Source organism: Pseudomonas imrae (assembly GCF_046352735.2).
In the GTDB taxonomy this organism is placed as follows: Bacteria; Pseudomonadota; Gammaproteobacteria; order Pseudomonadales; family Pseudomonadaceae; genus Aquipseudomonas; species Aquipseudomonas imrae.
In genome coordinates this window covers 4,637,993-4,693,577 of the sequence record NZ_CP110853.2, presented here as the reverse complement: position 1 = coordinate 4,693,577, position 55,585 = coordinate 4,637,993, and the positions used below count along the sequence as shown (strand labels likewise).

The window sequence follows — 55,585 nt, the reverse complement described above, 5'->3', positions numbered from 1 at the left end:
GGCCTTCAGGCTCGTCCACCAGACGAATGGTCAGTTCCGAGTCGGCGCTGCGCTGGCGCAAGGCCAGTGCGCACCATTGACGGAATTGTTCTTCGCTGGGGGCGGGCGCTTCGGTGGCCAATTGCAGATCAAGCTCAAGCATCGCGGCGGGCGTCCTTGGACAATCCATCGTCGCGGTGTTCGAAGCGCTCGTAAGCTTCGACAATGCGCTGGACCAGCGGATGGCGCACCACGTCCTTGGGCATGAAGTGGGTGAAGCTGATCCCCGGCACGTCCTTGAGCACTTCGATCACCTGGCCCAGGCCCGACTTGGTGCCCTTGGGCAGGTCGACCTGGGTGATGTCACCGGTGATCACGGCGGTGGAGCCGAAACCGATACGGGTCAGGAACATCTTCATTTGCTCGACAGTGGTGTTCTGGCTCTCGTCAAGAATGATGAAGCTGTTGTTCAGGGTCCGGCCACGCATGTAGGCCAGTGGAGCAATTTCGATCACCTGGCGCTCGATCAGCTTGGCCACGTATTCAAAGCCGAGCATCTCATAGAGCGCATCGTAGAGCGGGCGCAGGTACGGGTCGATTTTCTGGGCGAGGTCGCCGGGCAGAAAACCGAGCTTTTCGCCGGCTTCCACCGCAGGGCGCACCAGCAGGATGCGTCGCACCTGTTCACGCTCCAGTGCATCCACCGCGCAGGCCACGGCCAGATAGGTCTTGCCGGTACCGGCCGGGCCGATGCCGAAGTTGATGTCGTTGCCGAGAATCTCTTTGACGTAGCGCTGCTGATTCAAGCCGCGTGGGCGAATCATGCCTTTTTTGGTACGCAGCGCCACGCTGGCTTCGGCGACCGGGTTGTTCGCCAGGTCTTCCACGGCGGATTCCTGCAAGTACAGATGCACGGTTTCCGGCGATAGCTCGCTACCCTTGGTTTCACGGTAGAGGCGACGCAGCAGGTTTTCTGCAGACGCAGTGTGTTGGGGTTCACCAATGAGCTCGAACTGGTTGCCGCGATTGCGGATTTCGATGCCCAGGCGTTGTTCGATCAGGCGCAAATGCTCGTCGAACTGTCCGCACAGATTGGCGAAGCGGCGAGCCTCAAAGGGCTCGAGGAGGAAACGATGGGGTTCTACTATGGGTGCGTTCAAGGTTGCTTTTAGCCGCCCTTTGGCTGTTTGGGTGAAATAGAGGATAACGCCAGGCGCCGGTGTGCGAAAGCACTTAAATAGCCTGAGTGTGGTGCGATTCCCATGTGGGAGCGGGCTTGCTCGCGAAGGCGGCGGATCAGTTGATACATGTGTTGGCCGGCCCACCGTCTTCGCGAGCAAGCCCGCTCCCACTTTTTGATCTCCATCTGCCAGAAATATTGATGGGTTACTGGATCAACGAGCCGCGCAACGAGTGCGGTTGTGCCGCGTCGATATGCACGTCGGCGAACTGGCCGATCAAGGTCGGGTTGTCGCAGCGGAAGTTGACGATTCGGTTGTTCTCCGTACGCCCCTGCAACTCGCCTGGGTCTTTCTTCGAGTAATCGGTCACCAGAATACGCTGGGTCGAACCGACCATTTGTCGGCTGATTTCGAACCCCTGTTGGTTGAGACGGTGTTGCAGGGCGTTCAAGCGCTCTTTCTTCAGCTCTTCCGGGGTTTCGTCCAGCAGGTCGGCGGCCGGGGTGCCGGGGCGCTGGCTGTAGACGAACGAGTAGGAGAAGTCGAAACCGACATCTTCGATCAGTTTCATGGTCTGCTGGAAGTCTTTCTCGGTCTCGCCGGGGAAGCCGACGATAAAGTCCGAACTGATGCAGATGCCCGGTACAGCGGCGCGCAATTTGCGTAGCTTGGACTTGTATTCCAGGGCGGTGTGGTTGCGCTTCATCGCAGAAAGAATACGGTCCGAGCCCGATTGCACCGGCAAATGCAAATGCTTGACCAGCTCCGGGACCTCGGCGTGGGCCTGGATCAGGCTGTCGGAGAACTCCAGGGGGTGTGAGGTGGTGTAGCGAATCCGCTCGATCCCGTCGACCGCAGCGACCACGCGGATCAATTCCGCCAGGTCGGCCAGGCGCCCGTCGTGGGTCAGGCCGCGATAACCGTTGACGTTCTGGCCCAGCAGGGTGACTTCGCGCACGCCGTTCTCGGCCAGGTGGATGATTTCTGCCAGTACGTCGTCGAACGGCCGGCTGACTTCCTCCCCGCGGGTATAAGGCACGACGCAGAAGGTGCAGTACTTGCTGCAGCCTTCCATGACCGACACGTAGGCACTCGGGCCGTCGATACGGGGTTCGGGCAGGTGATCGAATTTTTCGATTTCCGGGAATGACACATCGACCTGCGGCAGCTTGGTGGAACGGGCTGCGTCGATCATTTCCGGCAAGCGGTGCAAGGTCTGGGGCCCGAAGACCACATCGACATACGGCGCGCGATCGCGGATCGCCGCACCTTCCTGGCTGGCAACGCAGCCGCCGACGGCGATCACCATCTCCGGATTGGCCAGTTTCAGCTCACGCCAGCGGCCCAGTTGCGAGTAGACGCGGTCCTGGGCCCGCTCACGGATCGAGCAGGTGTTGAGCAGGATCACGTCGGCATCTTCGGCGCGGGCGGTGACTTCCAGGGCCTGGTGTTCACCCAGCAGATCCACCATGCGCGAGCTGTCGTACTCGTTCATCTGGCAACCGTGGGTTTCGATGTAAAGCTTCTTGGCCATGGGGGATCGTCAACTGGTGGTAAAGAACCGCGCATTATAGGGGGCATATCCATTGGTTCCTAGCGCTGTGCATCGGGTGCCATGCTATAGTTCGCGCCCTCTTTTATATCCCCGATGTGTTACTCGTCCCCCATGACCAAACGTGAAGCTCCAATCTACAAGGTGATTTTCCTTAACCAGGGCCAGGTGTTCGAAATGTACGCCAAGCAGATCTATCAAAGTGATCTGTGGGGCTTCCTGGAAGTGGAAGAGTTCGTCTTTGGCGAGCGCACGCAGCTGGTCGTCGACCCGGGCGAGGAAAAGCTCAAGGCCCAGTTTGAAGGCGTGGTGCGCAGTTTTGTACCGATGCATTCGATTGTGCGTATCGATGAAGTCGAGCGCCTGGGTACGCCCAAGATCAGCGAGGCGCGTGGAATGAGCAATGTCATGCCGTTTCCGATGCCGATGCCTGAAAAGTAGGGTGTTAGACCGCGTCGCGCCGTTCGCGAGCAAGCCCGCTCTCACACTTGACCGATTTCCAAGCTTGGAATGCGTTCAAGTGTGAGAACGGGCTTGCTCGCGAAAGGGCCTTCAAAGGCGCTGAAGAGTCAGGGCAGGGGAGAGAAAGGCGAGCGCCCATCCGCACTCTGCAGTTCCTGTAGATAATTGCGGAAAATCTGTCCCAGCACCTGGGTCGCCACTTCCAGCTCATCGCGCTGCATGTGCTCGGCCACCTCGTCAGCGGTGTCCAGCGCGTCTTCAGCGCCGTTGACCGCTGCCATTTTCAGCACGATATATGCCTGAACGTTATTGGCTGCCACCCCTTCGCCGTGGAAGAACATGCTGCCCAGCTGGAATTGCGCCTGGGCATGGCCTTGCAACGAGGCTTTCTCGAAGAAGCTCAAGGCCTTGTTCAAGTCATGTGCAGGGTTTTTGCTGTCGTGGAAGAATTCGCCCAACTCGTATTGAGCCTGCGCATCCCCGCTGTCGGCCAGTGTCTGACAGGCGCTCAGCGCTTGCGCCTGGCTTTCGGGCTGAGTATTGAGGGTGCAATGACCCATCGCTGGGATCAACAACGAGTTGCCGCCTGCTTGTGCTTGCGCGAGCAGCGGCTGAAGGAGCAACAGGCAGCCCAGTACCAGGGTGCGGCCGGTGCGTTTCATGGGAATCGACTTACCTCTGACGGGGCGCGTGGATCATTGGATGATCCAATAAGCGCGCATTATGAAATAAGCAGGCCACTGCTTACAAAGTCTTTACTCGTTTTTCTGCTTCGTGGGCAAGTTATCTGCCGGATTGCAGGTAATTTCTCGAAAAAAGACGGAAACTTCTGTAAGCAAGGTAGCAAATCTGGCGTCACCATGGGCAACGCCAGTGTTTGCCCGACTTACTTCAAGGCGGCGAAGGCGCGTTCCGCAGCATCCAGGGTCAGTTTCAACTCGGCATCACCGTGAGCGATGGAAGTAAAGCCGGCCTCAAAGGCGCTCGGTGCCAGATAAACGCCGCCGTCGAGCATCAGGTGGAAGAAGCGTTTAAACAGGTCCGCATCGCTGCCCATTACGTCGTCGAAGGTCACGATATCGTCGGCACCGCTGAAATACAGGCCGAACATGCCGCCGGCCTGGGTGGTGACAAATGGAATGCCCGCCGCATCAGCGCGCTGTTGCAGGCCGTCGAGCAGGCGCGTGGTGTAGTCGGTCAGTTCGGCGTGGAAGCCGGGGCGACTGATCAGGCGCAGGGTGGTCAGGCCCGCGGCCATGGCCAGCGGGTTGCCGGACAGCGTGCCGGCCTGGTAGACCGGGCCCAGCGGTGCGATGTGCTGCATGATCTCGCGCTTGCCGCCGAAGCAACCGACTGGCATGCCGCCGCCGATGATCTTGCCGAAGGTGCTCAGGTCGGGTGTCACGCCGTAGTGCGCCTGGGCGCCACCGAGGGCCACACGAAAACCGGTCATCACTTCATCGAAAATCAATACAACGCCGTGTTTGTCGCACTGTTCGCGCAAACCTTCGAGAAAACCGGGGGCTGGCGGCACGCAGTTCATGTTGCCTGCCACCGGCTCGACGATGATGCACGCCACGTCCTGGCCGACTTCGCCAAGCATCTGCTCGACGGCGGCGATGTCATTGAATGGCAAGGTCAGGGTGTGTTTGGCAAACGCCGCCGGCACGCCCGCCGAACTTGGTACACCCTGGGTCAACAGGCCGGAGCCGGCCTTGACCAGCAGGCTGTCGGAATGGCCGTGGTAGCAACCTTCGAACTTGATGATGCTGTCGCGGCCGGTGAAACCACGGGCCAGGCGAATGGCGCTCATGGTGGCTTCGGTACCGGAACTGACCATCCGCACCATTTCCATGGACGGCACGATGGAGCAGACCAAGTCGGCCATTTCGGTTTCCATTGCGGTCGGGGCGCCATAGGACAGCCCATGCTGCAGTTGCTGGCGCACCGCTTCGAGTACGTCCGGGTGGCTGTGACCAAGGATCATCGGCCCCCACGAACCCACGTAATCCACATAGCGCTTGTCATCTTCGTCGGTGACGTAGGCACCTTCGGCGTGCTTGAAGAACAACGGTGTGCCACCGACGCTTTTGAAAGCGCGCACGGGCGAGTTCACGCCACCGGGGATGTGTTTCTGGGCATTGGCGAACAGCGTTTCGGAACGAGACATGGGCAGGCTCTCTGAATTCAGGATTTAAGAAGTTCATTGAAGGCGCGGGCGCGGCGCGTCACTTCCTGGGTGCTATCGGCACCAAACAGGCCGTGGACCACAGCCAGCAGGTCGGCGCCGTGGGCGACCAACGGTGCGGCGTTTTCCAGGGTGATGCCACCGATCACGCAGATCGGCAGCTGCAAGCGTGTACGGGCCTGGGTCAGCAGCTCGACATCGGCGGTCGGGGCGCCGGGTTTGGTGGTGGAGTTGAAGAATCGGCCAAAGGCGACGTAACTGGCACCCTCCTTCGCGGCTTGCTCGGCCAGCTCGATCTGGCTGTGACAGGTGGCGCCGATGATTGCACCACGCCCCAACAATGCGCGGGCTGGCGTCAGTGGGCCGTCAGTCTGGCCCAGATGAACACCGACACCCAGGCGTGCGGCCAGCTCGGCATCATCGTTGATGATCAGTTGCGTCTTGTAGCGTGAGCACAAATCCCGCAGCTTTTCGGCTTCGCGCAGGCGGCGTGCGTCGTCGCTGCTTTTATCGCGATATTGCAGCAGGGTCACGCCACCATCCAATGCGGCTGCGACGTAGTCGAGAAACTTGCCGGCCAATAGTTGGCTGTCGGTAATGGCGTAAAGGCCACGTAATTTCATCGCACAGGCCTCTTGTGATTACGAGCAGAAATCCAGCGGCAAACGGCGGGGGACGAATTGTCCCTGGCCCAGCTGTTCGGCGTCACGCAAGGTGCGCCAGGTGTAATTGAGCGCCGACTCGACGGCGCTTACCAAGCCTTCGCCCTGGGCCAGACGGCCGGCGAGGGCGCTGGCCAGGGTGCAGCCGGAGCCGTGATAACTGCCGGGCAGGCGCTGGCAGATGAAGGAACGGCGCGTACCGTCGCGGCTATACAGGCGATTGTGTACTTCTTGCTCGTCGCCGTGACCGCCGGTGATCAGCAGATGTGGGACAAACGGCAGCAGTTTCTCGGCGCATTCATCCGCCGTGCCCTCGGGCAAATCGGCGAGGATGCGCGCTTCGGGCAGGTTGGGCGTGGCAATCAACGACAACGGCAACAACTGTTCACGCATCGCGTAGCCGACCTCATTCTTGCCCAGGCTGCCGCCTCCGCCGGCACGCAGGACCGGGTCGCAGACCACCGGCAAATGTGGGTGCTCCCTGAGCAGTTCGACCACGGTGTCGACCATCAGCGTGGAACCGAGCATGCCCAGCTTGACCGCTGCCACCTCGCTGTCGCCAAGCACGGCATTGGCCTGGGCCAATACCCACTCTCGATCGAGTACGCGGAAATCGCTGACATTGACGGTGTTCTGCACGGTCAATGCAGTCACGGCCGGGGCCGCATGACAGCCTTGGGCGAGCAGTGCTTCGATATCTGCCTGCAGGCCGGCGCCACCACTGGGGTCATGGCCGGAGAGACAAAGGACAACAGGGCGAGAGCTGTAGATATTCATGGTGCGCGAGCTTACCACCAAACTCTTTTTGCGTGGCTGTCGGGCAACGCTGAATTCAAGGTGTCCGCTATCAATGAAAATGGCATAGTGCCACTACTCTTTTCTTACGCTAATTGCTCTGAAAGTACTGAGATAGAGCCTTCTAAAAATTTATTTCAATGGTGTCTTTTGGCCTTTACCGGCTATGCTAGAGTGGATCCAAATAATTAACTGTATCGCCGGTATACGTCTTCTCAAAAGGAATGGAGGCTTTTGACATGACCGGACAGGCCACGCTGGGGCTCTATGCGCTATTTGCTGATGTTTCTCTTGTGTGGGCTGCCGATGCTGGCCGGAGCAGTCGAGTTCGATGAACTCACGAGAAGCCTTCCGCTGGGCCGGGACATGCAAGTGCTCGAAGATCCGAGCGGTAGTGTCACCATCACACAAGCCCGCTCGCCGGCACTGGTCAGTCGATACACCCCCCATGGCAACGCTACGCTGAATGCCGGTTATTCGCGTTCGGTATTCTGGCTCAAGGTTGACCTGCATTACGCCCCCAAGGATCCCGATGCCCGGCGCACCTGGCTGCTGGAGCTGGCCTATCCGCCTCTGGACCATCTTGAGCTGTATGTGCCTGACAGCGCGGGCGGCTACCGATTGGCCGGGCGAACGGGAGATGCGCTGCCCTTTGTGAGCCGTGAAATCCGCCAGAACAACTACCTGTTCACGGTCGACTTGGACCCTGGCGAGCAGAAAACCCTGTATCTGCGCCTGCAAAGCGAAGGCTCGATCCAGGCACCGCTGACTCTCTGGTCCAGTACTGCGTACCTCGAAGAACAGCCGATGCGCCTCTATGTGCTGGGCCTGATCTACGGTGTGTTGCTGGGGATGCTGGTCTACAACCTGTTCATCTATCTGAGCGTACGCGACACCAGCTACCTCTATTACATCTTCTACATCGCTTCGTTCGGCATGTATCAGCTCTCGGTGAATGGCGCGGCGGTGGAGTATTTCTGGCCCGACAACCCATGGTGGGCGAATGCCGCGACGCCTTTCCTGATTGGTGCATCGGCGTTGTTCGGCAGTTTGTTTGCCCGCAGCTTCCTGCACACTGCTGTCTTTAGCCGCTGGACTGATCGTGTGTTGCTGGCGCTGGTGGCCAGTGGCGCGGTGGTGATGCTGCTGTCGCTGATGACCAGCTACGCCCTGGCTTTGCGCCTGGCGACCGCGTTGGCATTGATTTTCACCGTGAGCATTTTTGTCGCCGGGATTGTCGCCTGGTGTCGCGGCCAGCGGGTGGCGCGTTACTTCATCATTGCCTGGTCGGCGTTCTTGATCGGTGGCGTGGTGAATACAATGATGGTCCTGGGTTACCTGCCCAATGTTTTTTTCACCATGTATTCCAGCCAGATCGGTTCGGCCATCGAAGTGGCACTGTTGTCCCTGGCCCTGGCCGATCGCATCAATTCGATGCGTGAGCAACAGGCGCAAATCCTCTTCGACGCCAGCCAGAAACTGGAAGTGCTCAACCAGCAACTGGCCCGCAGCAATCAGTTGAAAGACGAATTCCTCGCCACCTTGACCCACGAGTTGCGCACACCCATGAACGGGGTCATCGGTTCCCTGGAATTGATGCAGACCGTGCCCCTGGCCGGCGAGCTGGCGCAGTATCAACAAACGGCTGCCGGCTCGGCGCGGGACATGATGCGCATGGTCAACGGCATCCTCACCCTTACCGAGCTGCAAGCTGGGCGCCTCAGTGCCCAGCCACAGGTATTCAGCCTGCGCGGCGTGCTCAATACCTTACACCGGCAGTTTCTGGCCAATGCCCAGAGCAAAGGCCTGGCGTTTTCCATTGATGTGGCAGACGAACTGCCGGATCGCCTGAAGGGAGACGCCGACAAGCTGGCGCAGTGCCTGGAATGCCTAATGGATAACGCGTTCAAGTTCACCCACGAAGGCGCGGTACGGGTCCGTGTGGTCGGGCTGCCCGATGCGGACGGCAGGCAGCGCTTGACGTTTATAGTCAGCGATACCGGTATCGGTTTTGCTCACCTGGATGAAGCAACCCTGTACCAGCGTTTCTTCCAACTCGACGGTTCGACGACCCGCGAATATGGTGGCCTGGGTATTGGCCTGGCGATTTGCCGGCAACTGATCGAATTACTGGGCGGGCGCCTGACTCATCACTCCGAACCCTCCAAGGGCAGTCGTTTTCAGCTGGAGCTGGCGGTTACCGTTGTGCCACCTGAGCCGGGACGGACCGTCGATTTTCAGCGGGCACCCGAGGACTGTGCGGTATTGCTGGTGGACGACAACAGCGTTGCGCAACTGGTGGTGCGTGGCATGCTGCTCAAGTTGGGATACCAGGTGAAGGTCGTCGACAGTGGGGCGGCGGCGCTGGCGATGTTGCAAGGCAACACCTTTGATGCGGTGCTGCTGGATGTGCCGCAGGACGGTTTCTCTCTGTGCTGCCAAGTGCGCGCACTGCCGGGCTGTGGTGAGTTGCCGGTGATTGCCTTGAGCGGGTCACCGCAAAGCATGGGGCATGAGCATTGCCATGGCGTGGGGATCACTGAGCAGTTGGCCAAACCGGTGCGTTTCGAAGCATTGCAGGCTGTGCTGCAGCGTCGCTTGCTCTGCCCGTTAGAGGGCGAAAGCGCCGGTAGTTAGGCGCGTATGGCGCTTTTTTAAGCGCAGTGACGGTGCTTAACTGAAAAAACAGGCCATGAATCCCCGCGGCCTTTTTCCAGGAGGCCCGTCATGAATCTGCACCAGTTCGCCGAAACCCACGATGTCACCAACCAGCCCCCTTCCCTGGACGGCGCCAATCTGTATCGCCTCGATCTACCCCTGCAGGACTGGTCCCGACGCTTTGGCGCGGGCTGGGCCGAGGAGCGCATCGACGCTTACGGCGCACTGGCGGGCGGGCCTTTGATGGAGGCAGGATTCCTGGCCAACCAGAACAAACCGGTGTTCAGCAGCCATGATCGTTATGGCCATCGGATTGATCTGGTGGAGTTTCATCCGGCGTATCACGAACTGATGCGCACGGCAGTTGCGCATGGCTTGCCGTCGTTGCCCTGGGCTCATCCGCAATCCGGAGCACATGTCGCCCGGGCGGCCATGACTTACCTGCATAGCCAGGCCGAAGCCGGCACCGGTTGCCCGTTGACCATGACCTTTGCCAGTGTTCCCGCCCTACGCCTGCAGCCGGACTTGGCTGACACGTGGCTGTCGAAAATCCTCAGCACTGACTATGACCCGCGCAACGTCGGCATCGCCAACAAGGCAGGCGCGACGATTGGCATGGCGATGACCGAAAAACAGGGCGGCACCGACGTTCGCGCCAACACCACTCGGGCCTATCCGGTAGGCATAGGGGGCCCGGGCCAACCCTATGAACTGGTTGGGCACAAGTGGTTCTGCTCGGCGCCGATGTGCGACGCGTTCCTGACCCTGGCCCAGACCGACAAGGGCTTGACCTGTTTCCTGCTACCGCGCCACCGTCCGGACGACACCCGCAATCAGTTCTACATCCAGCGCCTGAAAAACAAACTCGGCAACTGCTCCAACGCTTCCAGCGAAGTGGAGTTTCGTGGGGCCCTGGCGTGGATGGTCGGTGAAGAAGGGCGTGGTGTACCGACCATTATCGAGATGGTCGCCATGACACGTTTCGATTGTATGGTCGGCTCCAGCGCCTTGATGCGCCAGGCGCTGACTCAGGCAAGCCATCATTGCGCGCATCGTACGGTGGGCGGGCGTGTTCTCAGTGAACAGCCGTTGATGCAAAACGTGCTGGCCGACCTGGCCCTTGAAAGCGAAGCGTCCCTGGCCCTGAGCCTGCGCATGGGAATGGCGCTGGATCATTTGGCCGATGAGCAACAAGCCAAGTTCGCTCGGTTGGTGACTGCGGTAGGTAAATATTGGATCTGTAAGCGCGCCCCGGCAATGATCAACGAAGCCGCCGAGTGCATGGGCGGGGCGGGGTATGTCGAAGACAGCATCCTGCCGCGCTTGTACCGTGAGGCTCCGGTCAATTCGACCTGGGAAGGTTCTGGCAACGTGCAGTGCCTGGATGTGCTGCGGGCGCTGTCGAAAGAGCCTGGGGTACTGGAAGCATTGTTTGTCGAGTTGGGCAATGGGCATGGCGACAGGCTGCTGGCTCGGCACATAGAACAGTTGAAATCGGCGTTGATGGATACTCAGGACATTCAGTACCGTGCCCGGCAATTGACCGAGGACATCGCTGTGGCGTTGCAGGCCAAGCTGTTGCTGGAGGCGGGTAATGCCAGTGTCAGTGATGGGTTTATTGCCAGTCGCCTGGGGCAGTCGTCGGGACGGGTCTATGGCACCTTGCCGCGCGGCGTGGATGTGCAGGCTATCGTCGCCCGCTCCACGCCCCCAACTCTCTGAATAAACGCAATCCAAAAAATGTGGGAGCGGACTTGCTCCCACATTGGTTGACTGCATGCTAATTCAACGTTTGCGTCTGCCAACGATACAGGCAAGATAAAGGCCTGCAAGTCAGAACACAGGATGCTTACCGTGACCGAAGCTTTTGTTGTCGTTCAAACCGCCGAAGAAGCCGTGGATCGGTTGGCGGCTCTTCACGAGCGCGCCACCGGTGCGCTTAACCAAGCTCTAAAGCAGTATCTCAAGGATCGCGTCGAGCCCAGTGCCGAACAGCGTGCGCTGTTTCGCTACCCGGAGCTGCGCCTGACTTACCACTGCCACGGCGAAGTCCCACAGACCACCCGGGCGTATGCCAAGGTCCAGTTGCCAGGCACCTACAGCGTCACCGTCACTCATCCGGCAGCCTTTCGCAAATACCTGCTCGAGCAGTTGGTACCGCTGATGCATGACTTCACCGTCACGGTGGAGGTAGGCGTCAGCCAGCAGAACATCCCTTATCCCTACGTGGTAGAGCAAGGCGACGAGTTGGCCGGTTCGGGCGTGACCGCCGCCGTGCTGGCGCGCGTGTTTCCCAGTACCGACCTGTCGGCCGCCACCGATGGTATCGCCGATGGTCTCTACGATTGGGAAAACACCGACCCGTTGCCGCTGGCCCTGTTTGATGCGGCCCGAGTGGACTTCTCCCTGCGTCGTCTGGTGCATTACACCGGCAGCGACTGGCGGCATGTGCAGCCGTGGATCCTGCTGACCAACTACCACCGTTATGTCGACCAGTTCATCGTCCACGGCCTGGAGCAGTTGCGCAGCGACCCGCGCTTTGTGCGCATGGTGCTGCCAGGTAACGTGATCATCGAAAAAAGCATGGACCATGGCGAAGCGTCTGCTATTGCTGCAGGCGTGGTCTGGCACCGTTATCAGATGCCTGCCTACCATTTGCAGGCCAGCGACGGCCACGGCGTGACGCTGGTCAACATTGGCGTCGGTCCCTCCAACGCCAAGAACATCACCGATCATTTGGCCGTGTTGCGTCCTCACTGCTGGCTGATGATTGGTCACTGCGGTGGCCTGCGCCAATCTCAGACGATTGGCGACTACGTGCTGGCTCACGCCTATATGCGTCGTGACGGGATTCTTGACCGGGTAGTGCCGCCGAATATCCCGATCCCGGCCCTGGCCGAAGTGCAGCTTGCGCTGCAGCAGGCTGCGGCCAACGTAACGGGAGAGCAGGGCGAAGAGCTGAAAAAGCGCCTGCGCACCGGCACCGTGTTGACCTACGACGACCGCAACTGGGAGCTGCGCTGGGCCCAGGAACGGCCGCTGATCAACTTGTCCCGTGCCGTGGCAGTGGACATGGAAAGCGGCACCATCGCGGCGCAAGGCTACCGCTTACGGGTACCGTATGGCACTTTGCTGTGCGTCTCGGACAAGCCCTTGCACAGTGAGATCAAGTTACCTGGTTCGGCCAATGCATTTTACGAGCGGGCAGTCAGCCAACACTTGAAGATCGGCATCGAGGCCGTGGATCTGTTGCGCACCGAACTCAACTCGCTGCACTCGCGCAAGCTGCGCAGCTTCGACGAACCGCCATTCCGCTAAGCGGTTGGGATGGTTATTTAGCGGTCAGGCCACTAGCATGGTCGGTCCTGACCGTTAGATGCTCCTTTGCCATGTCCCGTCCTGCCCGTCCCGTTTCCCGCCAGCCTGGTGTGAAACGTCCGCAATCCCCGTCAGCCCCGCGTCGTGTCGCCAAGGCGCCGCCGGCCGAGCCCAGGTTGATTCTGTTTAATAAACCCTTCGATGTGCTGACCCAGTTCAGCGACGGTGAAGGGCGCGCGACGCTCAAGGATTTTATCGATATTCCCGGCATTTACCCGGCCGGGCGTCTGGACCGGGACAGCGAAGGCCTGTTGCTGCTGACCAACGACGGTCAGTTACAGGCGCGGATTGCCGACCCCAGGCACAAACTGGCAAAAACCTATTGGGTGCAGGTGGAAGGCGAGCCTACCGAAGCCCATCTGCAGCGCTTGCGCGAAGGCGTGGAACTCAACGACGGCATGACCCTGCCGGCCGACGCCCGACAACTCGACGAGCCGCAGTTGTGGCCGCGCAACCCACCGGTACGTTTTCGCAAGAACGTGCCGACTTACTGGCTGGAATTGGTGATTCGCGAGGGCCGCAACCGTCAAGTCCGGCGCATGACTGCTGCCGTGGGCTTGCCGACCTTGCGCCTGGTGCGGGTGAAAATTGGTGATTGGTCGATTGAGGGCCTCGACCAAGGCCAGTATCGGGAAGTGCCGGCGCGGTTATAACGCCCCGGTTTCGATCAGGCCGATCACCACGCTTTTGATGATGAAGGCTGCAACACCCAGGCCCAGCACGAAGAACAGAATGAGCGAGCCAAAGCGCCCGGCCTTGGATTTCTTCGCCAGGTCCCAGACGATAAAGCCCATGAAAATGATCAGGATGCTGACCAGGCCGGTCATCATCCATTCTTCGAACAGAACAGGGTCAATCGAATTCATCGAGCGCTTCCAGCGGGTGGAGAGGACCGCAAGTATACGACAGGGCGCCAGGAGCCAGACCGACCTGCGTCGGTCTGTCGCAGCCCGCGGAAGGTCAGGTGCGCAGGTGAGTCAGTGGCAGCTCGGTGCTGTTGAGTACCTGGTTCAATACAAAGCTTGAGCGCACGCTGGTGACGCCGTCGATCCGGGTCAAATGCCCCAGCAACAGCTTTTGATAGTGATCCATGTCCGGCACCACCACCTTCAATTGATAATCGGCATCCATTCCGGTAACCAGGCTGCATTCCAGCACTTGCGGCAAGGTGCGAATGGCCGCCTCGAAGTTTTCGAAACGCTCCGGTGTGTGGCGGTCCATGCCGATCAGCACATAGGCGGTGAGACTGAGGCCGAGCATCTTGCGATCCAGCAACGCCACCTGGCGGGCGATGTAGCCGTCGTCTTCTAATTGCTTGACCCGGCGTGAGCAGGGCGAAGGCGACAGGCCGATACGCTCGGCCAACTCCTGGTTGGAGATCCTCGCGTCGCGCTGCAATTCCGCCAAAATACTCAGGTCGTATCGGTCAAGTTTGCTCATGGGGCTGGCCTTTGTCATAACTATTGCTGCGAATTATCTATCCAGGGTTAAAAATTGCGCAAGCACTGTTTAAAGACGCAATCTTCGCAATCATCTGCCGACGCCCCGCGCCTATGATTACCCACAGAATCACTGCCCGGACATAGTCCACTGCAGCCAGCCCAAGCAGGCCGGCTGCGGCCCGCCAACCCCACCGGGTTGCGCCGGCCCCCGGGCTGCACACTGTCCACAAGACGGCGTGAGGTGAGCCAACGTCAAAAGCGTTGAGCCAGGACGAAATTCTCAAGGGGCGACCGACGGGTCGCCCCTTTTTCTTTGCGCCTGCGAAAATTGTTCGTTTGGCTGATAACCTGTCTCAGAACCGGCCAGCGCTTTTCCAGTCTTAGCTTCAGGCCCCTGATCCGCAATGAGGAATAGCATGAAGCGCATTTGGCGTTTGGCGGGTGTTGGTATTCTGATGATCGGTGTTGGCGCGCAGGGCGTGGCCGACGAGCGGGATAGTCCGCCGATCCACAGCCGTCCCGATTCGGTGCGTCAAACCCAGGAGCCGCGCCAGGGCAACTATCGTGATATTCCCCGGCGCAACGACGCCAACCCGCATTGGGACGCCAGTGGCCCCGGTTCGCGGCCGAACTATAACGGTCCTCGCGAGAACAACCGCTGGCCAGGTCGTCCCAACGGGCACGGCAATGGTTGGGGCCCCGGCCCGCAACACCGTCCCGGCTATATCGTTGATCGCTTTCCCGAGCACAACTACCGCGTGCCGTATCGCGGTGAGGATTACTTCTTTTCGGGCGGTTACTGGTATCGCCCGCAAGGCCCGCGTTACGTGGTAGTCACACCGCCGTATGGTATCCGAGTGCATTACCTGCCTGACTATGCGCGGGAAGTGTGGGTCGGCAGTGCGCTGTTTTTTCTTGCCGCCGGCGCCTATTACACCTACGAAGCCAGCACCCGGCAGTACGTGGTGGTACAGCCGCCGGTGACCAGCCCACCGCCCCAACCTGCGTCCCAGGGCAACGGATATGACGTGGTGTCCTACCCAGCCAATGGCCAATCATCGGCGCAGGTGCAGCAGGACGGTTATGACTGCTATCGCTGGGCCGTGCAGCAAAGCGGTTTTGATCCCCGGGTCGCCACGTATGCGCCGGCGCCCGCAGTAGTGCAAACCTATCGCCAGGCGCAGGGCAGTTGCCTGGGCAGCCGGGGGTATCAGGTGAGCTACTAGGTTTTGTTGCCCGTAACCACTTCCTGTGGGTCGGCATGAACCAACACTTCGGCGCGCGGATAGGCGTTATGGATGGCATCGGCGGCCTGGTCGCTGATGCCATGGGCCACCGACAGGCTTAACTCCCCCGGCAACTCCAGATGCAACTGCACGAACCAGTGGTTGCCGGAAATCCGTGTGCGCAAGTCATGCGCGCCGAGTACGCCGGGCACGCCGCAGGCCAGCTCCAGCATGTGCTGGCTGACCTCGCCGGGCAGCTCTTCGTCCATCAGCACCGAGAAGCTTTCCTTCGCGATCAGCAGCGCGCTCCACAAGATGTAGGCGGCGATCCCCAGGCCAAACCACGCATCCACTTGATGAAAACCGAACCCCGCGAACACCAGCGCAAGCAGGATGCTGCCATTGAGCAGCAGGTCTGAACGGTAGTGCAGCGAGTCGGCCCGCACCGCGTTCGAACCGGTCTGGCGAATCACCCTGTACTGCAGGATCAGCAGAGCTACCGTCAGCGCCAGGGAAAACACAATCACCGCGATGCTCAGCCACGGCGCGCCCACCGGCTCCGGATGTTGCAGGCGCTGGAAGGCCTGAAAGGCAATCAATATTGCACTGCCGGCGATAAACAACGCCTGGGCCATGCCCGCCAGTGATTCCGCCTTGCCATGACCATAACGGTGGTCATCATCGGCCGGGCGCAGGGCGTAATGCACGGCCAGCAGATTGAGCAGCGAAGACACGCCGTCGAGCGCCGAGTCGGTCAGCCCGGCAAGCATGCTCACCGAACCGCTCAGCCACCAGGCGACGGCTTTGCTGGCGATCAATACGCAGGCCACGCCGACCGAGGCGCGGGTAGCCAGGCGCAATAGCCGGGCGTGTTCGGAACTGGTAGTCATCGGCGGTTCACATCCTTCAAGCGGCGGGCTGAAGACCCAGCATGGCGAGTTGTTCGACGCTGCCTTTGAATTGGATCAGGCGTGGGTCGTCCAGCGGCAGGCTGTGGCCGGTTTCGTTCTGGATGATGGTTTGCAGCTTGAGGTTGTCAACCTTGCCGTCGGAACCGATGGCTTCTTGCAGCTTCTGTGGCGCCACTTGCGCGCTCTTGCCGGGCTCGAAGTAGATCGCGCCGGTGGCGAAATCGACACCAAAAGCGATCAGGCCGGGGATGACATAGAACAGCAGGCCGAGGGCGTCGAGTACGGCAATCGTCGGGTCGATCTTGCCGTCGATCTGCCCGCGGCGATCGGGATAGAAAATCGAACCGCAGGCGGTCAGCTGGCTCAGCAGGGTTACGGCCAGAACACCGCCGATGACACGGGAAGCAATACGCATGGAACTCTCCTGAACAATGTTAGGGGGACTATATGCCAGATTCGACAGCTGCTACGAAACGTCATGCTCAAGGTGAGTTTTTCAGACCCCTGCGTCACCCGGCAGTTCGCCGTTATACTCGCCGCTCTGCTTTGGAGCCAGTATGAATTCGTTGCCAATCGATGATGTTTTACCCGCCTTGCGTGAAGCCTTGGCGACGCGCCATGAGGCCGTGCTCGAAGCGCCGCCCGGCGCCGGTAAAACCACGCGGGTGCCGTTGGCGCTGTTGAACGAAACCTGGTTGGCCGGGCAAACCATCCTGATGCTTGAACCTCGTCGGCTGGCTGCCCGCGCCGCTGCCGAGCGACTGGCCAGCGAGCTGGGCGAAAAGGTCGGTGAAACTGTTGGTTACCGGATCCGCCTGGACAGCAAGGTCGGTCCCAATACCCGTATTGAAGTGGTCACCGAGGGTATTCTCACCCGCCGCTTGCAGGATGATCCTGCGCTGGACGGTGTGGGCTTGCTGATCTTCGATGAGTTCCACGAGCGCAGTCTCGATGCGGACCTGGCGCTGGCCTTGAGCCTCAACGGTCGTGAGCTGTTTCGTGAAGATCAGCCGCTGAAGATCCTCCTGATGTCCGCCACCCTTGAAGGTGAACGCCTCGCCGCATTGCTGGACGATGCACCGGTTCTGCGCAGCGAAGGGCGCATGTTCCCGGTGCAGATGCGCTGGGGGCGGCCGTATCAGGCCGGCGAGTTTATCGAGCCACGCCTGGTGCAGACGATTCTCGACGCCTTGCACGACGAAACCGGCAGCGTGCTGGTGTTCCTGCCGGGGCAGGCGGAGATTCGGCGGGTCAATCAACAACTGGCAGATGCGCTGGGCAATCGCGGCGATGTGCTGCTGTGTCCGCTGCACGGTGAGCTGGACCTGGCGGCACAACGGGCAGCCATCGATCCGGCGCCCGCGGGCAAGCGCAAAGTGGTGCTGGCCACCAACATCGCCGAGACCAGCCTGACGATCAATGGCGTGCGGGTGGTGATTGATGCAGGACTGGCGCGGGTCCCGCGCTTCGACCCTGGCAGCGGCATGACCCGCCTCGACACTCAGCGCATCTCCCGTGCCAGCGCTACGCAGCGCGCCGGTCGGGCAGGGCGGCTGGAACCAGGGGTGTGTTATCGCTTGTGGTCCGAGGACCAGCACGAGGCGCTGGCGGCCTATGGCAGCGCGGAAATCCTCTCGGCTGACCTGGCCGGCATCGCGTTACAACTGGCGCGCTGGGGTGTGACGCCGAATCAACTGGTCTGGCTCGACAGACCACCCGTGGCCGCGTATGCCCAGGCCCAGGACTTGCTCGAGCGTCTCGGCGCACTGCAGGAGGCGACGCTGACCGCCCATGGCCAGAAAATGGCCGGTTTGCCGGCGCATCCGCGTATCGCCCATTTGCTGTTGCGTGGCCAGGACCTGGGTTTGGCGGCGATGGCGTGTGATGTCGCCGCCCTGTTGGGTGAACGCGATATCTTGCGCGGCGCAGGCGCCGACTTGCACAGCCGCCTGGAGCTGCTGTCTGGCCAAGAGCGCGCCCGCGGCACACAGGGTGGTGTACAGCGGGCCAGGCAACTGGCGCGTCAATACCGTGGTTATCTGCGTGGCCAGCCTGAGCAGGCGGTGGCCGATCCCGATCATCCGCGCTGGCTGGGCGCCTTGTTGGCGCTGGCTTATCCAGATCGCGTTGCCCAGCAACGTCGCCCCGGTGGTGCTGAATATCGCCTGGCCAATGGCCGCGCCGCATTGTTTGCCGAGGCCGACAGCCTGATGAAACAGCCGTGGCTGGTGATCGCTGACCTGGGCAGTCGCCAGGGCCAGCGCGAAGAGCGGATCTACCTGGCGGCGGACTTCGATCCGGCGCTGTTCGATTCGGTGCTCGCCGAGCAAGTGCGCTGCGTCGACCAATTGGATTGGGATGAGCGTGAAGGCGTACTGCGCGCCGAACGCCAACGCAAGGTCGGCGAACTGGTGCTCAGCCGCGAGCCGCTGTCGGGCCTCGACGAAGCCGCGCGCAGTCAGGCGCTGGTTCATCTGGTGCGGCGCAAAGGCCTGGAACTCCTGCCCTGGACCCCGGAACTGCGCCAATGGCAGGCGCGGGTCATGTTGTTGCGCCAACTGGACGCCGGCAAGGACAGTGAATGGCCAGACGTCAGTGACAGTGCGTTACTCGCCAGCCTGGAGCACTGGCTGATGCCGTATCTGGGCAAGGTTTCGCGCTTGAGTCATTTTGCCAACCTGGATCTATCGAGCGTGCTGCATAACCTGCTGCCCTGGCCGCTGCCGCAACGACTGGAGGAGCTGGCGCCCCACCATCTGAAAGTGCCGTCGGGTTCGTCGGTGCGTCTGGACTACAGCGAGCAGCCGCCGATCCTGGCGGTGCGCCTGCAGGAATTGTTCGGCCTGGCAGACACCCCGCGCATCGCTGGCGGACGGCAAGTGGTCAAGCTGCACCTGTTATCGCCCGCCCGGCGACCGGTGCAGGTAACCCAGGATCTGGCGAACTTCTGGCGCAGTACCTACGCCGAGGTGAAGAAGGACTTGAAGGGGCGATATCCAAAGCACTACTGGCCGGATGATCCGCTGGTGGCCGAGGCGACGGCGCGAATCAAGCCGAGGAAGTAGTTACTGCGCTGCCGGTAGCAGGAAGCGCGCAATCACCGGCAAGTGATCGGAAATGCGCAGGGTGTCGTCCTGCCTTACCCGGGCTTCGACTTTTTTCAGGCGTGGGCTGTAGAACAGGTAGTCGAGCGTGCGATCCGGCCCGTCGAGGCTCGGGTCGTTGGGGAAATGCGTCAGCCACTTGGCTCGATCGATCCCGCTGGATTGGCTGTTGCTGGGGGCCATCGGGTATTTATCCCACAGCAGATGCAGCTCGCTGTCCGGCGAATACTGCCCGCGTTGGCTTGCATCCAGGCGCAGGAATTGGCCCAGGGGCAGCAGGTTGAAATCCCCACCAATCAGCCATGGAGTACCTCGGCTCTCGAATTTATCCAGGAGCTTGACGGTCATTTGCACTTGCTCGCGGATCGCGCCAGATCCCGGTGTGGCACGGTCCAGCCGGGTGTTGAGCACCGCCAGTTGGCCGCCGTCACTCAAGGGTAGGTAGCTGAGCAGCAGCGCAGGTTTGGGCTGGAACTGGCGGCTGACCAGGTTGACCGAAGCCACCGGCAGTTGCAGGCGCTCGGCATGTTCGATCTGGTAGCGGCTCAACGTCACCAGTTTGCGCCCGACGCTGCCGAGGATGTGCCAGTCAGGGACGAAATCGGCTTTCCAATCGAAGGCCTGGACGCTGCAAGGGTACAGGTCCGACAGCCGCTCCTGGAGCAGCGCCAGTTGATCCTGGTAATGGGAGGGCTTGGCGTCCTCATCCAGCTCTTGTAGCAACAGAATGTCTGGATGCTCGTCACGTATTACCCGCGCCACTTCGTCGAGGCTGAAGGCCATGTCTTCAACCGTGGGGCGCTCGTCCGGGCCACTGCCGTCCGGGGTGTCATACCAGAACACATAGTTCTTGCCCGCCAGGTACTGCACGTTCCAGGTCATCACCTTGATCGCCTGGCCCGGTAACAGGGTTGGCGCACGTGGCGCGACGCAGCTGACAGCCTGAGTTTGCTTGTCGTCGGGTCGCCAGGTCAGGCTGTAGACCAGGGCGGTCAGCAAGCCTGCCAGGATCAGCAGGCTTGGCAGGGTGATACGCAGTAAACGGGTCATCGGCTCGCCTTATGGCGCTGCAGGACAGGCAAGGAGCATAACCGAGGGCGCACCCGAGCCCAAGGGCCAAGTTATCGTGCGTCGGCATCCCCGGCGATCAGCATGAACAAGCGAAACAGCACCACGCTGGTAAACAGTTGCAGGAAGCTGTGGGCGCTGTTGATCAAGATCGCCAGCAGCGGGTTTTGCAGGTCGGGCCAGGCCGCGGCGCTGGCGCCCTTGAGCAGCCACAGCGGGGTCATCACGCACAACAGGCAGATCAGGATGCGCAGAAAATGCCCACGGGTCAGACGGAAGCTTTCCTTCATAGCCGTCAGCGCGGGCATACCTCGCAGCACCAGCAGATACTCGGCAAAGGCCAGCGTCACCATCAACCAGAGACCCGGCAGGAAATACAGCGACAACCCCAGCAGGATCAGCAGCGTACTCATGGCCGTCAACAGGGCGAAGCGTGGCCACATGGCCAGTGCCATGGCCAGCACATCCAGGGTGCGGGGCGATTCGCCGCGGCTGCGGGCGTCGAGGAACAGGATCAGCGCGCCTGTGTACAGCGGGTACACCAGTAACCCGACAATCACGCCATAGCCGGCGAACGCATCCTCGCCCAGCGAATGTTCGAGCACTTGTTGCAGGATCGCCTCGAGAATCACCAGCGGCAGGCATAACTGCACGATGGCGCCCAAATTGCGCTGGAAAAAGTAAAAGGAGTCGCGCAGAACGTTCAACGGATTCATCAAGATCATCACAGGCCGAAAAAGCAGGGGACACTTTAACCGATCACCGACAAACGTAAACCTTGGGTAAAGACCATTGAAAGCCTTGCCGCCAACCCCATTACTGGAGGGTACCTTGCCCGTACCGGGCGGGACGCGGATTTTTACCGGCAATCTAACGAGGTCGCCATGAACAGCGAAGAGCAAACCCTGATCGATGGACTGTTTTCACGGTTGCAGCAAGCCGAAATGGACTCAGCCCCCCGCGACGCCCAGGCAGAAGCGCGGATCAAGGAGCACATCACCCGCCAACCCGCCGCCGGGTATTTCATGACCCAGGCGATATTGGTGCAGGAAGCGGCGATCAAGAGCCTGGACGCGCAGAACAAGCAGCAGGCGCAACAGATCCAGCAGTTGCAGGACGAACTGCAACGCGCCAAGCCCCAGGCGGCGCCTGCTGCTTCAAGTAACGGCGGATTCTTATCGAGTATCTTTGGCGGCGGCTCCCGCGATCCGCAACCGGCACCCGCTGCGCCGGCTTCGTCGGGCGGTGGTTGGCGTGAACCCACCCGTGCCGGGCTTAACAGCCCGCCCGCGCAACAGGGTTTTGGCGCGCCGCAGCAGAACTACCAGCAAGCTCCAACTGCGCCCATGGGCGGTGGGTTTCTTGGCGGTGCGTTGAAAACCGCAGCCGGGGTGGCCGGTGGCGTAATGCTGGCTCAAGGTATCAGCAGCCTTTTCAACCACAACCAGCAACCGCAGGTGGTGGAAGAGATCGTCCGCGAAGAGCCGGCGCCCGCCAGCGACAACGGCGGCTGGGGCAACGACGAGCCGCGCGTGGCCGGCAATGACAGCTACAGCAACGGTCAGGACAGCTTTGCCGACAGCGGTTACTCCGACGATTCTTCCTTCTTTGGCGACGACGATTCCTTCGTCTGACCCCTCTTGACCGGGGCGCACTGTCGTCCCGGTCTGATTTTTCTCGAAAACCTGCGCTTGGCTGGCATACTGGCGACCTTTGCGGGCCATCGCGCCCGCCAGTTGCCATGAGGATGCCCGGTGAAAAAAATTGCAGTGTTCGCCGATGTCCAGAACCTCTATTACACCGTGCGCCAGGCGTATGGCTGCCATTTCAACTACGCCGCCCTGTGGGCTGATATCAGCCAGCGCGGGCAAATTGTCGAGGCGTACGCTTATGCCATCGACCGTGGCGACAGCAAGCAACAGCAGTTCCAGCAGATCCTGCGCAACCTTGGCTTCACCGTGAAGCTCAAGCCTTACATCCAGCGCAGCGATGGCTCGGCCAAGGGCGACTGGGACGTGGGCATCACCATCGACATCATGGACGCCGCCGCCCATGTCGACGAAGTGGTGTTGGCCTCTGGTGATGGCGATTTCGATATGCTGCTCGACCGCATCATCCACAAGCATGGCGTCGAAGCCGTGGCTTACGGGGTGCCGGGGCTGACGGCCAACTCGTTGATTCGTGCTGCCAGCCGCTACGTGCCGATCGAAGGCGTGTTGTTGCTCAAATAGATTCTTGGATGGAGTTGGAACAGGTTTGGAACGTATAGCGGTCATCGACTTTGAAACCACCGGCATCTCGCCGAGCAGCAGTTGCCGGGCCACGGAAATCGCCGTGGTAATCCTTGAGCGGGGCCAGATCGTGGACCGTTATCAGAGCCTGATGAACGCAGGCGTCAGGGTGCCTGGCTTTATCGAGCAACTGACCGGCATCAGCAATGCCATGCTGCGCAGCGCGCCACCGGCCGAGCGGGTGATGAACGAGGTCAATGAATTTGTCGGCACCACGCCGCTGCTGGCCCACAATGCCGCGTTCGACCAAAAGTTCTGGGATTTCGAGCTGGGCCTGATCCGTCGTACTCGGCTGCAAAAGTTTGCCTGCTCCTTGCTGCTCGCACGCCGGTTGATGCCGGCGGCACCGAACCACAAGCTCGGCACCTTGACCTCCTTTGCGCAACTGCCCCACACCGGCAAGGCTCACCGGGCGATGGCGGATGCGGAAATGGCGGCTAACCTGACCACCCACTTGGCCCAGGAACTGCGCCGCACCCACGGCTTGCGCGAGCTGTCCCATGAATTGCTGTGTGGCTTGCAGAAAGTCCCGGCGGCAAAGATCAACGACCATTTGAAAAAACACCGCGGGTTCTGAGCCCAACGAACCCAAAATGTGGGAGCGGGCTTGTGTGGGAGCGGCGGTGTCATCGAGGCTGTAGGCAATCCAGCGATTGGTCCACCACCACCTTGGCCATTTCCACCAGATGCATCACGGCCCGCTGTTGCCCGCTCATGGGTTCACTGCCTACCTGCGCGGTTGTCACCGCGCAATGCAGCAGATCGGCTGCATGTGCCAAGGCATCCTCGAAGCTGAGGTTGTCATTGATGATGTAAGGGGCTGCGCCTGGCGCGCTGGCTTTGAGGTAGTAATCGATGGCGCGACGGGTGAGGGCGCTGTCGCTGAGGAAGTCTTTGTGGGAGTGGGGTGGTGGTGTAACTCCTTTGCCGAAAAGAAGCTGTCACCGTTCGTTTGCACGTGAATAAGGCGGCAACTGTACGCAGGTGTGCAAGACCGGGGCAAAGGAAACCCAGCAGACCCGAAGGTCTCCTGCGCACAGCCGCCATTACAGATAAACACTGGTCATTAACCGGGTTTTGATGTGTAGGCGTTTGTGCATCTTTGCGAGTCGGACTTGCACGTCCGGTCACCGAGTGCTCGATGACTGGGCGAGACTAGCTACCTGACTCGACGGAAACAAGGTTGTCGAATTCTCTAGGAAACGTCCGGCAAATGAAAGGGACAGGTCTTGCTGGCCAGTGAATATCGGGCTCCATCGCAGGCAAGCCAGCTCCCACATCTGGTCGCGTCCAGCCCAGGCACTGGGTCAAATAGGAGCTTGGCTGGCCCGCGATGGCGCCCGCTCAGGCACTGCCATTCTTCCCTTCCAAGTGCCCCAACGGCACCCGTCGCTCTATCGCGCTCGACAAGATGATTGAAGTCTTGCTGAAGCCGAATTTCGCCACCCGGTTGATCAGGTTTTCCAGTTCCGGCATCGAGCCCACGGCGGCCTGCATGATCACGCACGGGTCGCCTGTCACTCGGTGGCATTCGGTCAGTTCGGGGATTTCGGCCAGGGCGTCATACACTTTCTGGCTGCCGTTGTTGGTCAAGCGCAGTTCAATCGTGCACTGGATCGGCAGGCCGATTTTGGATAAGTCGACCTTGGCCTGGTAGCCGGTGATCACGCCGCTGGCTTCCAGCTTGGCCACGCGCTCGGCCACAGCGGGGGCGGAGAGGTTTACCGTGCGGGCCAGTTGCGCGTAGGTGGCACGGCCATCCTCCAGCAGGGCACTGAGTAGCATACGATCATATTTGTCCATGATAAGGCTCTACAAGTCAGTGGCTTTCGAATGCAAGGCTTATAGCCTTGATAACCATGATTTGAAAAGTGTACTGGCACTTTAAACAGGTTTTGTAACTTATGTTTACTGGCGTGGATTTCTAAAATAGCTGTCCCTTGTTCTGTCGCAGAGCTGCCCATGCCTGGCCCCCGTCGCTTTCCGTTACCGTTGATCGCCGCTTTTTTTGCGTTGTATGTCATTTGGGGATCTACCTACCTGGTGATCCGCATTGGCGTGGAGTATTGGCCGCCATTGTTGCTGGCGGGGATTCGCTTTTGTGTAGCGGGGGCGTTGATGTATGGCTACTTGCGCTGGCGCGGCGTGCCGGCACCGACCTGGGTGCAATGGAAGGCCGCGGGCAAGATCGGCATTTTGCTGCTGACCTTCGGCAACGGCGCGGTCAGTGTGGCTGAGCATACGGGGGTGACGTCGGGCGTGGCGGCATTGGCGGTGGCGACAGTGCCGCTGTTCACCTTGCTCTGCGGCTATTTCTGGGGGGCGCGTAATACCCGTCTGGAGTGGGCCGGCGTGTTGCTGGGGATTGCCGGCATTGCCATGCTCAACATGGGCTCCAACCTGCAATCGAGTCCGCTGGGCGCGGCCTTGCTGTTGTTTGCCGCCGCTTCCTGGGCCTTTGGTTCGGTATGGAGCCGGCACTTGCCGCTGCCTCAGGGCGCCATGGCCAGTGCTGCTGAAATGCTGATCGCCGGCGTGGTGTTGTTGATCGGCAGTGCGCTCAAGGGTGAGCACCTGGAAGCGATGCCCCCGGTGGAAGGTTGGCTGGCCCTGGCGTACTTGACCGTATTTGGTTCAATCATCGCTTTCAACGCCTATATGTACCTGCTCAAGCACGTACGCCCGGCGGCGGCCACCAGTTATGCCTACGTCAATCCGGCGGTGGCGGTGTTGCTGGGGATTGTGTTTGTCGGGGAGACCATCGGCCTGGAGGAGGCCTTGGCGATGCTGGTGATCATCAGTGCAGTGTTGCTGATCAGTCTGCCCCAGTGGCGCAAGCCGAAGCCGGAAATAAGGTAAACTGCCGCGCATTGCGACCTTGCGCTGAATTTTTCCTACGGTAAACACATGACTTTCGCCACCCTTGGCCTGATCGAACCCTTGCTGCGCGCCCTTGAGACGCTTGGCTACCAGACCCCGACGCCGGTGCAGGCGCAAGCCATTCCGGCGGTACTGGCCGGTCGCGACCTGATGGCCGCGGCCCAGACCGGTACTGGCAAGACCGCCGGTTTTGCTGTGCCGCTGTTGCAGTTGCTGGCGATGGAAGGGCCGAAAGTGACCGCCAACTCGGTGCGCGCCTTGATCCTGGTGCCGACCCGCGAGCTGGCCGAGCAGGTTCACGCCAGCGTTGCGCAATATGCCGAACACCTACCGTTGAGTACTTACGCGGTGTACGGCGGCGTCAGCATCAACCCGCAGATGATGAAGCTGCGCAAGGGCGTCGATCTGCTGGTGGCCACGCCGGGTCGTCTGTTGGACCTGTTCCGCCAGAACGCGCTGAAATTCAGCCAACTGCAAACGTTGGTGCTGGATGAAGCCGACCGTATGCTCGACCTGGGCTTTTCCGAAGAGCTGTCGAACATCTACCGCGTGCTGCCGAAAAAGCGTCAGACCCTGCTGTTCTCCGCCACTTTCTCCGATGACATCCGCCTGCTGGCGGGGCAAATGCTCAATGATCCGCTGAGCATCGAAGTCAGCCCGCGCAATGTCGCCGCCAACACTGTCAAGCAGTGGGTAGTGCCGGTGGACAAGAAGCGCAAGCCGGAGCTGTTTGTGCATTTGATGCGCAAGGGCAAGTGGAAGCAGGTGCTGGTGTTCGCCAAGACCCGCAACGGCGTGGACGCGCTGGTGGACAAGCTTCAGGGCCTGGGGATCAACGCCGACGGCATTCATGGCGACAAGCCGCAAGCTACGCGTCAGCGCGCATTGGATCGATTCAAGGCCAGCGATGTGCAGATCCTGGTGGCTACCGATGTGGCGGCCCGTGGCCTGGATATCGAAGACTTGCCGTTGGTGGTCAACTTTGACCTGCCGATTGTCGCCGAGGACTACATTCACCGCATCGGCCGTACCGGCCGTGCCGGCAATACCGGTGAGGCAATTTCCCTGGTGTGTGCCGATGAGGTGAACATGTTGTCGGCCATCGAGATGCTGACCCGCCAGACATTGACCCGCCACATGGAGCAGGACTTTGAACCTGAGCACCGGGTGCCGGACACCGATGCCAGTGGCCAGGTGGTGAAAAAGCCGAAGAAACCGAAGAAACCTAAAACGTCCAGCGGTGGCGGCAAGCGCAACCTGGGCAAGTGGGTGGAAAGTGGCGAAGTGGCGGTGGCGGAACCGTCGATCAAGCCGGTGCGCAAGGTGCCGGTATTTAACACCGGGCCGCGTAAGAAGAAGTAAGTGTTGCGCTGTCTTTATGGGCCTTATCGCGAGCAAGCTCGCGATAAGGCCCTGGACTCACCGCAATTACCGGCGTCCAAGCCACTGCAACATGCCGCGCGCTGCGGCTCGCCCGCTGGCAAAGCAGCCTGTAAGCAAATAGCCGCCAGTCGGCGCTTCCCAGTCCAGCATCTCTCCGGCACAGAACACTCCCGGCAATTGCTTGAGCATCAGGCGCTCGTCCAGCGCTTCGAAGGGTACGCCGCCGGCAGTGCTGATGGCTTCGTCAATGGGCCGCGTTTTCACCAGTACCAGCGCCAGGGCCTTGATGTCGGCGGCCAGTTGCAGCGGATCACTGAAGTGCTCGGCAGGCGCCAGCTCTCGCAACAGTGCGGCTTTTACCCCATCCAACCCCAGTTGACTATGCAGATGCTTGCTCATCGAACGCGAACCGCGCGGTTTGGCGAGTGCCGCCTGGACTTTATCCAGCGGTTTACCCGGCAGCAGGTCGAGATGCACCGTCGCTGAGCCGTCGCGGTTGATGGCTTCACGAATCGACGCCGACAGTGCGTAGATCAGACTGCCTTCGATTCCCGTGGTGGTGATTACGCATTCGCCAAGACGCGGCTTGTCATCCGCCAACCCGATGGCGATATTTTTCAGCGGTGCGCCGGCGAATTTGCTGACCATAAGTTCGCTCCAGGCTGACACCTCAAACCCACAATTGCTGGGCTTCAGCGCAGTGTAGGGCACACCTTGGTCTTCCAGCAGCTTGAGCCAGGCGCCGTCCGAGCCCAGTCGCGCCCAACTGCCGCCGCCCAGAGCCAGCAGCACCGCGTCAGCCCGCACACTTTTATCGCCATCGGGGCTGTGGATAAGCAGGCTGCCGTCAGCATTCCAACCTTGCCAGCGGTGGCGGGTGTGGATAACTACGCCTTGATCGCGCAGGCGCTTGAGCCAGGCGCGTAACAACGGCGCGGCTTTCATGTCGGTGGGAAACACCCGTCCGGAACTGCCGACAAAGGTTTCGATTCCCAAGCCGTGGATCCACTCGCACAAGGCTTCCGTGCCAAACTGGCGTAGCAACGGGGCGATATCCTGCGCCCGTTCGGCGTAGCGCGACAGGAATGCCGGATAGGCTTCAGAGTGGGTGATATTCATGCCGCCCACCCCGGCCAGCAGGAATTTGCGCCCCACCGACGGCATGCCGTCATAGAGGTCGACCCGGACCCCGGCCTGGCTCAGTACTTCGGCGGCCATCAGGCCGGCGGGGCCGCCACCGATAATCGTGACGTGGTAAGGCTGGGCTTGGATCGGGGGCATGGCGGTGACTGCGGTTCGGCGAAGGAGGGCGAGCATTCTACCCGAGGACTGCCAAACTGACTGATCAAAAAATATACAGCTTCCTACAGGCTATACGGCGTCTTGCTTGCAGGCCGTTTCGCTCAGGTTATCCACAGGCCGTTCCACAGTCATTGTGGGTAACACTCATGACTCAGTGACAACCTGATGACATCCAGACCCTCTTGGCGCTGTGGTGCAAGATACCGTGCCGGCGGGCCAGGGCCTGGCGGTCCTTGCTGTAACCACCGCCTATCACCCCAACCACCGGGATGTCCCGGCCCAGGCAATGGCGCATCACGCTTTCGTCACGGGCAGCAACGCCTGCATCGGTCAGTTTGAGATAGCCGAGTGCGTCGTCCTTGTGTACATCGACACCCGCGTCGTACAGCACCAGGTCTGGCTGATACAACGGCAGCAGGTAGTTGAGGGCATCGTCGACCACCTTGAGGTATTCGGTGTCGCCCATGCCCATGGGCAGCGGGATATCCCAGTCGCTCTTGGCCTTGCGGGCGGGGAAGTTTTTTTCGCAGTGCAGGGACACGGTGATAGCGTCCGGGGTGTCGTGCAAGATGCGCGCAGTGCCGTCGCCTTGATGCACGTCGCAATCGAAAATCAACACGCGGTGAACCCGGCCGCTTTGCAGCAGATACTGGCTGATCACCGCCAGGTCATTAAAAATGCAGAACCCCGCCGGGTAGTCGTAATGCGCGTGGTGGGTGCCACCCGCCAGATGGCAGGCCAGCCCGTGCTCCAGCGCCTGCTCGGCGGCCAACAATGAGCCACCGACAGCCCGCACGGTGCGCCGGGCCAGGGCTTCGCTCCAGGGCAGGCCAAGGCGCCGCTGGTCCTCACGGGACAAATCGCCATTCATGTAGCGTTCGATATACCCAGGTTCATGAGCCAGTGCGAGGATCTCGGCGGGGCACAGCGCAGGGCGCAGCAGTTGGCTGTCCAGGGTCAGGCCGCTGTCCACCAGGTGGTCACGCAGCAGACGGAACTTGTCCATGGGAAAGCGGTGTTCCACCGGGAACTCGGGGCTGTAATCGTCGTGGTAAATCAATGGCAAAGGCATGGCGATTTCTGACAGGAACCAGCGAAGGATCTTAACAGCGCTGTACACTTACGCCCATGTGAGGGGGAGGGGAATCGTGGAGCCGATACTGGAACTGGAAAGCGCACGGCTGGTAATGCGCCAATGGCACGATAGCGATCTCACGACGTTTGCGGATATGTGCGCCGACCCACAGGTAATGCGCTATTTCCCGGCCCGCTTGAATCGGTTGGAAAGCGCTGCGTTGATCGGGCGTATCCGTGGCCATTTCGCCGAATATGGTTTTGGCCTGTGGGCCTTGCAACGCAAGGATACCGGAGCGTTTATCGGCCTGACCGGCCTGATGCACGTCGGGTTTGACGCAGACTTCACCCCGGCGGTCGAGATTGGCTGGCGCCTGGCTCGCGAGCACTGGGGCCTGGGATATGCCAGCGAAGCCGCCTGGACCGCCTTGCGCTGTGGTTTTGATCGGCTACCGGTCGAGCAGATTGTGGCGTTCACCGCCCAGGCCAACCAACCGTCACAGAAAGTCATGCAAGCCATCGGCATGCATTACGATCGAGCGGCAGATTTTGAACATCCCAAGGTCGCGGCGGGCGATCCGCTGCGCGATCATGTGTTGTACCGCATCACCCGCGGCCAATGGTTGGATACGCTGCATGGATAAGCAGACCGCCCGATGCTCGATATTTTTGCGCGCCGCAGCCAAGACTGCGCGCGATTGCGCTGTGTGAGGAGAGTTTGAATGAGCCAAGTGTTGGAAGACCTGGTCGATTTGCTGACCCTGGAACCGATCGAGGAAAACCTCTTTCGCGGCCGTAGCCAGGACTTGGGATTTCGCCAGTTGTTCGGCGGCCAGGTATTGGGGCAATCCTTGTCGGCAGCCAGCCAGACCGTCGAGGACGCGCGGCATGTGCATTCGCTGCACGGTTACTTCCTGCGTCCTGGCGATGCTGCGCTGCCGGTGGTCTACCAGGTGGATCGGGTGCGTGATGGCGGAAGTTTCAGCACGCGTCGGGTAACGGCGATCCAGAAGGGCAACCCGATCTTCACCTGCAGTGCCTCGTTCCAGTATGACGAAGAAGGCTTCGAGCACCAGACCACCATGCCGGTGGTGGTAGGGCCGGAGAACCTGCCGTCGGAACTGGAACTGACCCGCCAGCGCGCGCACCTTATCCCCGAACATATGCGTGACAAATTGCTCTGCGCCAAGCCGATCGAGGTGCGGCCGGTTACCGAAAAAGACCCGTACAACCCGCAGCCGGCGGACCCGGTCAAATATGTGTGGTTCCGCGCCGATGGCGCCTTGGCCGACTTGCCGGCCTTGCACAAGTACCTGCTGGCCTATGCGTCGGATTTCGGTCTGCTGACCACTTCGTTGCTACCCCATGGCAAAACGGTCTGGCAGAAAGACATGCAGGTAGCCAGCCTCGACCACGCGTTGTGGTTCCACGCTGACCTGCGCGCCGATGACTGGTTGCTCTACGCCATGGACAGCCCGTGGGCCGGCAACTCTCGTGGCTTCTCCCGTGGCAGCGTATACAACCGTGCAGGCCAACTGGTGGCGTCTGTGACCCAGGAAGGCCTGATCCGTCATCGCAAGGATTGGGCATGAGCCTGAAGGACATCAAGCACTGGGTATTCGACATGGACGGCACCCTCACGGTTGCGGTGCATGACTTTGCGGCGATCCGTGTTGCGTTGGGGATTCCGGCCGAGGACGACATTCTTACCCACCTTGCGGCGTTGCCGGTGGATGTCGCTACGGCCAAGCATGCCTGGTTGCTGGAGCATGAGCGCGAGCTGGCCCTGGACTCGGTGGCTGCCACAGGCGCGGTGGCGTTGGTGCGTGAGTTGGCTGGGCGCGGTTACCGCCTGGGCATTCTGACGCGCAATGCCCGGGAACTGGCGCACATTACCTTGCAGGCCATCGGCTTGGCGGACTGTTTCGCGGTGCAAGACGTGCTTGGACGTGATGATGCGCCACCCAAGCCGGATCCCGGTGGCCTGCTTAAGCTGGCCGAAGCCTGGGGCGTGGCACCCGCCGCGATGGTGATGGTCGGCGATTATCGTTTTGACCTCGATTGCGGCCGGGCGGCGGGGGCCAGGACGGTACTGGTCAACCTCCCCGACAACCCATGGCCGGAGCTGGCGGATTGGCATGCCGAGGATTGCGCAGCCTTGCACCGGATGCTCTAAACCAGGCACCACAACCCAAATATGGGAGCGAGCAAGCCCGCTCCCACATTTTTGATTGAGCGTTGTTTGGGGGATTAGTCGAACAAGGCCGCCTGCCCTTCGGGCGAGGTGAACATCTTGTCGCCGTCATGGCCCACCCCCGGTACTTCAACCAGCCTCTGATGTATCTGCCGATGGCGCTGTTTGAGGTAGTCGAAATAGTTGTGCCCACGAATCAATCGGTAAGCACCTTGCGCCTCGGCGGCGCAGCTTTTGTCCAGTGCCGGATGGTTCGGGTCGGTGTCCTGCTGGCCCAGCAGGTAGGTGATATCTTTCGCCGCGTAGGCCGTTTCCAGCTCTTGGGGGCTTCTGCCAGCGGCGTAGGCCGGCAAATGCTGCATGCCGTACTTCCACTCGTTGAAGCCTGTGCAACTGTCCGACGCGAACTTCACCGGGCGTTGTGGGCTGAAGTACGCGTAGGAGGAGGGGTTGGCGATGACATAGCGCACCTCGATCCCGGCGGCCTTCAATGCCGGGTGATCGTGCCCGGTCAAGGCAAAGCGCTGCACCATCTGAGCGCCTCCGGAATGGCCGGCGATCACGATTTGGTTCAGGGCCGGGAACAGTTTCCGATTGCCCAGGTGCTCGATGATTTTGTCCAGGGCGCCATAAGAACTGATCTGCCCACGTCCGATTGACGATTCACCCGCCATCCACTGGTTGCCCTGCCAATGCAGCAGCGTGTTGTCCAAGTGGTTGCGCTTGATATCGGCATCGTTGAGAAACTGTGGTGCGATGATCAAGGTATTGGCGTTTTGTCCTGCGTGTCGGGCGGCGTTTTCAGCGCTTTTCAAGTAGGTCTGGGCGTTGCGCAGACGCCCATGGACAATGATCAGGGCGCGGCTGACTTTCGGCAGGGGGTTGCGCCAATCCTGGCTCAGGCCGATGCTCAAGTCGCCCGTCTGTATAGCGAAGCGTGCGGGGCTGACCACTTTGACCGCCTGTTCGGCGGCCCAAGTGGCAGGGCCAGCCACCATCAAGGCCAGCAGCAAGCACCATCGTTTGCTCATCAAAGACTCTTGGCCGAGAACGTATCGCACTGAGTGATCTGGCCCTGGGCAAAGCCGGTCTTGAACCAGCGAACCCGCTGTTGCGAGGTGCCGTGGGTAAACGAATCAGGCACGACGCGGCCCTGGCCTTGCTGCTGCAGTCGATCGTCACCGATGGCGTTGGCTGCATTCAGCGCCTCTTCGATATCGCCGGGCTCCAGCCAGTTCAGGCGCTTTTGCGCACGGTTGGCCCACACGCCGGCGAAGCAGTCGGCTTGTAACTCCTGGCGAACCAGCAAGCCACCGTCGCCTTCCATCTGGCGACCTTGCTGGCGCGCAGCCTGAATCTTCGACGAGATCCCAAGCAGGGTCTGCACGTGGTGGCCGACTTCATGGGCGATCACGTAGGCCTGGGCGAAATCGCCGGCAGCCTGGAAGCGCTGTGACATTTCCCGGAAGAAGTCCAGGTCCATGTACACCTGTTGGTCAGCCGGGCAATAGAACGGGCCGCTGGCGGAGGTTGCGCCACCGCAGGCGGAGTTCACTCGGCCACGGAACAGAATCAACTTGGGATTCTTGTAGGCCAGGCCGTTTTCCTGGAACACCTGGGCCCAGGTGTCTTCAGTGTCGCCCAGCACGGCGCGGACAAACTCGGATTGCTCGTCATTGGCCGGTGGCGCCTGGCGCGTTTGCGGGCTGACGGAAGGCGCTTGTTCGCTCATTTGGCCGCTCAGTTGGCCGAGGATCTGCATCGGGTCCTGGCCCGTCAGCAGGCCGATACCGACGATCAATACAATGGCCGTGAGGCTCAGGCCCTTGCCGCCACCAAAACGCATTCCCCCGCCGCCGCCTCCATCGTTACGCGCGTCCACCACGTTGTCGCTGCGTCGACCCTTTTTCCATAGCATGTGGCAATCCTCTTGATGTGCGTGTTGCGAGAGCAATAGTGGTGACAGAGTATGGTCGTTATTGGCGGCAATAGCCTTCACCGGTATTAACTACCAGGCAATCCTTTTTATCGCTTAGCCACTTCAGGCCAGTGGTCGTGCCGTCACCGGCACGCAACAGTTGCGGACCGTCGGGACGAGTAAAGCTGATGCCGTCCTCGGTGGCCACGCCCTTGAAGGTCCCCGCCGCGTCGGCGTCGAGGCCGTACTGCATGGTCAGCAGATAATGCCCGCGGCCGATGCTTTCGTCTTTGCTGACAGTAAGGTTCAGACCTTCAACGCCGATCCATTGGCCGACCCATTTATCGGTGGGCAGGATTTCCGGGACCAGGGTGGCTTGTACGGAAGCCGGTTGCGGCTTGGTGGCCTGGGGCTCTTTATCGCAAGCGCTGAGCAGTACCAGGGTGGAAAGGATAAACAGGGTTTTCTTCATGAGGGATAGGCCTTGATGAAAATGTACAGCATGGCTGGCTGACGTGGAGCGTTGGACTCGATTCTCGAGATTTAGTGCGCTGTTCGCCCGCTGTTTGGTTATGCTCTTGAGGTAGATGCGCCCTCGGCTCTAGATTAACGGGTTCGGTGCCACCCTTGGCGGCGGTTATTTCAGCCTGTCACGCACGAGAATTCAATGACCCTCAGTACTCCACTTTCCGGCGTCAATCATCCCCTCAAAGGCATTCTGCTGATTGTGGTGGCGACGTTTCTGTTCTCCAGCCACGATGCATTGTCCAAATACCTGGCCGGGTTCTATCCGATTGTGATGGTGGTGTGGGCCCGGTATATGGTGCATACGCTGCTGATGGCCGGGATCTTCCTGCCGCAATCGGGCTTGCGTGTGTTACGCAGCAAGCGGCCGTTGTGGCAAATAGCCCGGGCCTTGTGCTTGTTGGGCACCAGCCTGTTTTTTACCGCGGCCCTGCATTACATACCATTGGCCGAAGCGACGGCGGTCAACTTCCTTGCGCCGATCCTGGTGACGGCGCTGTCAGTGCCGCTGCTGGGCGAACACGTGACACGTGGCCAGTGGCTGGCGGTGATCTGCGGCTTTATCGGGGTGGTCATTATCGTCCACCCTGGCGGAGAGCTGTTCACCCCGGCTGTGTTCCTGCCGCTGATGTCGGCGTTGTTCTTCTGTTTCTATCAATTGCTCACGCGCATCCTCAGCCAATACGACAGCCCCACCACCAGCAACTTCTTTGCCGGCTTGTGCAATACCCTGGTGATGAGCGCGCTGGTGCCGTTCTTCTGGCAAGTACCGAGTTGGCGTCATGGGGTGTTGATGGTGGCGCTGGGCACCTGCGGCATGACTGCGCACCTGATGCTGACCAAGGCGTTTCGCGTGGCGGCACCGGCGTTGCTGGCGCCGTTCGGCTATTGCCAGATCGTGTTTGCGGGGCTGTTGGGCTGGCTGGTGTTCAACCACACCCCGGACCTGACCACCGTGGTTGGCATCGGAGTGATTTGCTTGAGCGGGTTAGCCGCTGCCTGGCAGCAGCGGCGACGTTGAGAAGACTCAGGCCTCGACCGTCGGAATCTTGCGCGGGGCCATGAAGTACATCCAGGTCAGTGCGATGAAATACATCGCCGGGATCAGCATGAACAGCACCGTATAGTTGTTGTTGGTCACCGTCAGGATATGGCCGACGATCTGAGTCATGAACATCCCACCGATAGCCGCGCACATGCCGCCGAAGCCGAACACCGTGCTCATCATGTGCTTGGGCGTGTAGTCCATTACCAGGCTCCAGATATTCGCCGTCCAGGCCTGGTGCGCGCCGATGGCCAGGGAGATGGCGAACACCGCGACCCACAATTGGCTGGAGCCCGCGGCCAGGATCACCCCGACGATGCAGCAGGCGAACAGCAGCATCGACAGCAATCGCGCTTTGATTGGCTGCATACCGCGACCGATCAGGAACGAGGACAGGATCCCGCCGCCCACGCTGCCAAAGTCCGCCGTCAGGTAAATGATGATCAGCGGGATGCCCATCTGGGTCACGTTGATGCCCAGGTTGTATTGCTGGTTGAGGAACGGTGGTAGCCAGTACAGGTAGAACCAGAACACTGGCGCCGTCAGTGAGTAGGCAATGGCGAAGGCCCAGGTACCGCGCATGCGCAGGATGCGGCTGAACGGCACGCGAGGCTGTTCAGGTTCGGCTTGCTGTTGTACGTAGGCCAACTCTGATTGCTTGACGCTTGGATGGTCTTCCGGGTTGTAGTACTTCAAACCCCAGAACACCAGCCAGATGCCACCCAGTGCTGCCATGCACAGGAAGGCTGCCTGCCAGCCCCATACGTGCAGAATCAACGGCAGCAGCATCGGCGTGAGCATGGCGCCAACGTTGGTGCCCGCGTTGAAGATGCCGGTGGCCACCGCGCGCTCGCCGGCCGGGAACCACAGGCGGGTGGTCTTGACGCAGGCCGGATAGTTGGCCGCCTCGGTCAGGCCGAGGATAAAGCGGCAGACCATAAAGCCCACCGCCGAGGTCGCCAACCCGTGGGCGCCGGTGGCGATGCTCCACAGCAGCACGGCGCAGAAGAACACACGCTTGACGCCGACCCGGTCGATCAGCCGGCCCTGCAGCACAAAACCGATGGCGTAACCAACCTGGAACCAAAAGTTGATATTGGCGTAGTCCATCGCCGTCCAGCTCATTTCCTTGGCCAGGATCGGTTGCATGACGCCGAGGGCGGCACGGTCGATGTAATTTAAGGTGGTGGCGAAAAACACCAGGGCCAACATGCCCCAGCGGGTTTTGCCGACGGCGAGGGCGCCGCGGATCTTGTCGCCGATGGCCGCGTTCGGGTTGCCAGGGCGCGCGGCCATGGCGGAGTTTTGCGAAGGCATGAGAGGTACCCGTTTTTTGAAATTCTTATGGTGTGTTCTGGGTCTTGGTCACTCAGGGGCCTCATCAAAGCGGCCCCGAATGCGCAGTCGATGGTGCGCAGTGGCTAAAAAATCGTCAATTCGCCAACCGTCATTGTGTTCGATAATCGCCCAAAAAACTAACCGGTTCGTACATTTGTAATTGCTGCGGTTCAGTGTGAGGCCAATAATTTGCTTCAGACAAGATCAGCCCTAATTGCCGGGAGTCGCCCATGCAACGCTCCATCGCCACTGTTTCCCTGAGCGGTACCCTGCCGGAAAAGCTCGAAGCCATTGCCGCTGCCGGGTTTGATGGCGTGGAGATCTTCGAAAACGACTTGCTGTATTACGACGGCAGCCCGCGTGAAATCAGGCAGATGTGCGCTGATTTGGGAATTTCTATCACTCTTTTCCAGCCATTTCGTGATTTTGAGGGATGTCGCCGCGACCGCCTGGTGCGTAATCTGGAGCGGGCCGAGCGCAAGTTTGACCTGATGCAGGAGCTGGGCACCGACCTGGTGCTGGTGTGCAGCAACGCGTCGGCGGATGCAACGGGCGAGCATTCGATCCTGCGCGATGACTTGAGTTTGCTGGCCGAACACGCGGGTCGTCGCGGCTTGCGTATTGGTTATGAAGCCCTGGCCTGGGGCCGCCATGTCAACACCTGGCAACAAGTGTGGAACCTGGTGCGCGAGATCGATCACCCAAGCCTTGGTGTGTTGCTGGACAGCTTTCATACTTTGTCGCTCAAAGGCGATCCTGCGGCGATCGCCGATATTCCCGGCGACAAGATCTTCTTCGTTCAAATGGCCGATGCGCCGATCCTGACTATGGATGTGCTGGAGTGGAGCCGGCATTTTCGCTGCTTCCCAGGCCAGGGCGAGTTTGATCTGGCAGGCTTTCTTGCCCCTGTCATCAAGAGCGGCTACACCGGGCCATTATCCCTCGAGATTTTCAATGACGGCTTCCGTGCCGCACCGACCCGCGCCAATGCAGCCGATGGTTTGCGCTCGCTGCTGTACCTGGAAGAAAAGACTCGCCAGCGCCTGGCGCAGGAAGCCAAACCCATCGGTAACCTGTTTGAAACCCCGGCCGCCAGCGAGTATGACGGTATCGAGTTTCTCGAATTTGCCGTCGATGAAAGTCTCGGCGCCAAGCTTTCCCAGTGGTTGCAGCGCCTGGGGTTTGTCAAGGCGGGGCAACATCGATCCAAGAATGTCAGCCTGTTGCGCCAGGGCGATATCAACCTGATCCTCAATTGCGAACCTTATTCCTTTGCCCATAACTTTTTCGAAGCTCACGGCCCATCGTTGTGCGCCACGGCAATTCGTGTGAAGGACAGCGCCAAGGCCCTGGAGCGGGCGGTAGCTTATAAAGGGCAGCCTTACCGTGGCCTGGTCGGACCCAATGAGCTGGAACTGGCGGCAGTGCGTGCTCCCGACGGCAGCCTGATTTATCTGGTCGATGATCGAGACGGGCTCTACGACACCGACTTCAACCTGCAATCCGAGGCATCAGGCGAAGGTGGCCTGTTGCGTATCGATCATATGGCCATGGCGCTGCCGGCCGACAGCCTCGACAGTTGGGTGCTGTTCTACAAGAGCTTGCTGGATTTCGAGGCCGATGATGAAGTGGTGCTGCCCGACCCTTATGGCCTGGTAAAAAGCCGGGCCTTGCGCAGCCGCTGCAGTTCGATCCGTCTGCCGCTGAACATTTCCGAGAACCGCAACACGGCGATTTCCCATGCACTCTCCAGCTATCGTGGCTCCGGGGTGCATCACATCGCTTTCGATTGCGCGGATATTTTTGCGCAAGTCAGTAGCGCCAAGGAGGCGGGAGTACCGTTGCTGGATATCCCGCTCAATTATTACGACGACCTGGCCGCGCGCTTTGATTTCGATGACCAGTTCCTCAGCGAGCTGGCGTACTACAACGTCTTGTACGACCGTGACGCCCAGGGTGGTGAGCTGTTTCATGTGTACACCGAACCTTTCGAGGGGCGTTTCTTCTTCGAGATCATCCAGCGCAAGAGCGGCTATTGCGGCTACGGCGCGGCCAACGTGGCGGTACGCCTGGCGGCAATGGCCAAGTCTCGCAGCGGCACAGTGCGCCAGGCCAAGTTGTAGGGCATTGATGCTTCCTTCGTAAGGCGTGGCCCCCCATAATCACGGCCAGCATCCATGGCCGTGAGTGCAACATGACGTCGACTTCCCAATTGCCCGACACCCCTCTGGCGCCGCGCAAGAGCCGCAAGAACAACCCGGAAAAGACCCGCGAGAACATTCTGCAAGAAGCCATTGTCGAGTTCGTCCAGCAGGGGTTGTCCGGTGCGCGGGTGGACGCTATCGCCGAGCGCATCCACACGTCCAAGCGCATGATTTATTACTACTTCGGGAGTAAGGAACAGCTGTACGTCGAGGTGCTGGAAAAGCTCTACGGCGATATCCGCAATACCGAAACCCGAATGAACCTCACCGCGCTTGAGCCACGGGAAGCGATCCGGCGCCTGGTGGAGTTCACCTTTGATCACCACGACCAGAACGTGGATTTCGTGCGTATCGTCAGCATCGAAAACATCCACAATGCCGAGTACGTAAAACAGTCGGATTCAATCAAGGCGATGAACAGCAACATCCTCGAGGCCCTCGGCACCACATTGCGCCGAGGCGCCGAACTGGGGGTTTTCCGCGAAGGGCTGGAGCCGCTGGACGTGCACTTGCTGATCAACTCGTTCAGTTTTTACCGAGTGTCCAACCGCCATACGTTCAGTGAGATTTTTCAGATCGATCTGTCGGATGAGGCGGTCAAACAGCGCCATCGGGCGATGATTTGCGAGTCGGTACTGCGCTACTTGCAGGCTTGAGCGCCCGACATCAGTTGTTCATACGCTGAAAGTGCTTGAGCATCCGCTCTGCATCTGCAACTTCCCCGGTGAGCAACTCAAAGGCCTTTACCGCCTGGAACACAGCCATATGCCCACCGTCCAAAGTGCGGCAACCCAAGGCCCGCGCATCGCGCAGCAGTTCGGTTTCCAGCGGAAAGTAAACGATTTCCGCCACCCACATCGCAGCTCGTAACAGGGCTGGTGGTACCGGCGTGCCCGGTAATTTGGCCATGCCTACAGGGGTGGTATTGACCAGTCCGTCGGCCTCGGCCATGGCGCTGGTCAAGTCGCTGCCGGCCTGTGCGCGGCCTGCACCGAAGTGATGATTGAGGTTATCGGCCAGGCCCTGGGCACGGTTGTTATCCACGTCAAAAATGCGCAGTTGTTCCACGCCTTCAGCCAGCAGGGCGTGTGCGACTGCTGCTCCCGCGCCACCGGCGCCCATTTGCACCACGCGCTTGCGCGCCGTATCACTCAAGACCCGACGAAAACCTTCGGCAAACCCCAGGCAGTCGGTGTTGTGGCCGATGCGCCTACCGTCACGCCAGATCACGGTGTTGACCGCGCCAATTGCCTTTGCTTCGGACGACAGCTCATCGAGTAGTGGCAGAATCAGCTGTTTGCACGGGTAAGTGATGTTCAGCCCGGTGAAATTCAGTTGCTCGGCAGCTCGCAGCAAGTCGGGCAGGGCGCTGCTGTCCAGGTGCAACTGATCGAGGTCGATCAGGCGATACAGGTAGCGCATGCCTTGGGCATCACCTTCATGTTCATGCAGGGCCGGCGTGCGCGAGGCCTGGATACCAGCACCGATCAGGCCGGCGAGAATGCGTGTTTTCATTGGCCACGCCCTTTCAGCATCTGACCGAAATGTTCGAGAGCCAAGTGATAGCCATGGCTGCCAAACCCCGCGAGCACCGCCTTGGCGATCGGCGAGACGAAGGAGTGGTGGCGAAAGGGTTCGCGGGCATGCACGTTGGACAGATGCACTTCGATCACCGGCAGTTCGCTGGCGACCAACGCATCGCGGATCGCCACGGACGTGTGGGTCCAGGCCGCCGGGTTGATCACAATCGCGGTGCAACGTGCGCGTGCGCCATGGATCCAGTCCAGCAGTTCCCCTTCATGGTTGGTCTGGCGAAACTCCAGTTTCAAACCCAACTGTTCAGCACTGCGGCCACACAAAGCGGCGATATCGGCCAGGGTTTCATGGCCATAAGTGGCCGGTTCGCGAGTGCCCAGCAGGTTGAGGTTGGGGCCATTGAGCACCAGCACGATAGGCGGCATGAGACGGTCTCCACTGTTATTTTTATCGAGAGAGACAAAATGTACTGAATGGTTAATTTGGTCAATCGAGGGGGAGGCCGATCGAGCAGAAACGTTCGATTATCGAACGCTGAATAGGCAGGCCGGCGCCCGCACGTGTGCGGTAAGAGCCGTTGCGCCAAATCAGCCGCCGCTCGAGCCAATGGCACGAAGGGCGGCCGGCCACGCAAGGTATTTTAGGCGCCGGCAATCCGGCTCCCGAAAGGATTAACGACGGGTCAGCAACACACCCGATTCCATATGGTGGGTCCACGGGAACTGGTCAAACATTGCGCACTGGGTAATGCGATGGGTGTCGTGCAGTTGCGCAATGTTCGCCGCCAGCGTCTGCGGGTTGCAGGAAATGTACAGAATGTTTTCGAAGCGCCGGGTCAGCTCACAAGTGTCCGGGTCCATGCCGGCGCGCGGCGGGTCGACGAATACACTGCCGAACTCGTAGCTCTTGAGATCAACGCCGTGCAGGCGACGGAACGGTCGGACTTCGTTCAAGGCTTCGGTCAGTTCTTCGGCAGACAGACGTACCAGGGTAACGTTATCCACAGCGTTTTCATCAAGGTTGCTCAAGGCCGCGTTGACTGAAGTCTTGCTGATTTCGGTTGCCAGCATTTTGCGTACGCGGGTTGCCAGCGGCAGGGTGAAGTTGCCGTTGCCGCAGTACAGCTCCAGCAGATCGTCGCCGCGATCACCCAGGGCGGTATACGCCCAGTTGAGCATCTTCTGGTTCACGGTGCCGTTGGGTTGGGTGAATGCGCCTTCCGGCTGGCGATAGCTGAAAGTACGGCCGCCAACTTCGAGTTTCTCCACCACGTAATCGTGGCCGATCACGTCGCGCTTGCCTTTGGAGCGGCCAATGATGCTGACATTCAGCTCGGCGGCCAGTTTGTTGGCTGCCGTGTGCCAATGCTCGTCCAGCGGGCGGTGATAGCACAGCGTGATCATCGCATCGCCGGCCAGGGTGGTCAGGAACTCCACCTGGAACAGCTTGTGGCTCAAGGCGGCGCTGGCTTGCCAGGCGGCCTTGAGCTGCGGCATCAACTGGTTGATGCGGGCGCTTGCGATGGGAAACTCTTCGATCAGAATCGGCGTGCGCTTGTCGTCCTGGGAGAACATCGCGTAGTGACGCTCTCCTCCTTCGCGCCACAGGCGGAACTCGGCGCGCAGGCGGAAGTTCTGCAGCGGCGAGTCGAAGACCTGCGGCTCGGGTGCCTCGAACGGTGCGAGCAGGTCACGCAGGCGCGTGACCTTGTCTTGCAGTTGCAGGGCGTAACTTGCAGCATCAAAAGTCATGCGGGGAACCAGCCTAGCTTGATCACAAACAGCAGCGACAGAATCACCAGCGCCGGGTTCAGTTCACGGTAGCGGCCCGAAAGCAGCTTGATACCGGTCCAGGCGATGAAACCGAAGGCAATGCCGTTGGCGATGGAGTAAGTGAAGGGCATCGCCAGGGCGGTGATCACCACGGGCGCTGCAACGGTAATGTCGTCCCAGTCGATTTCCGCCAGGCCGGACGTCATCAGCACTGCCACGAACAGCAAGGCCGGCGCGGTGGCGAAGGCCGGTACGCTGGAAGCCAGCGGCGAGAAGAACAACGCCAGCAGGAACAGCACCGCCACCACGATGGCGGTCAGGCCGGTGCGGCCCCCGGCACTCACGCCGGCTGCGGACTCGATGTAGCTGGTGGTGGTCGAGGTGCCCAGCAGGGAACCGGCCATGGCGGCGGTGCTGTCGGCGATCAGCGCGCGACCCATTTTCGGCATGTGGCCGTCCTTGCCCATCAGGCCGGCACGCTTGGCTACGCCGATCAGGGTGCCGGAGTTGTCGAACAGGTCAACGAACAGAAAGGCGAAGATAACGCTGATCAGGCCGATATCCAGGGCGCCGGCGATGTCCAGTTGCAGGAAGGTCGGGGCCAGGGACGGTGGCATCGACATCACTCCGCCAAAGGGGGTGAAGCCCAGCACGATGGAGGCGATGGTGACGGCCAGAATGCCGATCAGCACGGCGCCGCGAACCTTCAGGGCTTCCAGGGCCACGATCAGGGCAAAGCCGAGGGTGGCGAGGACCGGTGCCGGTTTGGCCAAATCGCCCACGCTCAACATGGTCGCCGGGTTACTGATCACGATACCCGCGTTTTGCAGGGCGATCAGCGCCAGGAACAGGCCGATACCGGCAGCAATCGCCGAGCGCAGCGGCAGCGGGATGCTGTTGATGATCCATTCGCGGATGCGGAAGATCGACAGCAGGAAGAACAGCACGGCCGAAACGAATACCGCACCCAAGGCGACTTGCCAGGTATGGCCCTGATGCAAGACAACGGTGTAGGTAAAGAAGGCGTTCAAGCCCATGCCCGGCGCGAGGGCAATCGGGTAGTTGGCGATCAGACCCATGATCGCCGAGCCGATGGCGGCGGCCAGGCAGGTGGCGACGAACAGTGCGCCCTTGTCCATGCCGGTCGCGCCGAGAATGCTCGGGTTGACGAACAGGATATAGGCCATGGCCAGGAAGGTCGTGATGCCCGCGAGAATCTCGGTGCGCACGTTGGTGTTGTGTGCCTTGAGTTGAAACAGCTTTTCCAGCATGCCTGCTCCCTGTGGCGCCCTCGGCGCCGTTATTTGTTGACCTCAAAGTCAAAGCACAAACTGCGCCAAGCGCCGCGTGTTTTCGAGAGAGGATCGGAAAAAGCGGCGCATCATACCAGCAGGCCGCGGGCCTGTGGCGTCCGGGCGCGGTTTTGTTGAATGTGGCCTTGGGGCATACTTCGTCGACGTTCAATCGTGAGCCATTGAAAGCATGAAAAAAGCCATCGCGTGGAGTCTAGCTCCGTTTGCCTGCATCAGCCTGTGGCTGGGGGCGGCACCGGCATGGGGCGCACCTGCACCGGCCTTGAGCGAGGTGCGGGTATTCAAGGTCGAGTCGGCCAACTGCACCGAAGCCATTGCCGAAGGGGCGGACACGACCCGGATGTGCGTGCATCGCGGCCCCACCAGGGTCTACGTGATGGAGGTCGGCATCGGTAACAATTCCGTGGCCTCGTTCGACGGCGCGCGGCTTGCGGGCCAGAGCACTGCAGTCTGCCAGGTCGGGTCCATCAGCCAGGCCTGCAGTGGGTCAGGCACATTAATGGGCTATGTGTACATGTTTGAGCTGGACGTTCGGGCCCAAGGCGCGTTCCGTTACAGCAACACTTCCATCAACGCGCCGCATAATATGTTGCAGACGGTGCTCTCTATCCGCTAAACCCCGCCCATCAATTCCCTTGAACGCTCATATCCCCTCGAAGTCGTACCGCTAAGACGGCGGTTTCCCTGAACGCTGCGAATGCACACCAATCGTGAGGTGTTTATGAGCGCGACTACTCCCGGCGCGACGGCCAAGCCGTTTGTTCGGCACTCTATCCACCTGGACCTCAATGGTCAGGCCCATCAACTTAAGGTTTTGCCCTGGACCACTTTGCTGGATCTGCTGCGCGAGCAACTGGCCCTGACCGGCAGTAAAAAAGGCTGCGATCACGGCCAGTGTGGGGCTTGCACCGTGCTACTCAACGGCAAGCGGATCAACGCGTGCCTCACGTTGGCCGTGATGTGCGATGGTGCCGAGTTGACCACTATCGAAGGCTTGGCCAGTGGTGACGAACTGCACCCGATGCAACAGGCCTTTATCAAACACGACGCTTTCCAATGCGGCTACTGCACCCCCGGGCAGATTTGTTCGGCAATTGGCCTGGCCAGGGAAGGGCGCGCCCATGATGCGGCGCAGATCCAGGAACTGATGAGCGGCAACCTGTGCCGCTGCGGTGCCTACAACAATATCCGCGACGCAGTGCAAGAAGCGCTGCCGGCGTGCCGAACGCCGGGAGATGAGCGATGAATCCCTTTCACTACAGCAAGCCTGCGGATGTACAGGCGGCCGTGGCCTTGAGCAGCACGACCTCGCGTTTCATTGCCGGTGGCACCAACCTGCTGGACTTGATGAAAGAGAACATCAGCCACCCTGAACATTTGATCGACATTACCGGGCTGCCACTGCGTGGGATTGAGCAGACCCCGGTCGGGGGTGTGATGATCGGCGCGTTGGTGAGCAATGCGGACTTGGCCTGGCATCCCCTGATTGAACAACGGTATCCGCTGCTGTCCCAGGCGATCCTGGCCGGTGCTTCGCCGCAGTTGCGCAACATGGCCAGTACCGGCGGCAACCTGTTACAGCGCACGCGCTGTTATTACTTCTATGACGCCGCCGTGCCTTGCAACAAGCGCGAGCCTGGCAGCGGTTGCCCGGCACGGCACGGGTTGAATCGTATCCATGCGATCCTCGGTGCCAGCGAGCAGTGTGTCGCCACCCATCCTTCGGATATGTGTGTGGCCCTGGCCGCGCTGGAGGCCCGGGTCCATGTGCAGGGCCGTGCAGGTGCGCGGGTCATCGAGTTTGCCGACTTTCATCGCCTGCCGGACGATGCGCCGCAGCGGGACAACCAACTGGCCGATGATGAACTGATCACCGCCATTGAGCTGCCCGCCGACCATCTGGCGGCTCACAGCTATTACCTGAAAATCCGTGACCGCGCCTCTTATGCATTCGCGCTGGTGTCGGTCGCCGCAGCGTTGGAACTGGACGGCGAAATCATCCGCGACGCGCGCCTGGCCTTGGGCGGTGTTGCCCACAAGCCGTGGCGTGACCGAGCGGTGGAAGCGGCCTTGATTGGCCAGCCCGTCAGTCGAGAGACCTTCAGCAAGGCCGCCGAAGCACTGCTGCAGGACGCCGAACCCCTTGAACACAATGGCTTCAAGGTCAAATTGGCACGCCGGGCGATCATTCGCGCCTTGAGCGATGCCGCTGTTGCGGGAGACTTTTCATGAGTGCCATCGGCCAGCCGTTGGACCGGGTTGACGGTCTGCTCAAAGTCACCGGCCAGGCACGTTATGCCGCCGAGTTTGCCGAAGACGGCCTGCTGCACGGCAGCGTGGTGTCCAGCAGCATTGCCAGGGGGCGCGTGCTGCGCATTGATGCTTCGCAGGCATTGGCGCTGCCGGGCGTGCTGATGGTGCTCGATCACCTCAACCGGCCCAGGTTGTCCAGCTATGACGACAGCTACGCCGATGCCGACGCTGCTGACGGCTCCCCATTCCGCCCGCTCTACGACGAGCGCGTGCTCTACAGCGGCCAACCGTTGGCCTTGGTCATTGCCGATAATCTGGAGCTGGCTCGATATGCCGGGTCGCTGGTGCGAATCGAATATGAAAGCCAAGCCGCTGAAACCGATCTGAGCGTGCTGCGTGAGCAGGCCCATCCCTCTCCTCAGGAACTGCCAAAGCCGCGTGGCAACTTCCAGGCCGAATGGGTCGGCGCTGCAATCAACCTGGATTTGCATTACAGCACCCCTGTCGAACACCACAACCCGATGGAGCCCCACGCCAGTACCGTGCTGTATCAAGCCGACGGCACGCTGCATATCCATGACAAGACTCAAGGCACGCAAAACTGCCAGGCCTACGTGCAGAAAGTGTTTGGCCTGGATAAAAACCAGGTACGGGTTTTCGCGGCGTTCGTGGGCGGTGCATTTGGCTCCGGCCTGCGCCCGCAATATCAATTGCCGCTGGCGGTGATGGCGTCGCTCGCACTCAAGCGGTCGGTGCGGGTAACCCTGACTCGCCAGCAGATGTTTACCTTCGGCTATCGCCCGCGCACTTTGCAGCGTCTGCAAATAGGCGCGGCGGCCAATGGCCGGCTGCTGGCCCTGGGTCATACTGCCATTGGCCAGACATCGCGTTTCGAAGATTTCAGCGAGCACGTCGTGGAATGGAGCGGCATGCTTTATCGCTGCGATAACGTGCAACTGGTCTATAAGCTGGTACCGCTGGACGTATTCACACCACTGGACATGCGCGCTCCTGGCGCCGCCCTCGGCGTGATCGGCCTGGAGTGCGCGATGGATGAACTGGCCTGCGCCCTGGCCATCGACCCGGTGCAATTGCGCCTGATCAACTACGCCGAACGCAATCAGAACGAAGACAAGCCCTGGTCCAGCAAAGCCCTGCGCGAATGTTACAGCGAAGGCGCCGAGCGTTTCGGCTGGAGCCAGCGCAACCCGGAGCCGCGCAGCATGCGCGATGGTCGCCAGTTGATTGGCTGGGGCATGGCGGGCGGGGTGTGGGAGGCGCTGCAGATGAAGGCCAGCGCCAAGGCGAGCATCGACGTCGATGGCACGCTTACGGTCAGCAGCGCCACTACCGATATCGGGACCGGCACTTATACGGTCATGACTCAGATTGCGGCGCAGACTTGCGGTGTTGCGATGGACGATGTGCGTTTTATCCTGGGTGACTCGTCCTTGCCCACGGCGCCGTTGCAAGGTGGCTCGTTTACCGTGTCCTCGGTCGGCACTGCCGTGCAGCAAGCGTGCGAAGCCTTGAATGAAAAACTGCTGGCGATTGCCCGGCAACAGTACCCGGCACTCAAGGGTATCGAGTCGGTACGTTTCGAGGGTGGTCAGTTGCAGGCCGGCGAGCAACGGATCTCCCTGGCGCAACTGGTGCAGGACAGCGGTGAGCACATCTTGGAAGTGCAGGTGGACAGCGAGCCGGATAAACGCCGCGAAAACTATGCTTCGGCCACTCACTCGGCGGTGTTTGTGGAGGTGCGGGTGGATGAGGACCTGGGCACCATCAAGGTCAGCCGGGTCGTCAGTGCAGTGGCTGCCGGGCGGGTGGTCAATCCCAAGATGGCCCGTAGCCAGATCCTTGGCGGCGTGGTGTGGGGGATTGGCATGGCACTACACGAGGAGACGCAGATCGATCATCAGTTGGGACGCTACATGAACCACAGCCTGGCGGAGTATCACATCCCGGTAAACGCGGATATCGGCGAAATTGATCTGTTGTTCGTCGAAGAACACGATGAGATCGTCAACGCACTGGGGTCCAAGGGCGTCGGTGAGATTGGCATTGTCGGGGTTGCGGCGGCGGTGGCGAATGCGATTTATCATGCGACGGGCAAGCGGGTGCGGGACTTTCCCATCACCCTTGACAAGGTGCTTTGACGCCGCGTCTACGGGAGGCGGCTTGCAGCCCATCAGGCCCGGGGCAACTCATCCGCCGGCGTATGCATACGGTCGCGTTTGGCCAACGTCGGGAACAGTTTGATCCATGTCCCGGTTACCACCAGCGTACCCACACCACCTAGCACCACCGCAGGCACTGTGCCCAGCCAGTGCGCGGTGATGCCGGATTCAAACTCGCCCAGTTGATTGGAAGCGCCGATAAACAGCCCGTTCACCGCACTGACCCGGCCGCGCATGTCATCCGGAGTTTCCAGTTGCACGAACGAGGCGCGGATGACCATGCTGATCATGTCTGCCGCGCCCAATACCACCAGCACCGCCAGGGAGAACCAGAATGAGGTCGACAACCCGAAAGCTATAGTCGCCACCCCGAACACCCCGACGGCGGTAAACATCACGCGCCCCACGTGACGGTCCACTGCAAAGCGCGCCAACCACAACGACATCAGCAGCGCCCCCACCGCCGGCGCCGAACGCAGCAGCCCGAGACCCCATGCCCCTGTCAGCAGAATGTCCTTGGCGAATACTGGCAGCAACGCGGTTGCGCCACCCAGCAATACGGCGAACAGGTCGAGGGAGATGGCCCCGAGGATGTCCGGTCGGCTGCGGATAAACCGGATGCCGGCGAGCAGCGAATCCAGGGTCGCCTTGCCTTTGTTCAGCGGCATTTGGCGGGCTGGCAGGTTCAGGGTCAGCACGCAGGCAACCAGGTACAGCAACACTGTCGGGCCGTACACCCAGGTGCTGCCGAAGGCGTACAGCAAACCGCCAAGGGCCGGGGCGACGATGGTTGCCGATTGTTGAGCCGACTGCGCGGCCGCCACGGCCCGAGGAAACAACGCACTGGGCACGATGCTCGGCAGCAGTGCCTGGGTGGTGGGCATTTCAAAGGAGCGGGCGGCACCCAACAGGAACGCCAGGATGAAGATCATCTCTCGGGTGACATTGCCGCTCAGGCTGCCAATGGCCAGGGACAAGGCGATCAATGCTTGCAGCGTCTGGCAAATGGCCGCGACCTTGCGTCGCTCGTAGCGGTCGGCGACATGCCCGGTGTGCAGCATGAACAACACTCGAGGGACGAACTCCACCAGCCCGACCAAACCCAGGTCCAGCACATTGCCGGTCAGTTGATAGAGGTTCCAGCCGATGGCCACGGTGAGCATCTGGAAACCACTGGCGGTAAAGATCCTGGCCAGCCAGAACGCGATAAAAGGGCGGTGGTGACGCAACAGCAGAACGGGTTCACTGGACATCGCGAAGGACTGAACCGAGCGTGGAAAAAACCGAGGTTAGCATCTACCTGTAACAAATAGTTGCGAGATCGGAAATATCCTTTGCACGGCCATCATTTTGACTGAGGCAACCTGTCACGCGGCAAAAGACCACACAGTCCGACTCGAAAAATGGGGCTACTCTTTTATCGATGTTTGATCCAGATCAATGCCGTCTTAGGCATTGATCTGGCGGCCAACTGGCCAGATTCCCTATGCGATCGGCTAAAAAAAGAACGAATTGCAATTCGCCACACTCCATATCCGTGGGGGCAGTGGGTGCAGGCCCCGAGCCGGCAACCGGATTTACCTGACAGAGGAAGACTTATGTTTGGTTTGGACGCACTAGAGCTCGCCCGAATCCAATTCGCGTTCACCATTTCGTTCCACATCCTGTTCCCGGCCATCACCATCGGCCTGGCCAGTTACCTCGCGGTGCTGGAGGGCCTGTGGCTCAAAACCCATAACGATACGTACCGCGATCTCTACCATTTCTGGTCGAAGATATTCGCGGTCAACTTCGGCATGGGCGTGGTCTCGGGGTTGGTCATGGCGTACCAGTTCGGCACCAACTGGAGTCGTTTTTCCGACTTCGCCGGTGCGGTCACCGGGCCGCTGCTGACGTATGAAGTGCTCACGGCGTTCTTCCTCGAAGCCGGTTTTCTTGGGGTGATGCTGTTCGGCTGGAACAAGGTCGGGCGCAAGCTGCACTTCTTTGCGACAGTGATGGTGGCCGTGGGCACGCTGATTTCGACATTCTGGATCCTGGCCTCCAACAGCTGGATGCAAACGCCCCAAGGCTTTGAAATCATTGATGGACGTGTGATCCCGGTGGACTGGCTGGCGGTGATCTTCAATCCGTCGTTCCCTTACCGCCTGCTGCACATGTCTATCGCAGCCTTTGTCGCCACGGCGTTCTTCGTCGGCGCTTCAGCGGCCTGGCACTTGCTGCGGGGAAAGGACAATCCGGCGATCCGTACCATGTTGTCGATGGCGATGTGGATGGCGTTGATTGTCGCGCCGATCCAGGCGGTGGTCGGTGACTTCCATGGCCTCAATACGCTCAAGCACCAACCGGCGAAAATCGCCGCCATCGAAGGTCACTGGGAAAACGTTGGCAATGAGCCGACCCCGCTGATTCTGTTCGGCTGGCCGGACATGCAAGCCGAGAAAACCAAATACGCGGTGGAAATTCCTTATCTGGGCAGCCTGATTCTCACTCACTCGCTGGACAAGCAGGTGCCGGCGCTCAAGGACTTCCCGCCAGAGGATCGCCCTAACTCGACCATCGTGTTCTGGTCGTTCCGGATCATGGTCGGCCTGGGCATGCTGATGATTTTCACGGGCTTGCTCGCGCTCTGGCTGCGCAAGGGTGACCGGCTGTACAGCAACAAACCGTTCCTGTACCTGACGCTGTGGATGGGCCCGTCGGGGTTGATCGCGATCCTCGCCGGCTGGTTCACCACCGAAATCGGGCGCCAACCCTGGGTTGTCTATGGGTTGATGCGTACGGCAGACGCCTCTTCAAACCATAGCGTGGTGCAGATGAGTATTACGTTGGTGCTGTTTGTGGTGGTGTATTTCGCGCTGTTCGGTGCCGGCCTCGGCTACATGATGCGTCTGGTGCGCAAAGGTCCGGTGACCCACGAAAGCACCGAGCCGGCGCATGGCGGTCCAGGGCAGAAGCGCACACCGGCACGTCCGTTGTCAGCGGCCGATGACGCCGACGACGGCGACACTCTGAACAAGGGGAATTGAGTCATGGGTATTGATCTTCCGCTGATCTGGGCCGTGATCATCATCTTCGGCATCATGATGTACGTGGTCATGGATGGCTTCGACCTGGGGATTGGCATCCTCTTTCCCTTCATCGCGGGCAAGACCGACCGCGACGTCATGATGAACACCGTCGCTCCGGTCTGGGACGGCAACGAAACCTGGTTGGTGCTGGGAGGCGCAGCGTTGTTCGGCGCGTTCCCGCTGGCTTACTCGGTAGTGCTCTCGGCCTTGTACTTGCCGCTGATCCTGATGCTGATTGGCTTGATCTTCCGGGGCGTGGCCTTTGAGTTTCGTTTCAAGGCCAAGGATGACAAGCGCCACCTGTGGGACAAGGCATTTATCGGCGGCTCGCTGACAGCCACCTTCTTTCAGGGTGTCGCGCTGGGTGCGTTTATCGATGGTTTTCCGGTGGTCGATCGCCAGTTCGCCGGCGGCTCACTGGACTGGTTCACGCCGTTTACCCTGTTCTGTGGCGTGGCGCTGATCGTGGCGTATGCGCTGCTGGGTTGCACCTGGTTGATCATGAAGACCGAAGGCAAGTTGCAGGAGCAAATGCACAACCTGGCGCGGCCGCTGGCCTTCGTGGTGTTGGCGGTGATTGGTATCGTCAGTATCTGGACGCCACTGTCTCACCCGGAAATCGCCTCGCGCTGGTTCACCCTGCCGAACCTGTTCTGGTTCCTGCCGGTGCCGATCCTGGTGTTGGTGACCATGTACGGTCTGTTGCGTGCGGTGGCTCGTAACGCTCATTACACGCCGTTCCTGTTGACGCTGGTGTTGATCTTTCTCGGCTACAGCGGCCTGGGGATCAGCCTGTGGCCGAACATCGTACCGCCGTCCATCTCGATCTGGGACGCCGCTGCGCCGCCGCAGAGCCAAGGCTTCATGCTAGTAGGCACACTGTTCATCATCCCGCTCATCCTGGGCTACACCTTTTGGAGCTACTACGTGTTCCGCGGCAAGGTGACCCACGAAGACGGCTATCACTAGGAGGACTGAGCCATGAGCGGTAAACCTTCGCAGGACGATATCGAACAGGCTGAGAAAAAGCCGCTCTGGCAGCGACTGGGTTGGCTGGCGATGATCTGGACCGGCAGCGTCCTGGCCCTGTTCGTGGTGGCCAGCCTGATGCGCATGTTTATGAACGCCGCGGGCTTGAGCACCCACTGATATCCCATCCCGTTGCCTTGCGGCACGGCTTCATGACCCTCCTTGCGGAGGGTTTTTTTTGCCAGGGTTTATTTGCGGGCCTTGAGAATCACAAACTTGGGCGTCGCCGCGACCTGTTCGACGCCGCGAAACAACCGCGCCAGTTTGCTGTGATAACCCAAGTGACGGTTGCCGACGATGTACAACGCACCGCCGACCACCAAGGCTTCACGGGCCTGCTGGAACATGCGCCAAGCGAGAAAGTCGCCGACCACCTGCTGTTGGTGGAACGGCGGATTGCACAGCACTACGTCCAGGGACTGTGGCTCTTGTTCCGCCAGGCCATCGCCGGGACGAATGCTCACGATGCGTTCACCCAGCGCCGCCTTCCAGTTTTCTGCAGCCGATTGCACCGCCATGTACGACTCATCCACCAAGGTGTACTGGGCGTCAGGATTTTGCAGGGCGCTGGCGATGGCCAATACCCCGTTGCCACATCCAAGGTCTGCTACGCGTGCGCTGCCCAGGTTTTGCGGCAAATGGGGGAGGAATGCACGGGTGCCGATATCCAGGCCTTCGCGGCAAAACACATTGGCGTGGTTGAGCAGCTCGATGGCCGGTGATTCCAGGCGATAGCGCGTAGGGTAGGGCGATACGGCCGCGGGCCGATCAGCCAGGGTGGCAATCAACAACCGTGCTTTTTTAACGGCCAGTGACGCATGCATGGGCCCGATGTAACGCTCCAGCAGTTCCCCTGCCGCGCGTGGCAGATGCTTGACCATCGCTGCGGCTATCACTTCGGCGCCAGGTGCCAGTTGACCTTGCAGGCGGATCAATTGCTCTTCCAGCAACGCGAGGGTTTTTGGCACGCGGATCAGCACACGGTCGAAAGGCCCGCTGGATGTTTGACTGGACGGCACCACTGGGACGGCATCGAATGCCTTGCCGTTGCGTAGCAGATTCTTCTGCAGGGCCTGGGTACCCAGAAACGAGTCTCCACTGGCGCTAACCTGTACATGGCCTTCAAGGCTGGTCGACAGCGCACCGAAGCTGTCATTGAGCACCAGGACACGTGTGGTAGGGGCCGGCTGTTGCTCGGCCAGATAGGTCAACAAGTACTCGTCGGCGGCATCGAAGGCTTGCAACGGTTCATTTTGCTGCTCGGGTTGGCGGATCAGGTCGAGCTGGGCGAAGGGGCTGTCGAGCAGGGGCATGGCGGGGGAGGCTCTGGATAATCGACGGGTGGTCCCTTGGTGTCGCCGTGACCGGCAATATGAGGGACTCTCTGAGTGAACTGCGACACTGGGTGTGTAGAAGGCGTCATCACTCAAAACAGGGCGTAAATGTTACGTTTTTTTTGACAGGATTACATTCTGTGTTTTAGCGGGTAGGTCAAAATCCGTAGCGGTGGCAGATCAGAACAGGCCTTGTTTCACGGCGGTAATGACCGCGGCAATCTTGTTGTTGACCCCAAGCTTCTTCATCGCACTGCTGACATGAAAGCCGACGGTGCGCTCTGAAAGGCACAGAATCGTGGCAATGTCTGAAGCGGTCTTGCCCATCGCGGACCATTGCAGGATCTCGGTCTCGCGAGCTGTCAGCTTGCAAGGGCACCGCGTGGCTGGTTCATTGTTAAAAGTTCGGGCGACAACCGTATGCAGGGCATGGCACATCCACAGCACCTGGGCGGCCTTATCATAAAGTTCTTTTGCTTGCACCGGCCCATTGCGACGACTCAGGGTCAGCATGCTGAAAACGCCCCTAAAGTCGTGCACGGACTGCGCCCAGCCAAAATTCAGGCCTTGGGATTGCAGGTGAACCCGCATATCAGGCACGCCAGTAAAGGTTTTTTCTTCCCAGACGATCGGAAGCACGCTGCCTTTGCAGTGGGTTACGAGGGGGTCCATTTCAAAGTAGTTTTCCTGCGCATAAATCTTATTGAGTTCGTTTGGATAGTTGTTGAGGCGGAAGTTTTTGCCAGTCCGGTGAAGCGCATTAGAGCCCATTGTGAAACCACAGAAATCGAAGCCGAGCTCATAAGTGATGTTCAGAGCAGCTTCAAACATGGTGGTGACCTCATCCTCTTCCTTCAATTTGGGTGGACGGGTATTGCGCCAGTTGACCATCGGGAACTCTCCATGAGATGAGCCGCACTCAGGTGCCGTGAGGTTGAATCCATTTTTGTACTGGGTCAGTGTAGGGCAAAGCTTGATTTTTTCTTGGGAAATTTCGTTATTAGAATGGATTTGGTTAAACGTTTTGTTTGGGCGGCGGGTGATGCAGATGTACGCTACGCCCTAGCGAAGCTTCATGTTTTTCCATGTTTTTTAAATAGTTGGCTACGGCGCTAGTCTCCCTGGGTAGATGTATGTGCGTAAACAAAAGAGCTCGTTGCGTTTGTTTATATAGCAAAAATGTTGCAGGTAAAGGCATATTGATATCTTGAGTATTTAGTCTAAATTCTGGGCCGAAAAATAGGCGTCGTTATTGTTCACGAAATTTTCACATTGAGCGGTGACGGTACGCTTAGTCGTGTCGGAATGCCATTACTTACCGCGGGTGTTTACTGGCCTCACTTTAAGGGACACTAAGGGCATCTGCTAAACGGAGCCTTCCATGACTGCCAGTGCCGAAAAGTTCACACGCCAAACCTTGATCGATGTGCAGTCGCTGACTCCCAGCCTGTTTACCTTGCGCACCACGCGAGACCCCGGCTTTCGTTTTATTGCTGGCCAGTTCGTGCGCCTGGGTGTGACCAAGGCTGATGGCAGCACCGTATGGCGTGCCTATTCCGTGGTGTCGTCACCGTTTGATGAGCACTTGGATTTTTTCTCCATCGTGGTTCCGGGCGGTGAGTTCACCAGCGAGTTGAGCCGGCTGCGCGTCGGTGATGAGCTGTTGGTGGAGCGCCAGGCCACGGGATTCCTGACGCTGAGCCGGTTCGTCGATGGCCGGGATCTTTGGTTGCTGGGGACCGGCACCGGCATCGCACCGTTTCTGTCGACCCTGCAGGACTTTGAAGTGTGGGAGAAGTTCGAGCGGATTATCCTGGTCTACAGCGCTCGGGAAGCCAGGGAGCTGGCTTATCAAGCGTTGATCAACACGTTGGGCGAGCGTGAGCACCTTGCTGAACATGTCCACAAATTGACTTACCTACCGATTGTCACCCGCGAGCAGCATCCAGGGGCTTTGAACGGTCGTATCACCACCTTGATCGAAAATGGTGAGCTGGAACGCGCTGCAGGCGTTGAGCTGACTGCGGAGCATTCGCGCGTGATGATTTGCGGTAACCCGCAGATGATTGAAGACACCCGCACACTGCTGAAACAGCGGGATATGCAATTGAGCTTGAGCCGTCGGCCAGGTCAGGTTGCCGTGGAAAACTACTGGTAGGGAGAGCGCGCGTGGATAGGGCGGATGCAGGTTAGCCAAGGGCCTGCCCGGGTTTGGAGGCATATCCGTAAACGGATATGCTTCCGGGCAACTGCACCCACTTGAACAATCGGTCAGTTACAGCGGCTTGTTGTTCTGTGCCTTGAGCAGATCACGGATCTCCCCCAGCAGTTCCTCTT

Annotated in this window: 54 protein-coding genes and 1 pseudogene (2 of these 55 cut by a window edge); 26 read left to right on the top strand and 29 right to left on the bottom strand. The window is 60.2% G+C overall.

Going from position 1 to position 55,585, the window contains the following annotated elements:
• The 3 genes from ybeY to miaB all read right to left on the bottom strand — a co-directional run.
• On the bottom strand, window positions 1-142 hold the beginning of the coding sequence (gene ybeY / locus OQ460_RS21310) for an rRNA maturation RNase YbeY (RefSeq protein WP_410019311.1). The gene continues 317 nt to the left of window position 1, outside the view; the window shows 142 of its 459 coding nt (coding positions 1-142); the start codon lies at window positions 140-142; the stop codon falls past the left edge of the window.
• On the bottom strand, window positions 135-1,139 hold the full coding sequence (locus tag OQ460_RS21305) for a PhoH family protein (protein WP_410019310.1): 1,005 nt from the start codon (window positions 1,137-1,139) through the stop codon (window positions 135-137). The genes ybeY and OQ460_RS21305 overlap by 8 nt, the downstream gene beginning before the upstream one ends.
• 226 nt (window positions 1,140-1,365) lie before the next feature.
• Window positions 1,366-2,694 (bottom strand): tRNA (N6-isopentenyl adenosine(37)-C2)-methylthiotransferase MiaB, encoded by a 1,329-nt coding sequence (gene miaB, locus OQ460_RS21300; protein WP_410019309.1) that lies wholly within the window; start codon window positions 2,692-2,694, stop codon window positions 1,366-1,368.
• Between the two features lie 132 nt (window positions 2,695-2,826).
• Between miaB and OQ460_RS21295 the strand changes: the two genes are divergently transcribed.
• On the top strand, window positions 2,827-3,153 hold the full coding sequence (locus OQ460_RS21295; RefSeq protein WP_003215457.1) for a DUF1820 family protein: 327 nt from the start codon (window positions 2,827-2,829) through the stop codon (window positions 3,151-3,153).
• 128 nt (window positions 3,154-3,281) lie between these two features.
• Here the strand turns inward: OQ460_RS21295 and OQ460_RS21290 are convergent, their stop codons facing one another.
• The 4 genes from OQ460_RS21290 to OQ460_RS21275 all read right to left on the bottom strand — a co-directional run bounded on the left by OQ460_RS21290 (window position 3,282) and on the right by OQ460_RS21275 (window position 6,801).
• Entirely contained in the window at window positions 3,282-3,836 is a 555-nt protein-coding gene (locus OQ460_RS21290; protein ID WP_410019308.1) for a tetratricopeptide repeat protein, read from the bottom strand.
• A gap of 224 nt (window positions 3,837-4,060) precedes the next feature.
• Window positions 4,061-5,344, bottom strand: coding sequence for a glutamate-1-semialdehyde 2,1-aminomutase (gene hemL, locus OQ460_RS21285; RefSeq protein ID WP_410019307.1), 1,284 nt, complete (start codon window positions 5,342-5,344; stop codon window positions 4,061-4,063).
• Between the two features lie 17 nt (window positions 5,345-5,361).
• The gene (gene thiE / locus OQ460_RS21280) at window positions 5,362-5,985 is read right to left on the bottom strand and encodes a thiamine phosphate synthase (RefSeq protein ID WP_410019306.1); all 624 of its coding nucleotides are present in this window, start codon (window positions 5,983-5,985) and stop codon (window positions 5,362-5,364) included.
• A gap of 18 nt (window positions 5,986-6,003) precedes the next feature.
• A complete protein-coding gene (locus OQ460_RS21275) occupies window positions 6,004-6,801 on the bottom strand; it encodes a hydroxymethylpyrimidine/phosphomethylpyrimidine kinase (RefSeq protein WP_410019305.1) in 798 nt (265 codons plus the stop codon).
• Window positions 6,802-7,086: 285 nt separating this feature from the next.
• On the opposite strand from OQ460_RS21275, the gene OQ460_RS21270 reads away from it, so the two are divergent.
• From OQ460_RS21270 to OQ460_RS21255, 4 genes are all read left to right on the top strand, one after another.
• Complete coding sequence (locus OQ460_RS21270) at window positions 7,087-9,456, top strand: hybrid sensor histidine kinase/response regulator (RefSeq protein ID WP_410019304.1); 2,370 nt, start codon at window positions 7,087-7,089, stop codon at window positions 9,454-9,456.
• A gap of 90 nt (window positions 9,457-9,546) precedes the next feature.
• Entirely contained in the window at window positions 9,547-11,199 is a 1,653-nt protein-coding gene (locus OQ460_RS21265) for an acyl-CoA dehydrogenase family protein (RefSeq protein WP_410019303.1), read from the top strand.
• Window positions 11,200-11,322: 123 nt separating this feature from the next.
• Window positions 11,323-12,795 (top strand): AMP nucleosidase, encoded by a 1,473-nt coding sequence (gene amn / locus OQ460_RS21260; RefSeq protein ID WP_410019302.1) that lies wholly within the window; start codon window positions 11,323-11,325, stop codon window positions 12,793-12,795.
• Between the two features lie 71 nt (window positions 12,796-12,866).
• Window positions 12,867-13,508 (top strand): pseudouridine synthase, encoded by a 642-nt coding sequence (locus OQ460_RS21255; RefSeq protein WP_410019301.1) that lies wholly within the window; start codon window positions 12,867-12,869, stop codon window positions 13,506-13,508.
• Here the strand turns inward: OQ460_RS21255 and OQ460_RS21250 are convergent.
• Together OQ460_RS21250 and OQ460_RS21245 are read right to left on the bottom strand one after the other, a co-directional pair.
• On the bottom strand, window positions 13,503-13,712 hold the full coding sequence (locus OQ460_RS21250; RefSeq protein WP_410022077.1) for a DUF2788 domain-containing protein: 210 nt from the start codon (window positions 13,710-13,712) through the stop codon (window positions 13,503-13,505). The two genes, OQ460_RS21255 and OQ460_RS21250, sit on opposite strands and share 6 nt — an antisense overlap.
• Before the next feature lie 103 nt (window positions 13,713-13,815).
• On the bottom strand, window positions 13,816-14,295 hold the full coding sequence (locus OQ460_RS21245) for an Lrp/AsnC family transcriptional regulator (protein ID WP_017735654.1): 480 nt from the start codon (window positions 14,293-14,295) through the stop codon (window positions 13,816-13,818).
• A gap of 418 nt (window positions 14,296-14,713) precedes the next feature.
• Here OQ460_RS21245 and OQ460_RS21240 point away from each other — a divergent pair, with 418 nt between their 5' ends.
• Window positions 14,714-15,523, top strand: a complete 810-nt coding sequence (locus tag OQ460_RS21240; RefSeq protein ID WP_410019300.1) for a DUF6515 family protein — start codon at window positions 14,714-14,716, stop codon at window positions 15,521-15,523.
• Here OQ460_RS21240 and OQ460_RS21235 read toward each other — a convergent pair.
• Entirely contained in the window at window positions 15,520-16,413 is an 894-nt protein-coding gene (locus OQ460_RS21235) for a cation diffusion facilitator family transporter (protein WP_410019299.1), read from the bottom strand. The genes OQ460_RS21240 and OQ460_RS21235 overlap by 4 nt on opposite strands.
• 16 nt (window positions 16,414-16,429) lie before the next feature.
• Complete coding sequence (locus OQ460_RS21230; RefSeq protein ID WP_410019298.1) at window positions 16,430-16,849, bottom strand: polyribonucleotide nucleotidyltransferase; 420 nt, start codon at window positions 16,847-16,849, stop codon at window positions 16,430-16,432.
• 142 nt (window positions 16,850-16,991) lie between these two features.
• On the opposite strand from OQ460_RS21230, the gene hrpB reads away from it, so the two are divergent.
• Entirely contained in the window at window positions 16,992-19,499 is a 2,508-nt protein-coding gene (hrpB, locus tag OQ460_RS21225) for an ATP-dependent helicase HrpB (protein ID WP_410019297.1), read from the top strand.
• On the opposite strand, the gene OQ460_RS21220 is transcribed toward hrpB, so the two are convergent.
• Both OQ460_RS21220 and OQ460_RS21215 read right to left on the bottom strand, forming a co-directional pair.
• The gene (locus tag OQ460_RS21220; protein ID WP_410019296.1) at window positions 19,500-20,588 is read right to left on the bottom strand and encodes an endonuclease/exonuclease/phosphatase family protein; all 1,089 of its coding nucleotides are present in this window, start codon (window positions 20,586-20,588) and stop codon (window positions 19,500-19,502) included.
• 71 nt (window positions 20,589-20,659) lie between these two features.
• Window positions 20,660-21,322 carry a YciC family protein gene (locus tag OQ460_RS21215; protein ID WP_410019295.1) on the bottom strand — a complete coding sequence of 221 codons (663 nt, stop codon included), beginning with the start codon at window positions 21,320-21,322 and terminating at the stop codon, window positions 20,660-20,662.
• Between the two features lie 168 nt (window positions 21,323-21,490).
• On the opposite strand from OQ460_RS21215, the gene OQ460_RS21210 reads away from it, so the two are divergent.
• The 3 genes from OQ460_RS21210 (at window position 21,491) to OQ460_RS21200 (ending at window position 23,474) form a co-directional block, all read left to right on the top strand.
• Window positions 21,491-22,240: a DUF2076 domain-containing protein gene (locus tag OQ460_RS21210; protein WP_410019294.1), complete on the top strand. Its 750-nt coding sequence runs from the start codon at window positions 21,491-21,493 to the stop codon at window positions 22,238-22,240.
• A gap of 120 nt (window positions 22,241-22,360) precedes the next feature.
• Window positions 22,361-22,837 (top strand): NYN domain-containing protein, encoded by a 477-nt coding sequence (locus OQ460_RS21205; protein WP_410019293.1) that lies wholly within the window; start codon window positions 22,361-22,363, stop codon window positions 22,835-22,837.
• 25 nt (window positions 22,838-22,862) lie between these two features.
• Window positions 22,863-23,474 carry a PolC-type DNA polymerase III gene (locus OQ460_RS21200; RefSeq protein ID WP_410019292.1) on the top strand — a complete coding sequence of 204 codons (612 nt, stop codon included), beginning with the start codon at window positions 22,863-22,865 and terminating at the stop codon, window positions 23,472-23,474.
• A gap of 49 nt (window positions 23,475-23,523) precedes the next feature.
• Here OQ460_RS21200 and OQ460_RS21195 read toward each other — a convergent pair.
• Both OQ460_RS21195 and OQ460_RS21190 read right to left on the bottom strand, forming a co-directional pair.
• Window positions 23,524-23,817: pseudogene (locus tag OQ460_RS21195) on the bottom strand (DUF6124 family protein); the annotation flags it as partial.
• Window positions 23,818-24,241: 424 nt separating this feature from the next.
• On the bottom strand, window positions 24,242-24,700 hold the full coding sequence (locus OQ460_RS21190) for an Lrp/AsnC family transcriptional regulator (RefSeq protein WP_410019291.1): 459 nt from the start codon (window positions 24,698-24,700) through the stop codon (window positions 24,242-24,244).
• A 159-nt stretch (window positions 24,701-24,859) separates the two neighbouring features.
• Here OQ460_RS21190 and yedA point away from each other — a divergent pair, with 159 nt between their 5' ends.
• Both yedA and OQ460_RS21180 read left to right on the top strand, forming a co-directional pair.
• A complete protein-coding gene (gene yedA, locus OQ460_RS21185; protein ID WP_410019290.1) occupies window positions 24,860-25,756 on the top strand; it encodes a drug/metabolite exporter YedA in 897 nt (298 codons plus the stop codon).
• A 48-nt stretch (window positions 25,757-25,804) separates the two neighbouring features.
• A complete protein-coding gene (locus OQ460_RS21180) occupies window positions 25,805-27,139 on the top strand; it encodes a DEAD/DEAH box helicase (RefSeq protein WP_410019289.1) in 1,335 nt (444 codons plus the stop codon).
• 66 nt (window positions 27,140-27,205) lie between these two features.
• Here the strand turns inward: OQ460_RS21180 and OQ460_RS21175 are convergent, their stop codons facing one another.
• On the bottom strand, window positions 27,206-28,441 hold the full coding sequence (locus OQ460_RS21175) for a TIGR03862 family flavoprotein (RefSeq protein ID WP_410019288.1): 1,236 nt from the start codon (window positions 28,439-28,441) through the stop codon (window positions 27,206-27,208).
• A gap of 172 nt (window positions 28,442-28,613) precedes the next feature.
• Entirely contained in the window at window positions 28,614-29,534 is a 921-nt protein-coding gene (locus OQ460_RS21170) for a histone deacetylase (RefSeq protein WP_410019287.1), read from the bottom strand.
• 76 nt (window positions 29,535-29,610) lie between these two features.
• Between OQ460_RS21170 and OQ460_RS21165 the strand changes: the two genes are divergently transcribed.
• The 3 genes from OQ460_RS21165 (at window position 29,611) to OQ460_RS21155 (ending at window position 31,712) form a co-directional block, all read left to right on the top strand.
• Window positions 29,611-30,180, top strand: a complete 570-nt coding sequence (locus OQ460_RS21165) for a GNAT family N-acetyltransferase (protein WP_410019286.1) — start codon at window positions 29,611-29,613, stop codon at window positions 30,178-30,180.
• Between the two features lie 78 nt (window positions 30,181-30,258).
• Complete coding sequence (gene tesB / locus OQ460_RS21160; RefSeq protein ID WP_410019285.1) at window positions 30,259-31,128, top strand: acyl-CoA thioesterase II; 870 nt, start codon at window positions 30,259-30,261, stop codon at window positions 31,126-31,128.
• A complete protein-coding gene (locus tag OQ460_RS21155; protein WP_410019284.1) occupies window positions 31,125-31,712 on the top strand; it encodes an HAD family hydrolase in 588 nt (195 codons plus the stop codon). Before tesB ends, OQ460_RS21155 begins: the two co-directional genes overlap by 4 nt.
• Before the next feature lie 74 nt (window positions 31,713-31,786).
• On the opposite strand, the gene OQ460_RS21150 is transcribed toward OQ460_RS21155, so the two are convergent.
• The 3 genes from OQ460_RS21150 to OQ460_RS21140 are packed head-to-tail and all read right to left on the bottom strand — an operon-like array spanning window position 31,787 to window position 34,120.
• Window positions 31,787-32,761: an alpha/beta hydrolase gene (locus OQ460_RS21150; protein ID WP_410019283.1), complete on the bottom strand. Its 975-nt coding sequence runs from the start codon at window positions 32,759-32,761 to the stop codon at window positions 31,787-31,789.
• Window positions 32,761-33,648, bottom strand: coding sequence for a neutral zinc metallopeptidase (locus OQ460_RS21145; RefSeq protein WP_410019282.1), 888 nt, complete (start codon window positions 33,646-33,648; stop codon window positions 32,761-32,763). Before OQ460_RS21145 ends, OQ460_RS21150 begins: the two co-directional genes overlap by 1 nt.
• Window positions 33,649-33,706: 58 nt before the next feature.
• The gene (locus OQ460_RS21140; RefSeq protein ID WP_410019281.1) at window positions 33,707-34,120 is read right to left on the bottom strand and encodes a hypothetical protein; all 414 of its coding nucleotides are present in this window, start codon (window positions 34,118-34,120) and stop codon (window positions 33,707-33,709) included.
• Window positions 34,121-34,315: 195 nt separating this feature from the next.
• On the opposite strand from OQ460_RS21140, the gene OQ460_RS21135 reads away from it, so the two are divergent.
• Window positions 34,316-35,194, top strand: coding sequence for a DMT family transporter (locus OQ460_RS21135; protein WP_410019280.1), 879 nt, complete (start codon window positions 34,316-34,318; stop codon window positions 35,192-35,194).
• Window positions 35,195-35,200: 6 nt separating this feature from the next.
• Here OQ460_RS21135 and OQ460_RS21130 read toward each other — a convergent pair whose 3' ends face one another.
• Entirely contained in the window at window positions 35,201-36,535 is a 1,335-nt protein-coding gene (locus OQ460_RS21130; RefSeq protein ID WP_410019279.1) for an MFS transporter, read from the bottom strand.
• Window positions 36,536-36,786: 251 nt separating this feature from the next.
• On the opposite strand from OQ460_RS21130, the gene quiC reads away from it, so the two are divergent.
• Complete coding sequence (quiC, locus tag OQ460_RS21125) at window positions 36,787-38,679, top strand: 3-dehydroshikimate dehydratase QuiC (protein ID WP_410019278.1); 1,893 nt, start codon at window positions 36,787-36,789, stop codon at window positions 38,677-38,679.
• 71 nt (window positions 38,680-38,750) lie between these two features.
• Window positions 38,751-39,416, top strand: coding sequence for a TetR/AcrR family transcriptional regulator (locus OQ460_RS21120; protein ID WP_410019277.1), 666 nt, complete (start codon window positions 38,751-38,753; stop codon window positions 39,414-39,416).
• A gap of 10 nt (window positions 39,417-39,426) precedes the next feature.
• Here the strand turns inward: OQ460_RS21120 and OQ460_RS21115 are convergent, their stop codons facing one another.
• The 4 genes from OQ460_RS21115 to OQ460_RS21100 all read right to left on the bottom strand — a co-directional run bounded on the left by OQ460_RS21115 (window position 39,427) and on the right by OQ460_RS21100 (window position 43,339).
• The gene (locus OQ460_RS21115; protein WP_410019276.1) at window positions 39,427-40,275 is read right to left on the bottom strand and encodes a shikimate dehydrogenase; all 849 of its coding nucleotides are present in this window, start codon (window positions 40,273-40,275) and stop codon (window positions 39,427-39,429) included.
• Window positions 40,272-40,721 carry a type II 3-dehydroquinate dehydratase gene (aroQ, locus tag OQ460_RS21110; protein WP_410019275.1) on the bottom strand — a complete coding sequence of 150 codons (450 nt, stop codon included), beginning with the start codon at window positions 40,719-40,721 and terminating at the stop codon, window positions 40,272-40,274. Before aroQ ends, OQ460_RS21115 begins: the two co-directional genes overlap by 4 nt.
• A gap of 246 nt (window positions 40,722-40,967) precedes the next feature.
• On the bottom strand, window positions 40,968-42,047 hold the full coding sequence (gene trmA / locus OQ460_RS21105; protein WP_410019274.1) for a tRNA (uridine(54)-C5)-methyltransferase TrmA: 1,080 nt from the start codon (window positions 42,045-42,047) through the stop codon (window positions 40,968-40,970).
• The gene (locus tag OQ460_RS21100) at window positions 42,044-43,339 is read right to left on the bottom strand and encodes an NCS2 family permease (RefSeq protein WP_410019273.1); all 1,296 of its coding nucleotides are present in this window, start codon (window positions 43,337-43,339) and stop codon (window positions 42,044-42,046) included. The genes trmA and OQ460_RS21100 overlap by 4 nt, the downstream gene beginning before the upstream one ends.
• Before the next feature lie 211 nt (window positions 43,340-43,550).
• On the opposite strand from OQ460_RS21100, the gene OQ460_RS21095 reads away from it, so the two are divergent.
• The 4 genes from OQ460_RS21095 to OQ460_RS21080 all read left to right on the top strand — a co-directional run bounded on the left by OQ460_RS21095 (window position 43,551) and on the right by OQ460_RS21080 (window position 47,793).
• Window positions 43,551-43,997, top strand: a complete 447-nt coding sequence (locus tag OQ460_RS21095) for a DUF4879 domain-containing protein (protein ID WP_410019272.1) — start codon at window positions 43,551-43,553, stop codon at window positions 43,995-43,997.
• Between the two features lie 105 nt (window positions 43,998-44,102).
• Window positions 44,103-44,627 carry a (2Fe-2S)-binding protein gene (locus OQ460_RS21090; RefSeq protein WP_410022076.1) on the top strand — a complete coding sequence of 175 codons (525 nt, stop codon included), beginning with the start codon at window positions 44,103-44,105 and terminating at the stop codon, window positions 44,625-44,627.
• Entirely contained in the window at window positions 44,624-45,613 is a 990-nt protein-coding gene (locus OQ460_RS21085) for an FAD binding domain-containing protein (RefSeq protein ID WP_410019271.1), read from the top strand. The genes OQ460_RS21090 and OQ460_RS21085 overlap by 4 nt, the downstream gene beginning before the upstream one ends.
• Window positions 45,610-47,793 (top strand): xanthine dehydrogenase family protein molybdopterin-binding subunit, encoded by a 2,184-nt coding sequence (locus OQ460_RS21080; protein ID WP_410019270.1) that lies wholly within the window; start codon window positions 45,610-45,612, stop codon window positions 47,791-47,793. The genes OQ460_RS21085 and OQ460_RS21080 overlap by 4 nt, the downstream gene beginning before the upstream one ends.
• Window positions 47,794-47,825: 32 nt before the next feature.
• Here OQ460_RS21080 and OQ460_RS21075 read toward each other — a convergent pair whose 3' ends face one another.
• Window positions 47,826-49,067: an MFS transporter gene (locus OQ460_RS21075; protein WP_410019269.1), complete on the bottom strand. Its 1,242-nt coding sequence runs from the start codon at window positions 49,065-49,067 to the stop codon at window positions 47,826-47,828.
• Window positions 49,068-49,412: 345 nt separating this feature from the next.
• Between OQ460_RS21075 and OQ460_RS21070 the strand changes: the two genes are divergently transcribed.
• The 3 genes from OQ460_RS21070 to OQ460_RS21060 are packed head-to-tail and all read left to right on the top strand — an operon-like array spanning window position 49,413 to window position 52,034.
• Window positions 49,413-50,843, top strand: coding sequence for a cytochrome ubiquinol oxidase subunit I (locus OQ460_RS21070; protein WP_410019268.1), 1,431 nt, complete (start codon window positions 49,413-49,415; stop codon window positions 50,841-50,843).
• Between the two features lie 3 nt (window positions 50,844-50,846).
• Window positions 50,847-51,854: a cytochrome d ubiquinol oxidase subunit II gene (gene cydB, locus OQ460_RS21065; RefSeq protein WP_410019267.1), complete on the top strand. Its 1,008-nt coding sequence runs from the start codon at window positions 50,847-50,849 to the stop codon at window positions 51,852-51,854.
• A gap of 12 nt (window positions 51,855-51,866) precedes the next feature.
• The gene (locus OQ460_RS21060) at window positions 51,867-52,034 is read left to right on the top strand and encodes a DUF2474 domain-containing protein (protein ID WP_410019266.1); all 168 of its coding nucleotides are present in this window, start codon (window positions 51,867-51,869) and stop codon (window positions 52,032-52,034) included.
• 68 nt (window positions 52,035-52,102) lie between these two features.
• Here the strand turns inward: OQ460_RS21060 and OQ460_RS21055 are convergent, their stop codons facing one another.
• Both OQ460_RS21055 and OQ460_RS21050 read right to left on the bottom strand, forming a co-directional pair.
• A complete protein-coding gene (locus OQ460_RS21055) occupies window positions 52,103-53,227 on the bottom strand; it encodes a methyltransferase (protein WP_410019265.1) in 1,125 nt (374 codons plus the stop codon).
• 201 nt (window positions 53,228-53,428) lie between these two features.
• Window positions 53,429-54,139: a helix-turn-helix transcriptional regulator gene (locus OQ460_RS21050; protein WP_410019264.1), complete on the bottom strand. Its 711-nt coding sequence runs from the start codon at window positions 54,137-54,139 to the stop codon at window positions 53,429-53,431.
• A 490-nt stretch (window positions 54,140-54,629) separates the two neighbouring features.
• Between OQ460_RS21050 and OQ460_RS21045 the strand changes: the two genes are divergently transcribed.
• Window positions 54,630-55,406 (top strand): ferredoxin--NADP reductase, encoded by a 777-nt coding sequence (locus OQ460_RS21045; protein ID WP_410019263.1) that lies wholly within the window; start codon window positions 54,630-54,632, stop codon window positions 55,404-55,406.
• Window positions 55,407-55,523: 117 nt separating this feature from the next.
• Here OQ460_RS21045 and mscL read toward each other — a convergent pair whose 3' ends face one another.
• Window positions 55,524-55,585, bottom strand: the 3' end of a protein-coding gene (gene mscL / locus OQ460_RS21040; protein ID WP_410019262.1) for a large-conductance mechanosensitive channel protein MscL. It continues 355 nt past the right edge of the window; only the last 62 of its 417 coding nucleotides appear in the window; its start codon lies off the right edge, out of view; the stop codon is at window positions 55,524-55,526.

Coding starts and splice junctions, on each gene's coding strand:
- miaB (WP_410019309.1), bottom strand. CDS start 2,694: ATGGCCAAGAAGCTTTACATCGAAACCCACGGTTGCCAGATGAACGAG.
- OQ460_RS21295 (WP_003215457.1), top strand. CDS start 2,827: ATGACCAAACGTGAAGCTCCAATCTACAAGGTGATTTTCCTTAACCAG.
- OQ460_RS21290 (WP_410019308.1), bottom strand. CDS start 3,836: ATGAAACGCACCGGCCGCACCCTGGTACTGGGCTGCCTGTTGCTCCTT.
- hemL (WP_410019307.1), bottom strand. CDS start 5,344: ATGTCTCGTTCCGAAACGCTGTTCGCCAATGCCCAGAAACACATCCCC.
- thiE (WP_410019306.1), bottom strand. CDS start 5,985: ATGAAATTACGTGGCCTTTACGCCATTACCGACAGCCAACTATTGGCC.
- OQ460_RS21275 (WP_410019305.1), bottom strand. CDS start 6,801: ATGAATATCTACAGCTCTCGCCCTGTTGTCCTTTGTCTCTCCGGCCAT.
- OQ460_RS21270 (WP_410019304.1), top strand. CDS start 7,087: ATGCGCTATTTGCTGATGTTTCTCTTGTGTGGGCTGCCGATGCTGGCC.
- OQ460_RS21265 (WP_410019303.1), top strand. CDS start 9,547: ATGAATCTGCACCAGTTCGCCGAAACCCACGATGTCACCAACCAGCCC.
- amn (WP_410019302.1), top strand. CDS start 11,323: ATGCTTACCGTGACCGAAGCTTTTGTTGTCGTTCAAACCGCCGAAGAA.
- OQ460_RS21255 (WP_410019301.1), top strand. CDS start 12,867: ATGTCCCGTCCTGCCCGTCCCGTTTCCCGCCAGCCTGGTGTGAAACGT.
- OQ460_RS21245 (WP_017735654.1), bottom strand. CDS start 14,295: ATGAGCAAACTTGACCGATACGACCTGAGTATTTTGGCGGAATTGCAG.
- OQ460_RS21240 (WP_410019300.1), top strand. CDS start 14,714: ATGAAGCGCATTTGGCGTTTGGCGGGTGTTGGTATTCTGATGATCGGT.
- OQ460_RS21235 (WP_410019299.1), bottom strand. CDS start 16,413: ATGACTACCAGTTCCGAACACGCCCGGCTATTGCGCCTGGCTACCCGC.
- OQ460_RS21230 (WP_410019298.1), bottom strand. CDS start 16,849: ATGCGTATTGCTTCCCGTGTCATCGGCGGTGTTCTGGCCGTAACCCTG.
- hrpB (WP_410019297.1), top strand. CDS start 16,992: ATGAATTCGTTGCCAATCGATGATGTTTTACCCGCCTTGCGTGAAGCC.
- OQ460_RS21220 (WP_410019296.1), bottom strand. CDS start 20,588: ATGACCCGTTTACTGCGTATCACCCTGCCAAGCCTGCTGATCCTGGCA.
- OQ460_RS21215 (WP_410019295.1), bottom strand. CDS start 21,322: ATGAATCCGTTGAACGTTCTGCGCGACTCCTTTTACTTTTTCCAGCGC.
- OQ460_RS21210 (WP_410019294.1), top strand. CDS start 21,491: ATGAACAGCGAAGAGCAAACCCTGATCGATGGACTGTTTTCACGGTTG.
- OQ460_RS21190 (WP_410019291.1), bottom strand. CDS start 24,700: ATGGACAAATATGATCGTATGCTACTCAGTGCCCTGCTGGAGGATGGC.
- yedA (WP_410019290.1), top strand. CDS start 24,860: ATGCCTGGCCCCCGTCGCTTTCCGTTACCGTTGATCGCCGCTTTTTTT.
- OQ460_RS21180 (WP_410019289.1), top strand. CDS start 25,805: ATGACTTTCGCCACCCTTGGCCTGATCGAACCCTTGCTGCGCGCCCTT.
- OQ460_RS21175 (WP_410019288.1), bottom strand. CDS start 28,441: ATGCCCCCGATCCAAGCCCAGCCTTACCACGTCACGATTATCGGTGGC.
- OQ460_RS21170 (WP_410019287.1), bottom strand. CDS start 29,534: ATGCCTTTGCCATTGATTTACCACGACGATTACAGCCCCGAGTTCCCG.
- tesB (WP_410019285.1), top strand. CDS start 30,259: ATGAGCCAAGTGTTGGAAGACCTGGTCGATTTGCTGACCCTGGAACCG.
- OQ460_RS21155 (WP_410019284.1), top strand. CDS start 31,125: ATGAGCCTGAAGGACATCAAGCACTGGGTATTCGACATGGACGGCACC.
- OQ460_RS21150 (WP_410019283.1), bottom strand. CDS start 32,761: ATGAGCAAACGATGGTGCTTGCTGCTGGCCTTGATGGTGGCTGGCCCT.
- OQ460_RS21145 (WP_410019282.1), bottom strand. CDS start 33,648: ATGCTATGGAAAAAGGGTCGACGCAGCGACAACGTGGTGGACGCGCGT.
- OQ460_RS21140 (WP_410019281.1), bottom strand. CDS start 34,120: ATGAAGAAAACCCTGTTTATCCTTTCCACCCTGGTACTGCTCAGCGCT.
- OQ460_RS21135 (WP_410019280.1), top strand. CDS start 34,316: ATGACCCTCAGTACTCCACTTTCCGGCGTCAATCATCCCCTCAAAGGC.
- OQ460_RS21130 (WP_410019279.1), bottom strand. CDS start 36,535: ATGCCTTCGCAAAACTCCGCCATGGCCGCGCGCCCTGGCAACCCGAAC.
- quiC (WP_410019278.1), top strand. CDS start 36,787: ATGCAACGCTCCATCGCCACTGTTTCCCTGAGCGGTACCCTGCCGGAA.
- OQ460_RS21120 (WP_410019277.1), top strand. CDS start 38,751: ATGACGTCGACTTCCCAATTGCCCGACACCCCTCTGGCGCCGCGCAAG.
- OQ460_RS21115 (WP_410019276.1), bottom strand. CDS start 40,275: ATGAAAACACGCATTCTCGCCGGCCTGATCGGTGCTGGTATCCAGGCC.
- aroQ (WP_410019275.1), bottom strand. CDS start 40,721: ATGCCGCCTATCGTGCTGGTGCTCAATGGCCCCAACCTCAACCTGCTG.
- trmA (WP_410019274.1), bottom strand. CDS start 42,047: ATGACTTTTGATGCTGCAAGTTACGCCCTGCAACTGCAAGACAAGGTC.
- OQ460_RS21100 (WP_410019273.1), bottom strand. CDS start 43,339: ATGCTGGAAAAGCTGTTTCAACTCAAGGCACACAACACCAACGTGCGC.
- OQ460_RS21095 (WP_410019272.1), top strand. CDS start 43,551: ATGAAAAAAGCCATCGCGTGGAGTCTAGCTCCGTTTGCCTGCATCAGC.
- OQ460_RS21090 (WP_410022076.1), top strand. CDS start 44,103: ATGAGCGCGACTACTCCCGGCGCGACGGCCAAGCCGTTTGTTCGGCAC.
- OQ460_RS21085 (WP_410019271.1), top strand. CDS start 44,624: ATGAATCCCTTTCACTACAGCAAGCCTGCGGATGTACAGGCGGCCGTG.
- OQ460_RS21080 (WP_410019270.1), top strand. CDS start 45,610: ATGAGTGCCATCGGCCAGCCGTTGGACCGGGTTGACGGTCTGCTCAAA.
- OQ460_RS21075 (WP_410019269.1), bottom strand. CDS start 49,067: ATGTCCAGTGAACCCGTTCTGCTGTTGCGTCACCACCGCCCTTTTATC.
- OQ460_RS21070 (WP_410019268.1), top strand. CDS start 49,413: ATGTTTGGTTTGGACGCACTAGAGCTCGCCCGAATCCAATTCGCGTTC.
- cydB (WP_410019267.1), top strand. CDS start 50,847: ATGGGTATTGATCTTCCGCTGATCTGGGCCGTGATCATCATCTTCGGC.
- OQ460_RS21060 (WP_410019266.1), top strand. CDS start 51,867: ATGAGCGGTAAACCTTCGCAGGACGATATCGAACAGGCTGAGAAAAAG.
- OQ460_RS21055 (WP_410019265.1), bottom strand. CDS start 53,227: ATGCCCCTGCTCGACAGCCCCTTCGCCCAGCTCGACCTGATCCGCCAA.
- OQ460_RS21050 (WP_410019264.1), bottom strand. CDS start 54,139: ATGGTCAACTGGCGCAATACCCGTCCACCCAAATTGAAGGAAGAGGAT.
- OQ460_RS21045 (WP_410019263.1), top strand. CDS start 54,630: ATGACTGCCAGTGCCGAAAAGTTCACACGCCAAACCTTGATCGATGTG.